General features: G+C 39.2%; 52 protein-coding genes and 2 pseudogenes (2 of these 54 cut by a window edge). 31 read left to right on the top strand and 23 right to left on the bottom strand.

The window, feature by feature from the left end:
• Positions 1-703, bottom strand: partial view of a LysR family transcriptional regulator GigC gene (gene gigC / locus I6L31_RS05845; protein ID WP_004987367.1) — the 5' portion only. It extends 185 nt beyond the left edge of the window; only the first 703 of its 888 coding nucleotides appear in the window; its start codon is at positions 701-703; the stop codon falls past the left edge of the window.
• 84 nt (positions 704-787) lie between these two features.
• Between gigC and I6L31_RS05840 the strand changes: the two genes are divergently transcribed.
• The gene (locus I6L31_RS05840) at positions 788-1,549 is read left to right on the top strand and encodes a ferredoxin--NADP reductase (RefSeq protein WP_005005217.1); all 762 of its coding nucleotides are present in this window, start codon (positions 788-790) and stop codon (positions 1,547-1,549) included.
• Between the two features lie 179 nt (positions 1,550-1,728).
• On the opposite strand, the gene I6L31_RS05835 is transcribed toward I6L31_RS05840, so the two are convergent.
• Entirely contained in the window at positions 1,729-2,151 is a 423-nt protein-coding gene (locus tag I6L31_RS05835) for a hypothetical protein (protein WP_004987358.1), read from the bottom strand.
• Positions 2,152-2,304: 153 nt separating this feature from the next.
• Between I6L31_RS05835 and I6L31_RS05830 the strand changes: the two genes are divergently transcribed.
• The 3 genes from I6L31_RS05830 (at position 2,305) to I6L31_RS05820 (ending at position 4,812) form a co-directional block, all read left to right on the top strand.
• Positions 2,305-2,541: a flagellar basal body-associated FliL family protein gene (locus I6L31_RS05830; protein ID WP_004987355.1), complete on the top strand. Its 237-nt coding sequence runs from the start codon at positions 2,305-2,307 to the stop codon at positions 2,539-2,541.
• Between the two features lie 227 nt (positions 2,542-2,768).
• Positions 2,769-4,457: a mechanosensitive ion channel gene (locus I6L31_RS05825; protein WP_005005215.1), complete on the top strand. Its 1,689-nt coding sequence runs from the start codon at positions 2,769-2,771 to the stop codon at positions 4,455-4,457.
• A gap of 178 nt (positions 4,458-4,635) precedes the next feature.
• Entirely contained in the window at positions 4,636-4,812 is a 177-nt protein-coding gene (locus tag I6L31_RS05820) for a hypothetical protein (protein WP_004987350.1), read from the top strand.
• 12 nt (positions 4,813-4,824) lie between these two features.
• On the opposite strand, the gene I6L31_RS05815 is transcribed toward I6L31_RS05820, so the two are convergent.
• The 5 genes from I6L31_RS05815 to I6L31_RS05795 are packed head-to-tail and all read right to left on the bottom strand — an operon-like array spanning position 4,825 to position 10,390.
• Positions 4,825-6,021: a BaiN/RdsA family NAD(P)/FAD-dependent oxidoreductase gene (locus tag I6L31_RS05815; protein WP_005005212.1), complete on the bottom strand. Its 1,197-nt coding sequence runs from the start codon at positions 6,019-6,021 to the stop codon at positions 4,825-4,827.
• A 30-nt stretch (positions 6,022-6,051) separates the two neighbouring features.
• Complete coding sequence (locus tag I6L31_RS05810; protein ID WP_004987341.1) at positions 6,052-6,924, bottom strand: 1-aminocyclopropane-1-carboxylate deaminase/D-cysteine desulfhydrase; 873 nt, start codon at positions 6,922-6,924, stop codon at positions 6,052-6,054.
• Between the two features lie 44 nt (positions 6,925-6,968).
• Positions 6,969-8,147 (bottom strand): HlyD family secretion protein, encoded by a 1,179-nt coding sequence (locus I6L31_RS05805; protein WP_004987340.1) that lies wholly within the window; start codon positions 8,145-8,147, stop codon positions 6,969-6,971.
• A 22-nt stretch (positions 8,148-8,169) separates the two neighbouring features.
• Positions 8,170-9,828, bottom strand: coding sequence for an MFS transporter (locus I6L31_RS05800; RefSeq protein ID WP_004987339.1), 1,659 nt, complete (start codon positions 9,826-9,828; stop codon positions 8,170-8,172).
• Positions 9,821-10,390 (bottom strand): TetR/AcrR family transcriptional regulator, encoded by a 570-nt coding sequence (locus tag I6L31_RS05795; protein ID WP_005005210.1) that lies wholly within the window; start codon positions 10,388-10,390, stop codon positions 9,821-9,823. Before I6L31_RS05795 ends, I6L31_RS05800 begins: the two co-directional genes overlap by 8 nt.
• A 179-nt stretch (positions 10,391-10,569) precedes the next feature.
• Between I6L31_RS05795 and I6L31_RS05790 the strand changes: the two genes are divergently transcribed.
• On the top strand, positions 10,570-11,334 hold the full coding sequence (locus tag I6L31_RS05790; protein ID WP_005005209.1) for a class I SAM-dependent methyltransferase: 765 nt from the start codon (positions 10,570-10,572) through the stop codon (positions 11,332-11,334).
• 19 nt (positions 11,335-11,353) lie between these two features.
• Positions 11,354-12,004, top strand: a complete 651-nt coding sequence (locus I6L31_RS05785) for a LysE family translocator (protein ID WP_035272358.1) — start codon at positions 11,354-11,356, stop codon at positions 12,002-12,004.
• Between the two features lie 207 nt (positions 12,005-12,211).
• Here I6L31_RS05785 and I6L31_RS05780 read toward each other — a convergent pair whose 3' ends face one another.
• The gene (locus I6L31_RS05780) at positions 12,212-12,670 is read right to left on the bottom strand and encodes a DIP1984 family protein (RefSeq protein ID WP_005005207.1); all 459 of its coding nucleotides are present in this window, start codon (positions 12,668-12,670) and stop codon (positions 12,212-12,214) included.
• Positions 12,671-12,847: 177 nt separating this feature from the next.
• Between I6L31_RS05780 and I6L31_RS05775 the strand changes: the two genes are divergently transcribed.
• A complete protein-coding gene (locus I6L31_RS05775) occupies positions 12,848-13,054 on the top strand; it encodes an NF038215 family lipoprotein (protein ID WP_005005206.1) in 207 nt (68 codons plus the stop codon).
• Positions 13,055-13,103: 49 nt separating this feature from the next.
• Here I6L31_RS05775 and I6L31_RS05770 read toward each other — a convergent pair whose 3' ends face one another.
• From I6L31_RS05770 to I6L31_RS05760, 3 genes are all read right to left on the bottom strand, one after another.
• Positions 13,104-13,448 carry a hypothetical protein gene (locus I6L31_RS05770; RefSeq protein ID WP_371863913.1) on the bottom strand — a complete coding sequence of 115 codons (345 nt, stop codon included), beginning with the start codon at positions 13,446-13,448 and terminating at the stop codon, positions 13,104-13,106.
• 131 nt (positions 13,449-13,579) lie between these two features.
• Positions 13,580-14,932, bottom strand: coding sequence for an 8-oxoguanine deaminase (locus I6L31_RS05765; RefSeq protein WP_005005204.1), 1,353 nt, complete (start codon positions 14,930-14,932; stop codon positions 13,580-13,582).
• A 201-nt stretch (positions 14,933-15,133) separates the two neighbouring features.
• Positions 15,134-16,501, bottom strand: coding sequence for a nucleobase:cation symporter-2 family protein (locus I6L31_RS05760; RefSeq protein WP_005005203.1), 1,368 nt, complete (start codon positions 16,499-16,501; stop codon positions 15,134-15,136).
• Positions 16,502-16,697: 196 nt separating this feature from the next.
• On the opposite strand from I6L31_RS05760, the gene I6L31_RS05755 reads away from it, so the two are divergent.
• Both I6L31_RS05755 and I6L31_RS05750 read left to right on the top strand, forming a co-directional pair.
• Positions 16,698-17,648 carry an isopenicillin N synthase family dioxygenase gene (locus tag I6L31_RS05755; RefSeq protein ID WP_005005202.1) on the top strand — a complete coding sequence of 317 codons (951 nt, stop codon included), beginning with the start codon at positions 16,698-16,700 and terminating at the stop codon, positions 17,646-17,648.
• The gene (locus tag I6L31_RS05750; protein WP_005005201.1) at positions 17,641-18,399 is read left to right on the top strand and encodes an alpha/beta fold hydrolase; all 759 of its coding nucleotides are present in this window, start codon (positions 17,641-17,643) and stop codon (positions 18,397-18,399) included. The genes I6L31_RS05755 and I6L31_RS05750 overlap by 8 nt, the downstream gene beginning before the upstream one ends.
• Before the next feature lie 91 nt (positions 18,400-18,490).
• Here I6L31_RS05750 and I6L31_RS05745 read toward each other — a convergent pair whose 3' ends face one another.
• Entirely contained in the window at positions 18,491-19,459 is a 969-nt protein-coding gene (locus I6L31_RS05745; protein WP_005005200.1) for an MBL fold metallo-hydrolase, read from the bottom strand.
• 96 nt (positions 19,460-19,555) lie between these two features.
• On the opposite strand from I6L31_RS05745, the gene I6L31_RS05740 reads away from it, so the two are divergent.
• Positions 19,556-20,623, top strand: coding sequence for a hypothetical protein (locus I6L31_RS05740; protein WP_005005199.1), 1,068 nt, complete (start codon positions 19,556-19,558; stop codon positions 20,621-20,623).
• Between the two features lie 65 nt (positions 20,624-20,688).
• Here I6L31_RS05740 and metG read toward each other — a convergent pair whose 3' ends face one another.
• Entirely contained in the window at positions 20,689-22,761 is a 2,073-nt protein-coding gene (gene metG / locus I6L31_RS05735) for a methionine--tRNA ligase (RefSeq protein ID WP_323807941.1), read from the bottom strand.
• 513 nt (positions 22,762-23,274) lie between these two features.
• Here metG and I6L31_RS05730 point away from each other — a divergent pair.
• The 3 genes from I6L31_RS05730 to I6L31_RS05720 all read left to right on the top strand — a co-directional run bounded on the left by I6L31_RS05730 (position 23,275) and on the right by I6L31_RS05720 (position 26,158).
• Positions 23,275-23,739, top strand: coding sequence for a hypothetical protein (locus I6L31_RS05730; protein ID WP_004987312.1), 465 nt, complete (start codon positions 23,275-23,277; stop codon positions 23,737-23,739).
• Positions 23,740-23,917: 178 nt separating this feature from the next.
• Entirely contained in the window at positions 23,918-25,144 is a 1,227-nt protein-coding gene (gene apbC / locus I6L31_RS05725; RefSeq protein ID WP_005005197.1) for an iron-sulfur cluster carrier protein ApbC, read from the top strand.
• Between the two features lie 138 nt (positions 25,145-25,282).
• The gene (locus I6L31_RS05720) at positions 25,283-26,158 is read left to right on the top strand and encodes a 5'-methylthioadenosine/S-adenosylhomocysteine nucleosidase (RefSeq protein ID WP_005005196.1); all 876 of its coding nucleotides are present in this window, start codon (positions 25,283-25,285) and stop codon (positions 26,156-26,158) included.
• Here I6L31_RS05720 and I6L31_RS05715 read toward each other — a convergent pair.
• Complete coding sequence (locus I6L31_RS05715) at positions 26,155-26,739, bottom strand: DUF2062 domain-containing protein (protein WP_005005195.1); 585 nt, start codon at positions 26,737-26,739, stop codon at positions 26,155-26,157. The two genes, I6L31_RS05720 and I6L31_RS05715, sit on opposite strands and share 4 nt — an antisense overlap.
• A 460-nt stretch (positions 26,740-27,199) precedes the next feature.
• Between I6L31_RS05715 and I6L31_RS05710 the strand changes: the two genes are divergently transcribed.
• The 8 genes from I6L31_RS05710 (at position 27,200) to I6L31_RS05675 (ending at position 37,267) form a co-directional block, all read left to right on the top strand.
• Complete coding sequence (locus I6L31_RS05710; RefSeq protein ID WP_005005194.1) at positions 27,200-27,793, top strand: LysE family translocator; 594 nt, start codon at positions 27,200-27,202, stop codon at positions 27,791-27,793.
• A gap of 102 nt (positions 27,794-27,895) precedes the next feature.
• The gene (gene dcd / locus I6L31_RS05705; protein ID WP_004998977.1) at positions 27,896-28,465 is read left to right on the top strand and encodes a dCTP deaminase; all 570 of its coding nucleotides are present in this window, start codon (positions 27,896-27,898) and stop codon (positions 28,463-28,465) included.
• A gap of 280 nt (positions 28,466-28,745) precedes the next feature.
• Positions 28,746-30,302, top strand: coding sequence for a hypothetical protein (locus tag I6L31_RS05700; protein ID WP_005005193.1), 1,557 nt, complete (start codon positions 28,746-28,748; stop codon positions 30,300-30,302).
• Positions 30,303-30,501: 199 nt separating this feature from the next.
• Positions 30,502-31,800 (top strand): hypothetical protein, encoded by a 1,299-nt coding sequence (locus I6L31_RS05695; RefSeq protein ID WP_005005190.1) that lies wholly within the window; start codon positions 30,502-30,504, stop codon positions 31,798-31,800.
• A 241-nt stretch (positions 31,801-32,041) separates the two neighbouring features.
• Positions 32,042-33,580, top strand: coding sequence for a hypothetical protein (locus I6L31_RS05690; RefSeq protein ID WP_005005186.1), 1,539 nt, complete (start codon positions 32,042-32,044; stop codon positions 33,578-33,580).
• Positions 33,581-33,590: 10 nt separating this feature from the next.
• A complete protein-coding gene (locus I6L31_RS05685) occupies positions 33,591-34,262 on the top strand; it encodes a hypothetical protein (protein WP_005005183.1) in 672 nt (223 codons plus the stop codon).
• A 24-nt stretch (positions 34,263-34,286) separates the two neighbouring features.
• Positions 34,287-36,656 carry a DUF6160 family protein gene (locus tag I6L31_RS05680; RefSeq protein ID WP_005005181.1) on the top strand — a complete coding sequence of 790 codons (2,370 nt, stop codon included), beginning with the start codon at positions 34,287-34,289 and terminating at the stop codon, positions 36,654-36,656.
• A 206-nt stretch (positions 36,657-36,862) separates the two neighbouring features.
• Entirely contained in the window at positions 36,863-37,267 is a 405-nt protein-coding gene (locus tag I6L31_RS05675) for a DUF6160 family protein (protein WP_005005180.1), read from the top strand.
• On the opposite strand, the gene I6L31_RS05670 is transcribed toward I6L31_RS05675, so the two are convergent.
• Positions 37,258-38,466, bottom strand: a complete 1,209-nt coding sequence (locus tag I6L31_RS05670) for an IS256-like element ISAba26 family transposase (RefSeq protein ID WP_000343018.1) — start codon at positions 38,464-38,466, stop codon at positions 37,258-37,260. The genes I6L31_RS05675 and I6L31_RS05670 overlap by 10 nt on opposite strands.
• Positions 38,467-38,590: 124 nt before the next feature.
• Here I6L31_RS05670 and I6L31_RS05665 point away from each other — a divergent pair, with 124 nt between their 5' ends.
• Both I6L31_RS05665 and I6L31_RS05660 read left to right on the top strand, forming a co-directional pair.
• Positions 38,591-39,148 carry a hypothetical protein gene (locus tag I6L31_RS05665; protein ID WP_005005175.1) on the top strand — a complete coding sequence of 186 codons (558 nt, stop codon included), beginning with the start codon at positions 38,591-38,593 and terminating at the stop codon, positions 39,146-39,148.
• Between the two features lie 254 nt (positions 39,149-39,402).
• A pseudogene (locus I6L31_RS05660) lies at positions 39,403-40,279 on the top strand (IS481 family transposase).
• Here I6L31_RS05660 and I6L31_RS05655 read toward each other — a convergent pair.
• Positions 40,280-40,436, bottom strand: a pseudogene (locus I6L31_RS05655) (IS5/IS1182 family transposase); the annotation flags it as partial.
• Positions 40,437-40,621: 185 nt separating this feature from the next.
• Here I6L31_RS05655 and I6L31_RS05650 point away from each other — a divergent pair.
• The gene (locus tag I6L31_RS05650; protein WP_005005165.1) at positions 40,622-41,035 is read left to right on the top strand and encodes a GFA family protein; all 414 of its coding nucleotides are present in this window, start codon (positions 40,622-40,624) and stop codon (positions 41,033-41,035) included.
• Here the strand turns inward: I6L31_RS05650 and I6L31_RS05645 are convergent.
• Positions 41,024-41,953 (bottom strand): LysR family transcriptional regulator, encoded by a 930-nt coding sequence (locus I6L31_RS05645; RefSeq protein WP_004998929.1) that lies wholly within the window; start codon positions 41,951-41,953, stop codon positions 41,024-41,026. The two genes, I6L31_RS05650 and I6L31_RS05645, sit on opposite strands and share 12 nt — an antisense overlap.
• Positions 41,954-42,124: 171 nt before the next feature.
• Here I6L31_RS05645 and I6L31_RS05640 point away from each other — a divergent pair, with 171 nt between their 5' ends.
• On the top strand, positions 42,125-42,913 hold the full coding sequence (locus I6L31_RS05640) for an alpha/beta fold hydrolase (RefSeq protein ID WP_005005163.1): 789 nt from the start codon (positions 42,125-42,127) through the stop codon (positions 42,911-42,913).
• A 53-nt stretch (positions 42,914-42,966) separates the two neighbouring features.
• On the top strand, positions 42,967-44,193 hold the full coding sequence (locus I6L31_RS05635; RefSeq protein ID WP_005005162.1) for an MFS transporter: 1,227 nt from the start codon (positions 42,967-42,969) through the stop codon (positions 44,191-44,193).
• Between the two features lie 77 nt (positions 44,194-44,270).
• Here I6L31_RS05635 and I6L31_RS05630 read toward each other — a convergent pair.
• Positions 44,271-45,649 (bottom strand): IS3 family transposase gene (locus I6L31_RS05630; protein ID WP_370684981.1). Its coding sequence is split into 2 segments (ribosomal slippage): positions 44,271-45,184 and positions 45,184-45,649, totalling 1,380 coding nucleotides; the frame shifts between segments, so codons are not numbered across the junction.
• Between the two features lie 246 nt (positions 45,650-45,895).
• Between I6L31_RS05630 and I6L31_RS05625 the strand changes: the two genes are divergently transcribed.
• Positions 45,896-46,180, top strand: a complete 285-nt coding sequence (locus tag I6L31_RS05625) for a helix-turn-helix domain-containing protein (RefSeq protein ID WP_005005159.1) — start codon at positions 45,896-45,898, stop codon at positions 46,178-46,180.
• A 214-nt stretch (positions 46,181-46,394) separates the two neighbouring features.
• Here the strand turns inward: I6L31_RS05625 and I6L31_RS05620 are convergent, their stop codons facing one another.
• From I6L31_RS05620 to I6L31_RS05600, 5 genes are all read right to left on the bottom strand, one after another.
• The gene (locus I6L31_RS05620; RefSeq protein ID WP_035272350.1) at positions 46,395-49,202 is read right to left on the bottom strand and encodes a 2-oxoglutarate dehydrogenase E1 component; all 2,808 of its coding nucleotides are present in this window, start codon (positions 49,200-49,202) and stop codon (positions 46,395-46,397) included.
• Positions 49,203-49,629: 427 nt separating this feature from the next.
• Complete coding sequence (locus I6L31_RS05615; RefSeq protein WP_005005154.1) at positions 49,630-50,817, bottom strand: CaiB/BaiF CoA transferase family protein; 1,188 nt, start codon at positions 50,815-50,817, stop codon at positions 49,630-49,632.
• A gap of 12 nt (positions 50,818-50,829) precedes the next feature.
• A complete protein-coding gene (locus I6L31_RS05610; protein ID WP_005005151.1) occupies positions 50,830-51,693 on the bottom strand; it encodes an FAS1-like dehydratase domain-containing protein in 864 nt (287 codons plus the stop codon).
• A 25-nt stretch (positions 51,694-51,718) separates the two neighbouring features.
• The gene (locus tag I6L31_RS05605; protein ID WP_005005148.1) at positions 51,719-52,525 is read right to left on the bottom strand and encodes an HpcH/HpaI aldolase/citrate lyase family protein; all 807 of its coding nucleotides are present in this window, start codon (positions 52,523-52,525) and stop codon (positions 51,719-51,721) included.
• 18 nt (positions 52,526-52,543) lie between these two features.
• Positions 52,544-53,704, bottom strand: a complete 1,161-nt coding sequence (locus I6L31_RS05600; protein ID WP_005005147.1) for an acyl-CoA dehydrogenase family protein — start codon at positions 53,702-53,704, stop codon at positions 52,544-52,546.
• Positions 53,705-53,808: 104 nt separating this feature from the next.
• On the opposite strand from I6L31_RS05600, the gene I6L31_RS05595 reads away from it, so the two are divergent.
• The 4 genes from I6L31_RS05595 to I6L31_RS05580 all read left to right on the top strand — a co-directional run.
• Positions 53,809-54,744, top strand: a complete 936-nt coding sequence (locus tag I6L31_RS05595; protein ID WP_004987227.1) for a LysR substrate-binding domain-containing protein — start codon at positions 53,809-53,811, stop codon at positions 54,742-54,744.
• Positions 54,745-54,870: 126 nt separating this feature from the next.
• Complete coding sequence (locus I6L31_RS05590) at positions 54,871-55,740, top strand: IS982 family transposase (RefSeq protein ID WP_005001054.1); 870 nt, start codon at positions 54,871-54,873, stop codon at positions 55,738-55,740.
• Positions 55,741-56,046: 306 nt separating this feature from the next.
• Positions 56,047-57,357, top strand: a complete 1,311-nt coding sequence (locus I6L31_RS05585) for an MFS transporter (RefSeq protein ID WP_005005146.1) — start codon at positions 56,047-56,049, stop codon at positions 57,355-57,357.
• A 153-nt stretch (positions 57,358-57,510) separates the two neighbouring features.
• Positions 57,511-57,671 carry the 5' end (the start) of an FUSC family protein gene (locus I6L31_RS05580; protein WP_005005145.1) on the top strand. Its footprint extends 955 nt past the window's final position, so the window shows 161 of its 1,116 coding nt (coding positions 1-161); the start codon lies at positions 57,511-57,513; the stop codon falls past the right edge of the window.

The raw sequence follows: 57,671 nt of genomic DNA, 5'->3' as shown, positions 1-57,671 counted from the left end.
CACCTGCAACGATTTTCAAGATTGCTTCATTATGTCCCAGGGTGAGGCGAATATTGGCATCTGGGACATCCTGTAAAATGGCGTTATCAAAGACTTCGCGCGTTCCTGAACCTTCTTCACGTAAAATCCATTCGACGTTTAAAAAATCCTGAGGTGTCAAAGGCCGACCTAATTTTGCCAAAGGATGGTCTGGCGAGCAGCAGACAGCAAGCTCATCATTCCGCCAATGGATACATTGTAATTGTGGTAAATGACAGGAACCTTCAATGAGGGCTAAATCAAGCTGAAATTGATTCACCGCCTCAATCATCTGGCGAGTATTCCCGACTTGCAACTGCAAATGTGCCTGAGGATGAATTTGTAGAAAATCTGCCATGAGGTCTGGTATCAAATAGTCACTAATGGTGAGTGTCGCACCTAGACGTAAATCGATACTTTGTAATTCACCTTTGGCGGCTTGTTCAAATGCTTCACAACGCCCCAAAATTTCCAAAGCTTGAGGCAATAAAAAACGACCTAAATCGTTCAATTGTAGGCGTTTGCCTAAACGGTCAAAGAGTGGAGCGCCTAATCCATCTTCAAGGTCAGCCAATGCCATACTGGCAGCACTTTGAGTCAGGCGGACGGCATCGCTGGCTTTAGTTACTGTTCCTTCTTGAGCGACTGCCACAAAGACAGCCAACTGACGTAATGTCATGCGCATGAATCAAGCCTTACCCTTGAAAAGTAGTCATAATTTCTGCTGTCATGCTAACATGAGCATACCCTGTCGTGCCATGTTGAAATTATGTCAATTGAGAAATTTAGCGTAGAAAAAGTCTTATCTGTACAGCGTTGGGCTTCAAATTTGTTTAGTTTTACCATGACCCGTCCAGCGCATTTTAAGTTTACTGCGGGTCAATTTGCCAGAATTGGTCTAAAAGTGGGTGATGATTTGGTGGTGCGCGCTTATTCAGTCGTGTCATCACCGTTTGATGAAACACTAGAGTTCTTTTCGATTGTCGTTCCAAATGGCGCGTTTACCTCAAATTTACAACATCTCAAAGTGGGTGATGAGCTTTACTTAGAAAAAATTTCTTATGGTTTTTTAACCTTGGCGCGTTATCAACTACCTTTACCTCAAGATTTATGGCTATTAGCAACAGGTACAGGGCTGGCGCCTTTTCTTTCGATGTTGCAGGATTTTGCGACATGGCAAAATTACCAGCAAATTCATTTGGTCTATAGTGTTCGTACCGTTTCTGAATTGGCTTATGTCGATCGTATACAAGAGATTGCGGCAAGTTTTGGTGAAGGACATACTGGATTTAAGTTCGTTCCAGTGATTACGCGTGATCCAAATGCTGTTTTGCACGAAAGATTGCCAGTGTTAATTGAAAATGGTGAACTGGAAAAAGCGGTTGGTTATTCGTTAAATCCTGCAACCAGTCATGTCATGCTTTGTGGTAATCCACAAATGGTTGAAGATACCAAAGAGGCATTAAAACGCCGTGGTTTAACCATGAACCGTCGTAGTGAAGGCAATATTGCCGTGGAAAATTATTGGTGATGAGCTGCGACTAAAGCAGCGCAAGGGCGGTTATAGCAGCGCAAGGGCGACTAAAGCAGTGCAAGAGCGGTTATAGCAGTGTAAGAGCAAAGCAGAGCACGGGTGATTTAAAGCACCCGTGTCATCAAATCACATGAACAGATACCATGAGTTAAATATGACCCATATAAATACGGGCTTTAATGTACAAACATGTCCATAAATTCACGTAATTCCTGAATGGCTGAATCCAGATCTGTGCTCAACCACGTTGGCTCAAAGAATCCCGCATAATGTTCTAAACGCTCTTGTGGAACCACCAGACGAATTGGACATTCTTCTTCAAGTAGACGCCACGGTAGGATGGGAACTTCATTGTCCAGAAATGAATTCACGTTTCGAATATCAATGATCATCGCATTGATACAATCTGGAAAAGGCATGACTGAAAATTCTTCAGTGCGACGTCTAAAATATTCCAGATCACCCCATTTCAAACTGTAACTAGCTTTATTAAAGCTAATAATTCCGATCAGATGTTCATCACGTGTGACGTGTAATGAGCATTCATGTGTGACGTCAGTGTCTAAATCCAGAGTGACGCTTTGCTGACGATACGACATAAAGACCTGAGCAAAAAAATGGGTGGGCTATTATAGCCTATTTTTATATACAACGCAGAAACAAAGAACACGATAGCGCTATGCTTTTTCACACAATGCTACATAAGTGCTTGTTATGATAAAGAACAATGGAAAATAAAAGAGGGGATTGCGATGACACATGATTTTAATAAACCAACACCACATACTTCGTCACCAGAAGAGACCGAAAAGAAACGTCGTTTGCCGGTTTATATTCTGGCAATTGTGGGAATTTTTTTAGTGGCATTGATTGTGTATATGGTGGCTGATCATAAACCAGATGCAAGTGATGCACCACCAGATCATCCAAATCCAAATGCACAACCTGCTACGCCAAATAATTCAACTACCAATAGCCAACAGTCATAAATTGTTATCGATTCTAATTTTTAACAAGCCATCTAATGTGATTAGATGGCTTTTTTGCAATCTTTTACTTCATTTTTGTAGTAGTTCTTATATTGCATCTTGAATAAAAAATAAGAACAAAATATGTTGAGGTAGATCACAAATAATATCCATTCTTAAAACCATTTTACAGCTTAACTTCATCAAGACTAAGCCGTGATTAATATAACAAAGAGGGCATGACCTATATGAACGATTATTTTAACAATGAGGCTGCGCAAGCCCATTATGGATTTATGTACTATTGGGATATGTTTCAGCCCATTATCGCGGCAATTGCAGTTTTTATTATTGGTTGGATTTTGGCACTGATTATCGCTGCGGGTGTCAAAAAATTACTCAATCTAATTGGAACCAATCGTCATTTATCGACCGCAACGGGTAAAGCACCAGACTTTGAGTCAATTATTTCAAAATTTATATTTTGGTTTGTGTTGATTATTGCGCTGATTGCTTCTTTAAACGTACTGAATATTTATAGTGTCAGCGGGCCATTTAGTGCCATGATCACCCAAGTATTGGTTTTTGTGCCGAATCTTATTGCAGCGGCTGTCGTGGCTTTTGTGGGTTGGATCTTGGCGCGTTTGGTGCGAGCAGGACTATCCAAAGCTTTGTCTAAGACTCAACTTGATGAGAAACTGAGCAATGAAGTCGGTGTTCGACCACTCAGTGAAAATATTGCAGATATTATCTATTGGTTAATTCTGCTTTTATTTTTACCTATTGTCCTTTCGATTTTAGGACTCTCAGGTCTTTTACTCCCTGTTCAGGCAATGGTGGCTGAAGTTGTTGGATATCTTCCAAACATCTTTATTGCAGGCGTGATCGTTTTTGTTGGCTACATTTTGGCAAAAATTGTACGTGGGATTACAGAAGGCTTGGTCAATAGTGTGGGTTTACAAGCTCAAGCTGAGAAAATAGGACTGTTTAAAAACAGCAATATCGCCAATGTATTAGGTTCTCTGGTTTTTGCGCTGATCTTTATTACTGCATTGATTATCGCATTTGAAGCGCTTGGAATTGAGTCTATTTCTCAGCCAGCAACAGCCATGCTCAATGAGATCATGTTTGCGATTCCAAATATTATTGCTGCTGGTCTGATTTTGATTATTGCCTATGTCGTCTCCCGTTTTGTCGCAAAACTGGTTGAAGATATTTTGGCAGGTACAGGTGTCGATGATGTTCCTGCAAAGTTTGACTTACAGCGTTTCTTGGGATCGACTAAAATCTCGCATGTGGTTGGTGTCTTAATCGTATTCTTTACCATGTTGTTTGCGGTTGCAGAAGCAGCGAATCGTCTTGGTTTTGATCAGATTAGTCATCTGGTCGCGATCTTCATTGCCTTCGGCGCCAACATTTTACTTGGTGCTTTAATTCTGGTCGTAGGTTTCTGGTTAGCCAATATCGTGGCAAATGTCGTTCAACGCGGTGAATATAACAGCTCACGCTGGTTAGGTAATCTGGTTCGTATCTTGATTATGGGCTTGGTTCTAGCGATGGGACTACGCGCAATGGGTATTGCCGATTCAATCGTCAATCTGGCTTTTGGACTCACACTCGGTTCGGTGGCAGTCGCATTTGCTCTCGCTTTTGGTCTGGGTGGTCGTCAACCTGCAGAACGTGTTTTGACCGATCTTATTGATAAAGCCAAAGCTGAGGGAAATAAACCCAATCCAATCGCGAAAACTCAATCAGCGGTTGTGGTTGAAACACCTGTTGCATCATCGCCTGTTGCACCCTCAGAGGCGGCAACAGATCATAATGTTCCTACCACGTTTGATGTAGACCCCGCGCATAAACCTTTAAATAATCCTTATGGCTCTAAAGGCGAAGGTGAGGATGATCCAACATCAAAACCCGATGATCAACCGAAATAAGTTTTGATTTTTGCACCAGAATCGGCCACTCTATCCTGAGTGGTCGTTTTTTTAGACCGTTAAAATAGATTTTTCATCACTGTTTCGCCTTCTTTATTTTCTCTCTAAAGAAGAAATAAAAAAGACGTATGAAAGCAATCTAATCAATGACTTATAAAAAATAAAAGAGGAGTGAAAAATGCAAAAGCAGCCGAATCGATTTATCGCCCCGATTGTGATTGCGGGTATTACTGTCGGATTTTTGGTCAGTGCTTATAAGTTTGTATTTGCCAAAAATAAAGTGACACAAACAGAAAAAACAGGTGTAGATGAAACTCCTTCAATCGAAGCCAATCAGATCGATGCTGCACCATAATTTTGACGTATTTTATACATATTGTGCAGCGGCATAGGCCGATGACCACGCCCACTGAAAGTTATAACCGCCTAAATGTCCAGTCACATCTAAAACTTCACCAATAAAATAGAGCCCCTTAACTTTCTGGCTTTGCATGGTTTTGGATGAAATTTCAGCGGTGTCTACTCCACCCAAAGTCACTTCGGCGGTACGATAGCCTTCAGTCCCGGAGGGTTTCACTACAAAACCATGAAGCTGTGCTGCAATCTGCTCCAAGACTGTATCACTCAGTTGAGCAATCGCGGTTTCTGCATAGTTAGGCCAGATCAGTTGTTGTAACTCAAGCACAATGCTTTTTGCGGTCAGTTCGGATAATAACGTGCGTAACAAGACTTTGGGTTGCTGCTGTTTTTTTTGTTTCAAATAATCAGCTAAGTCTTGGGTAGGAAAAAAGTTGATCTGAAAAGATTCACCTGCTTGCCAATAATTGGAAAGTTGCAGTGAACTTGGACCACTTAAACCACGATGAGTAAAGAGTAGTGCCTCGGTAAAACTGTTTTTATCATTGGAAAGTGTCACCTCCAAAGCATTCCCACTCAGGCGTGTGGTTACTTCTTTAAATTGATCAGAAAAAGTAAAGGGGACTAATCCTGCGCGAGTTGGAAAAACCTGATGACCAAATTGTTTAGCTAGCTCATAGCCAATTCCTGAACCACCTAGTGTTGGAATTGAAAGGCCACCTGATGCAACAACCAGAGATTCACAAGTAAAGGTTGCGTGTGTACTTTGAACTTCAAAAAGTTGATGGTCTAATTGCTTCACAGTTTTTACTTCACAGTCCGTTTTTATGTTGACCAGTTTCGTTTTATCGCATTCAGCTAAAAGCATATTCAAAATATCTTTTGAACCATTTAAGGTAAAAAGCTGTCCATGCTTACGTTCTTCATAGGCGATGCCATAGTCACAGACCAAGCCGATAAAATCCCAATTGTTATAACGTGATAAGGCCGAAATCACAAAATGTGGATTATGTGAAATAAAATTCTCAGGCTCGACATACAGGTTAGTAAAATTACATTTACCTCCGCCAGACATCAGGATTTTTTTTCCGACTTTGTTGGCTTTTTCGACCACTAAAACTTTGCGTCCACGCTGAGCAGCCTGAGCCGCCAGCATTAGTCCAGACGCACCGGCACCCAGAACAATGACATCATAATGCATGGACATAAATTTACTCAGCGTTATAAAAGCGCGACATTATAAAAGATTTTGCCTGCCCTGTAATCCACCACTATGAATTGCTAAAATTCGGGTATGAGGAGGAAAGTAAGCCTTTTCGATCAAGTCAAAAATGCCAAATAGCATTTTTCCTGTATAAATGGGCTCAAGTGGAATTTGATATTGTTTTTCGAAAAACTGAATAAACTCGATTAACTGCGCGGAAGTCTTGGCATAACCGCCACAACAATACTCATCTATAATCTTCCAGTTTTTCTTTGCGGTAAGGTGGGTAACGTCACTCGTTAAAAAATCGCCTTTTAACGCAGAGAAACCCAAAATATTTTGATTAAAGTGACTTGATTCAATCAATCCTGTGATCGTGCCGCCAGTTCCCACCGCACAGCAAATCACATCGTAATTTTGTCGATCTTGTTCGCTTAAAATTTCTTTGCAACCTTGAATGGCAAGAGAGTTTGTTCCACCTTCTGGAATAATATAGGCGTTTGGAAATCGAGATTGTAATTCTGCCAAAAAATCAGGTTGCTCTTTATTGCGATAATCCTGTCGATTGATGAATTCGAGTTGCATGCCAAACTGCGAGGCAGTGGCCAAAGTGTGATTTAAGCGTTGATCAGCCAGTTCTTCACCACGAATGATGCCAATACTGTTAAAGCCAAAATAATGGGCTGCATAAGCTGTAGCTGCAATATGGTTGGAAAATGCGCCACCAAAAGTAATCAGGGTATCCTGCCCCAGTTGTTTGGCATGCTGTAAGTTATATTTGAGCTTATAAAATTTATTGCCTGAAATATGTGGATGAATGAGATCCAGACGTTTTAAATCAAGATGTATGTCAGGCTGATCCATGAGAGTTTGATATCCCACAGCTTGTGCAATAGCGTTGAACATAGAAGACAGCCTGAATTAAAACGTCATATCAATAAGAAAAATAGCTAGTCCATAGCTTTGGATGATGTATCTACCGAAGTGATCACCGACATCCCCGGACGTAAGCGTTCCAAGCCTTTTTGATTCGGGTCAATCGCAATCCGTACAGAAATTCGCTGTACCACTTTGGTAAAGTTACCTGTCGCATTATCTGCTTTGAGTACACTAAACTCTGAACCCGCAGCAGGGGAGATTTGCTCAACATGACCTGTAAATTTCTGATGATCTAAGGCATCGACGGTGAAAGTGACTTTTTGCCCAATTTTCATATTGGCGATCTGGGTTTCTTTAAAATTGGCAATCACCCAAGTTTGTTGAGGAATCAAATACAATAACTGTGAACCTGCTGCGACATATTGCCCCACACGTGGATTGACTTCACCTAATTGTCCATCCATTGGCGCAGTAATCACACTATAATCTTTGGTGGTCATTGCCTGATCCAGTTGTGCCTGTGCATTGGTGACTTGCGCTTCTAAACCTGTTTGTGCGACTTGCGCGGTTTTTAGGGCTTCCTGTGCAACATTTACATTGGCCTGAGCTTGTTTGAGTAACGCCAGATTATTTTTTACATCTGCTGCGGCTTTATCACGTTCTGATTTAGAGGCTGCGCCGCTATCGCCCAGTTGTTGGTAGCGCTGTAATTGTGTCATCGATAAATCATATTGCGCCTGAGCTTGGTCAACTTTAGCTTGAGCCGCAGCAATATCGGCTTGCCGCTGAGCAATCGTCTGAGTTTGATTGGCCAGACTATTTTTTGCTTGTTCAACCGCAGACTGTGCTTGCGTCACTTTTTGGTCATAAGTCGTGGCATCAATATGCATCAAAGCTTGACCTTTTTTGACGTAGTCAAAATCTTTGACCAGTACATCTTTGATATAACCATTAATCTGTGACGAAAGGACAGTGGTTTTACCTTTGACATAGCTATTGTCAGTTTGCTCAATGGCAGTATGAAATGGCCCAATACGCCATGCCCACATAATGAGTCCTAAGCCTACCAACAGCACGATAAACATGATTGCCAATGTCGATTTTTTGGTTGGAATCAACTTCCCGACGCGCTGAACAGGTTTGAGCGGGGCAGGTTGTGGCGTGGCAGAAGATGTCGTTCCAGATTGAGACTGATTTGTTTGATTCGAATCAGGTTCATTCTGTGGATTGGTTTTTTGCTCGTCACTCATAAATTATACTCAAACACGCCACTTAGGATGATGTCGATGAGGCAGTCAGTTTCTCACGATAAGTAAGATACTTCGCCCAGATAATATTGCACAATCCCCAAAGGAATAACACAATCGCCACGATACTATTAAAATTAATCACATCGTTATAAGCTCGGACTTGAGCCTCACGATTTGCAGTTTGCGATAAGGTTTTGGTTGCCTGTAATTGATCCTGAACAGGATCGGCAATGTTGGGGCTAAATTTTGCCTGATATTGTTTTAAACGTTGATCAATGGTTGGATCAGTTCGTTCCAAATTACGACTGATGTCCATTTGATACACTTGGGTTTGACGTTTTTGATAAGTATTATAAAACGATGAACCAATCAAGCCACCAAAGTTTTGTGTGGCAGAAAATAACACGATAAACGTCACCACATGTGCAGGGCTTTCTTTCAAAGCGCGTCCAAATCCCACCAAAAGTAGGGGGCCAATAAATAATCCATTGGCAAAGGCAATCAGAAATTGACTGTGATAGAAATTTTGTGGACGAATATCACTGGTCAAATGTGCATCCAGTTTACTGGCGATCAAAATCAAAAAGGAGGCTAAAACCAGATGTAATAATGTTCGTTCTCGAGAAAATGTGACCGCACTAAATAAAACGCCTGCCAACATCCCAAAAAAGATCACGCTATATAGCCCAACAAACTGATCTGGCCCCATGCCCATGGTTTTTAGAAAATTCACCGCGGCATAACTTTGTTCTGACAATAAAAAGCGCAGACACAACGCTCCAAATACAAAGCGTAGTACAGCAAACGTACCTAACCAGCGGGTCATAATCAGGGGGTTACTACGATGATGTTCATAAATAAAGCCAAACACCAGTAATACAAAACCCGTCATTAACACATAAGCCAGCCAAGGTGAATCAAACCACCACAGCAAAGGTCCTTGTGTTAAAACCGCGCAGATGCAGGCGAAACCTGGTGCCAGCAATAAAAAGGTAACAATATCTTGTCGTTCAAAAACAGCAATACGTAAACTACGGGGTAACTTGAGGGAAACCACCATGGCATAGCAACACACTGCCAAACCTAACTCAAAAGTATATAAGACCGTCCAGTCGTTGACCGTAACCAATGCAGGCGAAATGATCCATGCCAATGGTACACCGAGTTGACCGAAGCCGAAGCCAATATACAGACCTCTTAAACGGTGTTCTTTGGTAAAGCCCTGCATGATGTAATACATGCCCAGAGAGCTAAGTGGTGCTGCAACCATCCCACTGATAAAACGTACAAAAATAGCCATGTGATAATTTTGTACGAAAATATGCAGGATCATCACTGCGATAAACGCAAGCAGACCAATTTCAGTAAAGAGGCGTAAACCATATTGTTGTCTGGCTTTAAACAAAATCAGGTTAGAACTGACATTCGCCATGACATAAGCCGCAGGAAGCCACGCACTCTCAACAGGCGTTAGTCCATATTCACCCTGTAACTGAGGTAAATTAGCGGTAATAAAACCATTACTTAGCCCTGCGGTGAGGGCAATAAAAGTTCCGATAATAAAATACAGATATCTTTTATGAGAGGGATGTTCAATTGAAGGCGGCGAACCCGGTAATACGGGACGTTCATCATCTGTCCAGTCTGGTGGTGTTTCCAGATAACGCGGACTCTCAGCCATGATACACCCCGTTATTCAAACAAATGCCATTGAGTAATAACTCGACTGCACGACTGGCAAATCGAATTCTTTGCGTTTCATCATGTCCGCGAAAAGACGACGACAACATGGAAACAATGCTACGGTAATCTTCAAAATTAAAGTCAGGACGACAAATTCGTTTTTCAATCGCCCGATCAATGAGCGGCTGCACAATCAGTTGATGATGCTGTATCAGTGAAATCAGCACTTCATCGTGTTGGTCCAGCACTCGCCAATACTCCATCAGAGCCGAAAGATTATTTAAATTATGGACATGACTTTTAATTAATCGAATTAAACCATCATCGTACATACGATATTGTTCCGCACGAAGTTCCAGATGAGAGACGGCTTGTTCAAGTAAGGCATAGACTAAAGCCTTTCGGTCAGTAAAGTTTCGATAAAAAGTTGCACGCCCCACACCCGCATGGTCGATAATGATTTGTAACGGAACACTCATTCCATGAATTTTAAACATCTCAACCGCAGCTTCGAGTAAATCTTCCCGATTTTTGGCCGCACGTTTGATATGTTTACTCATAGAGGAGAGATGCTGAATTTGATCGATATATTTTACGGACGTTTTTGTCCGATTTTCCAGTGGAATTATTATCAAATTGTAAAAATAACTAAAAGTTATTAATAATTAAAAAATTCATTATTTTATTTTTTATATTCTTCAGATTAAGCTCAATATCACTACTCAATGAGAAGATCAAAATGACCACACAACATGAAGTGAATCAGCAACAATATCAAGACAAAGCAAAGGCTTATCTAAATAGCTCAGTCCATGCACAAGGAGCAGAATTTAACAAAATACGTGAGGTTTTACAACAACAAGCTTTTCAACGTGTTTTAGATTTAGGCTGCGGTGGCGGGCATGTTACGTATCAGATTGCACCAGATGTGGAGCAGGTGATTGCTTATGACTTAACTGCTGAGATGGTGCAATTGGTGGTTGAACAGGCAAAGGCGCGCGGATTAAATAATGTCACGGGACAGCAGGGGGCAGCAGAACAACTTGATTTTGCAGATCAGAGTATATGTGCGGTTGTGAGTCGTTATTCTGCACATCATTGGCAGAATGTTTCACAAGCAATGAGTGAAATCTATCGTGTGCTTAAGCCTCGTGGAAAAGTGATATTTGTTGATATCTTAGGGAATCAACAACCTGTACTAGATACCTTTTTACAGAGTATTGAGATCATTCGTGATCCAAGTCATGTTCGCGATTATTCTTTAGCTGAATGGATGACATTTGCTGAGCGTGCAGGTTTTAAAATTGAGCAGATGCAAAAACAAAGTTTGCAGTTAAATTTTGCAAGTTGGGTCGAGCGAATGCAAACCCCAGCAGAAGCTGTGGCAACATTACGTTATTTACAGCAAAAAGCATCGGATGTGGTAAAAAATTATTATCAAATACAGCCAGATGGTTCATTTCAAAGCGAAGTCATGTATTTGGTTCTTACAAAGCCTGAGTAATGCGTTAAAATTCATGTCTATGATCACTGACGCTCTGGATACCCACGTGGATAGTTTGTTGCCTTTATTTTCTATTGCAATGGCGCTGATGTTAGGTGCAATGAGTCCTGGCCCAAGCTTTATCTATGTGGCGCAAAACTCGATTGCGAAATCACGTAAGCATGGTTTGTTCACCGCTTTGGGGACTGGCACAGGCGCGGCATTTTTTGGTTTGCTGGCAGTGATGGGTTTACAAGCAATCTTATTGGCTGTGCCGTCGGCCTATCTCATGCTAAAAATTGGTGGTGGGCTATATTTACTTTGGCTGGCTTATAAGATTGTAAAACATGCTAAATCACCCATTGAGATGGATGCCCAACAGCAACAAAGTATGAGTTATCAAAGTGCCTATCGTTATGGTTTGATTACCCAACTGAGTAATCCTAAAATCGCAGTAGTTCTTGCCAGTGTATTTACCGCCTTATTACCTAAAGAAATTCCAAATTATTATTATGTGGCATTACCCGTGATCTGCTTCGTGATTGATGCAGGTTGGTATTCGCTCGTCGCCTTACTTTTATCCTCTGAAAAACCGCGCCGTGTTTATATCAAAGCCAAAACTTTGATTGATCGAGTAACAGGTGGGATTGTGACGGTATTAGGTTTAAAACTCATTTTCTCAAGTCGTTAAGCTAAAATGTGGTGGGCATATTGTCAGTACGTGGTGGTCATTCGTCACGTGTTATAGATCATATATGCAATGTGCTGCGCCTAAAATGTAAAGATTTGGCGAAGCAGGCGCACTACTTCTATCAGACGGTTTGTGAATTTTAGACCTTACAAACCGTATAAAAAGGTCGTGTACTCGCCCAATATGCCCAGATTGATCATACTCAGTTTATTCTCTTAAATCTATCTGCCAGTTGGATGCCTGAATTTCAAGATTGATTAAACGTAAACTTTGACTGATTTCATCTGCTTGTTTTTGTAGCTTAGAAACAGAAACAGCTTTAATCCATTTAATTTCACGAACACTATAACGATCCGTATCTTTTTGCGTATTGTCTATTGCTTGCTGAATGATTCGATGTTCAGCGGTAAGTTGATCGCGCTGATTGAGGATATCGAGTAAAGCTTTTCCATTATTGGCTTGTGCTTGCGCATTGGTTTGATGGATTTTTTGTATAAGCTGAAATAATTGTTTATTCACCAGAACAGCTTCATCTATAAGTTGTTCTGGATCTTCACTGGGTGTATCTCCATCTTGCACGAGTACATTTTTATGAATACGTTGCTGCAAGGAAAGGAGTTTTTTCTGCAAATCACTTCTGAGCAATAATGCTTCTGCAAGCTTCATAAAAACTCAATATATGGGTCTAAATAAAATCATCATAAAATGAAAAAACATCGCTGTCCGTTTCAGAACGTATATATCTACATTTGAATGATATAATTTGAAATGTTTTTTTGCTCATAATTTAAACAGGTTGTGATAATCTGACGATAAAAATAATGAAAATAATCAGGTGGTCGTATGAAAAGGATATTTCTATATGTCTTGGTTGTGAGTTCCAGTGTTGCTGTGGTGGGATGCGATATGAGGGCAAAAGTTCAGAGCGAAAGTATTCAATCTTCTACATCCGCGCGAAGTATGAGTATCGCGGGAATGCCTGTCTATGACAAAGATTTTAAATTAGCGCCATTATTGGCAAACGATACTCACCTTAAGCAAAATCAATAATCAAATTTAAAAAGCAAAAGAGACGTTTCAACGTCTCTTTTGCAGAATATTACTTTTTACAATTTGGTTGGGCAGTATCAATAATTTGAGTACCTTCGACACGATAGCCAATTTGACCAAAAATAAATGCTTGATTAAGCTGAGTAATGACTACATCTGATAATGCAACTGAGCATGGGTTTTTTTCAATAGCGCGATCAACAGCAGTTTTGAAATTTGGAATACCTAATGGGAAAAGGACCACAGGAACTTTATCTTCGCCTTTTACACGTTCGCCTTTTACAAATTGATTTGAGTTCATATTATAGTTTTTTGTTGAAGCAACTGTTAAATCTGCTACACGAACTGCACAGCCTGAAAAAACAAAGCTTGATGCCATTAAACTTATCATCATAATTTTTTTCATGAATTCACCCATTTTGCTTAAGTTTTTAGAACGGGGTATTTTATGTAATTTTATGTAAAAAACAAGGGCTGAAAATATATTTATCTACTATTTACAGCCCTTATTTAAATTCAAAAAATTTAAGCCGCTAGTAATTTCTTGGCAGCTAAACGATGTTCAGCTTGTAGCTTCTCAATATCAACACTGAGTAATTGACGATCTTTGACAACCCACTTGCCGCCGACCATGACATTTTCGGCTTGATCTGCCCCGCACAGCAGCAATGCTGCAATTGGGTCATGACTTCCTGAAAATTTTAGTTCATCCAGTTTATATAAAGCAAAGTCTGCCTGATGACCAACTGCGATTTCCCCCAAATCATGTTCACGGCCTAATAATTTTGCCGAACCCTGAGTCGCCCAGCCAAATGCTAATTCTGGCGTAATTCGTTCTGCACCATATTTAAGACGTTGCAAATACATGGCTTGACGAGTTTCTAAAATCAGATTTGAAGCATCTCCAGAAGCAGAGCCATCAACACCTAAACCAATCGTTGCACCCGCCTGCATTAAATCAAGAGTTGGGCAAATCCCAGAGGCGAGACGCATATTAGAATGCGGACAGTGACAAATCCCGACACCCGCCTGACCTAAACGTTGTATTTCCTCAGCATTAAAATGAATGCCATGCGCGAGCCATGTTCGATCACTTAACCAACCAACGCTTTCCAGATAATCTACCGTTCGCATACCAAACATTTGTAGACAAAAGGCTTCTTCATCTAGCGTTTCTGCCAGATGAGTATGCAAACGCACATCCAGACGCTGCGCCATTGCTGCACTTTCGCGCATAATCTCAGGTGTGACTGAAAATGGAGAACATGGTGCAAGCGCAATATTAACCATGGCACCTGCACCGCGCTGATGGTATTTCCCAACAAGACGTTCTGAATCCAGCAAAATTTGATCCATCTGCTGCACTGTCTGCTGTGGAGGTAAACCGCCTGATTCTTCACCCAAGCTCATGGAACCACGCGTCAGCATGACACGAATCCCTAACTCTTGTGCTGCTTGAACTTGGATATCAATGGCATCGGTTAATTGTTGTGGAAATAAATAATGGTGATCGGCCGCGAAAGTACATCCAGACATGACCAATTCTGCTAAAGCCACTTGGGTAGCAAGATGTAATTGTTCAGGTGTTAATTTTGCCCAAACGGGATACAAATTTTTTAACCATGGAAATAATGGTGTATTCACCACAGGCGCCCATGCACGAGTTAATGTTTGATAAAAATGATGGTGGGAATTGATCAACCCTGGAATAACGACACAGTCTTGGGCATCAAATGTTTGATCGATAGGTTGAGTAGGGGCTTGGCCTTGTGCAACCAGTTCAATAATTTGACCATTTTCAATCACAATGCCATTCGTTGCATCCTGCTGATTGGCGGTAAAAATAGCAAGAGGATGTTTGATCCAGAGACGTGACATAGCAGATTTCGCTCAAATATTTTTATATTTGAAAAGCAATGCTTGTACCAAGATTCAGTTTTTACACCATGCTAGATAATTGATATAAATCAATAGATATAGTGGGATATATGACTATGGGGCGCTATTCTCATCAAAAAAAATGCCAGTCGTTTTAACTCGACTGGCATTCCACAAAGTACGGGTTTGAAGCAAATGATATCAGGAGTGATTTTCAGCAGTTGCCGCGACTTCTGGTAAATTACTTACTTGTGGTTTTTTTCCTACATGTAAGTGATTAAAGAACAAATTAAGTAGAACAGCCATGATACAGGTAATACTGATACCAGAATGAAATAGGGTTTGTACCGCATCTGGCATTGCATGGAAGAAATCAGGGCAAATCAGTGGAATAAGTCCTGCTGCAAGTGAAACGGCGACGATAATTAGATTGGATTGAACTTGATAATCGACTTTAGACAAGGTACGAATACCACTGACTGCAACACTACCAAACAACACCAAACCAGCGCCACCCAGTACAGGCATTGGAATAGAAGCAACGAGACGACCAAATACAGGAAGTAAACCCAGTACCACTAAAATTCCACCCGCAGTGGCAACTACAAAGCGACTTTTGACTCCTGTAATGGCAACCAAACCCACATTTTGTACAAATGCACATTGCATGAAGGCACCAAAAAGAGGGGCAAGTGCGGATGAAAGCATGTCTGCACGTAAACCATCAGCGATACGTTTATTGTCAACTTGGGTATCTACAATTTCACCAATTGCGAGCAAACTAGCTGTGGTTTCAGTCAAAATCACAATCGTAACAATACTCATGGTTAAAATCGCAGGCCATTCAAACACTGGCATACCAAAGCCTAAAATATTAGGCAATGCGACCCATGCACCATCACTGACTTTAGAAAAATCAGCCAAACCTAATGCAAACGCAGCAATCGCACCACAAAAGATGGAAAGTAGAACGGCTAAACGTTTGATGGCTGGAGTACCAAATTTGGTGAGCAGCAATAAAACAAATAAGGTAAAAGCTGCCAAACCTATATTTTCCATTGAACCCCAGTTCGCAGCTTTAGGATTGCCACCCATCATCCAGCGAATCGCCACTGGTAAAAGTGAAATTCCGATAATGGCAATAATGGAACCTGTAACGATTGGCGGAAAGAATCGTACAATTTTGGAAAAAAATGGTGCAATAATGATCCCGAAAATCGAACTCACCATAATTGCACCAAGAATGGCCTGAAAACTGCCCCCATTTGAACCAATTGCGATCATACTGGCAACGGCTGCAAAAGAAGTCCCTTGTACAATGGGAAGTTTAGAACCGAACCATTTGAAACCCAGCGTTTGCAGTAAGGTTGCTAGTCCCGCCACTAAAATAGAAGCAGTAATGAGCAAACCAATATCTGCCTGAGATAGCCCAATACCAAGACCTACAACCAGTGGTGCTGCAATTAGACCACCGTACATGGTCAAGACATGCTGAAAACCATAAGTTAAGTTTTTACCCATTCCAAGATGTTCATGTTCTGGAGATGCGGTTTTAGTTTCATCGTTCATATCAAACCCTTTCAACTTTGTGTGTATGGCAAGAGTAAAATTTGCAACATGCATGCCATCTTCTAATTATTTAAATAAACATGAATTTTAAAATATGAAAAAACATATAACAGTGATGGACACTATCGGTGGCACAGCAATTGCTCAATCCTGAACAGGTACAAGTCATATATAAGTCTAGGCAATGGAGTAAGGTATGAGTGTTTCAATTCCTGTGATTGATATATCAGGTCTATTTAGTGCTGATGTGAAAGAGCGTCAGATGGTCGCGCAACAGATGAAACAGGCATGTGAAGATAAAGGCTTTTTTTATATTTCAAATCATGGAATTGCCACTGAATTACAACAGGCAGTTTTTAAACAAAGCAAACAATTCTTTGATTTGCCCATGAACGAAAAAGAAAAAGTACATAAGAAAAACTCAATTGCCAATCGGGGTTATGAACCTTTAAAAAACCAAACGCTAGAAGCAGGAACGCCCGCTGATTTAAAAGAAGGTTTTTATTCGGGGCGGGAATATGCCCAAGAAAGTAAAGAGGTGCTAGCTCAACGTTTTAATCATGGGCCCAACCAATGGCCTACACAGTTTCCAGAATTTGAATCTACGATGCAGCGCTATCAGGCTGAACTCGAAGTGTTGGCTAAACATTTGATGCGTGGTTTAGCTTTGTCATTGTCACTAGCAGAAAATTATTTTGATGATTTCTGTCATGATTCATTGGTGACTTTACGCTTATTACATTATCCACCACAACCTGCAAATCCCGAGCCAAATGAAAAAGGCTGTGGGGCGCATACCGATTTTGGTGCATTAACCTTATTGCTTCAAGACCAGCAAGGTGGTTTGCAAGTTTGGGATCAAAACAGTGAAAGCTGGATGGATGCGCCACCGATTGAAGGAACGTATGTAATTAATCTCGGAGATTTAATTGCACGTTGGACCAATAATCGCTTTAAATCGACTTTGCATCGAGTGATTAATAAATCAGGCAAACAGCGTTATTCGGTTCCATTTTTCTTTGGTGGAAATCCAGATTATCAAGTGCAATGTCTGCCTAATTGTAAAACTGAAAACGAACCTGCTTTATTTGCACCGACAACAGTCGAAAAGCATCATATTGAAATGTATCGGAGAACCTATGGCTAAGCATATTGTATTGGTACACGGTGCTTGGCAAGGAAGCTGGTCCTTTGACTTGATCAAGCCATTATTGGAGCAAACGGGCTGGCAAGTACATGCTGTTGACTTGCCTGATAATGGTTGGAATAGTGACACTCAACTTACTGCCAATCAGGACAATTACTGTGATTTTGTTGTGCAGACGATTCAAAAAATTGGTGAACCTGTCGTATTGCTCGGACATAGTGGCGGGGGCTTAACCATTTCAGCAGTAGCAGAAAAAATTCCAGATTTAATTTCAAATCTCATTTATTTAGTTGGGATGATGCTGCCGTCAAACATGTCATTTCTGGATTTTAAAAAACTGTGCGAGCAGCATTTTCCAGATGAGGATTTTGCTGGAATTTCCCCTTATCTGAGTTTTACTCAAGAGGGTTATAGTATTGTGAGTCCTGAAGGTGCGAAGAAAATCTTTTTGCAAGATTGTGATGCAGAACTTGCAGAAAAATTGATTGCAAAATTACGACCACAACCAGAAACAGGACGAGATTTAAAGCCAGTATTAACGCCTGAATGTTTTGGTCGTGTGCCGCGAATTTATGTAGAGGCGCTTTATGATCAGTCGTTATTGATCAATATGCAGCGTTTGATGCAACAGTTACAACCTGATCATTTACAAGTCATTAGCATGCAAACAGGGCATGTACCTCAAGCGATTCAACCTCAATTACTAGTTGAAAAGCTGACTCAATTATTTACTGAAAAAGTGCCTGTTTGATACAAAATATGATTGAGGAAAATCAATTGGGCAAAGTGATTTTCCTCTTATGAAATAATAGAAAAGATTGATTTTAATTTAGAAGAGCGGGTCAATCTTTAAAATGCACAGGAATCCACTGATAGCTTTTGCCATCTGCTGAATATATATGACCAATTCCAGGAAATGGTAAATGTGGCGCAGCAATCGTCTGACCATTTTTGGCAAAATTGGCAAATTGTTTTAAGCGGGTTTGGACGGCTTGTTTTGCGTCTATATCATATTCAATTGCGGTTTCAGGTCGGTCAAACTGAATCGTATGTGAATGGACAATATCTCCAATAAATACGACTGTTTCAGCATTGGTTTTAAGTTCATAACTAAAATGCCCTGGTGTATGTCCCGCCGTGTTAATCACTTTAAATCCCTGAATTTCATCACCGAGTTTATAGGTTTTAAAGCGTTGTTTGATCTGATAAGGTGCTAAAGCCGCCTTGATTTTCTCCACTGTACTTAAATAGCCTGCACGTTTGGCTTGTGGTATTTTCTCGGCTTGTTTGGGGTCTAACCAATAATTGGCTTCATCTTGTGATACATACACTGTGGCATTAGGAAAATTCGCTTTTCCATCTTTGCTGATGCCACAGACATGATCTGGATGTAAATGAGTGAGTAAAATACTATCGACTTGTTCAGGTTGATAGCCTGATGCTTTTAGGTTAGTTAAAACTGAACCTAAATGTGCGCCAAAACAACTTGCTGCACCACTATCGACCAGAACCAATGATTTACCCGTATTGACCAAAAAGGCATTCACAGAGGTTTGTACGCCTTTGTCTTGATCGGCATAGTATTTCTTTAAAATCTCATGAACCTGTTTTTGTGGAATATCTTTAAACAGCGTAGGCGACATAAAGTTTGTGCCGTCGAGCAGGGCAGTGATTTGTGTATTACCTGATTGATATTGATAGTAACCTGCGACTTGTTTTTGAGGTGGAATAGTAGGTTGAGCCGCGTAAATAGCGCTCACGGTTGCTGTGCTTAGAGTTAGTACTAGGAGTAGTGATTTTAAATTTTTCATAGGATTCTTATAAAATTAATGACATAAGTATTTGTAACATATTGTCTTAAATTTTTCATGACTATAAGATAATCAATTATTGAATAAGAGTAACTTATGAACGAACCAGAATACTCAGGTAAGCCTTTAGCATATTTAGATCAAAATATCTTAGATTTATTCACTGAACCTAAGTGTTTGCTATCCAAGGAATCTGAGCTATTCCAATTTTTAAAAAATGAAGTTCAAGCTGTTTATTCTCCTACTACTCTCGAAGAAATATATCGATCAGTTATTAATGGGAAAAGTAGTGTTTATGGTTTAGCCTTTTTAGATGTACTTAAAGAATTGAATGCTCATTTTATTACTTTAATAACTGAGAATGGTGACGTAACCAATACTATTTTTAGGTCTTGGGAAGAGCCTTTAATACATTTTAACCAATTTATAGAAAATAACTATTTAAATAAATTTGTACATCCATTGAAAAATAATTTATTTGCAATATTTGGTGGAATTAAGGATTTTAACAAATTTGAAAATGAGCAAATTGATAATTTAAATAATTTATTGATATTTTTGGAGAGTTCTCTAAAATTTCTAGAAAGTTATGAGAGTAAAGATGAATATATTTTATCTGAAATAGAAAAGTATAAAGTTGAAATTCCTAAACTTAGAATGCAACAAAAAGAATATGAATCATTTGTTCAATTATCAGTACAGCATTTAGAGGATGCTAATAAAGAACAAGCAGCATATAAAAAATTTAGAGACTCATTGAAAGTCGATCTTAATCATCTAAGAAAAATTGAATTTCCAAATGTTTTAGTGCAAATATGGAAAATGTTGCAAAAAAATAACGCCGAATTAGTTAATTTTGAGTTAGATGATTTTTTTCAACTGAAAAAAGGATTTAATTCAGAAAGTGAATTTTATATTTTTCAAAAAGTTAATCAGATTTATACAATGTTAAATCTGATTGGTTATCATCAGGATGAAGGTATACATAATAAAGAAAAAAGATTTATTGCTTCGTTTAGTGATATGTCTCACGCTTCCTATGCTTGTTTTTGTGAGTATCTGTTTACAAGAGATAAAAATTTTTCCATCAAAGTTAGTGTGGCATATGAATATTTAAATGTGGCTACACAAGTTGTAAACATCGAGGTTAATTCTACCCCGTGAACAAATTTATTCTAAAATTAAAAAAGCCTCTACATCAGTAGAGGCTCTCATTTAAAAACGATAGATTAAGACACTTTATCACCCGCTTTAGCACCAGACTCAGGTGAAATCACCCAAACCCCTTCGCCATTACCCGCAGCAAGTACCATCCCGTTAGAAATACCAAAACGCATTTTACGTGGAGCAAGATTCGCCACCATTACCACTAATTTGCCTTTTAAGTCTTCTGGCTGATAAAACTCACGGATACCACTAAACACATTGCGCGGTTCAGCTTCGCCGACATCTAAGGTGAGTTGCAGCAATTTATCAGAACCATCCACGATTGCTGCTTCAAGCACTTGCGCCACACGCAAATCCACTTTTAAGAAATCATCAATTTTAATGATCTCAGAATTATCCGTTGCAGCAGGCGCTTCAACTTTTTTCTCAGTCTTTTTGTCTTTTTTCTTTTCTGCTTTAGGTGTTTCAGTCGTAGCAGCTAAAGAATCTTTAGATGCATCGACCATTGCAGTCACCGCTTTCGGATCAACACGTTGCATTAATGGTTCAAACTGAGCAATTTCATGGCTAGCTAAAATCTGCTTGCGCGATGCAAAATCAAAACTTTCGAGTTGTAAGAAAGCCTGTACTTGCGTTGCAAGCGTTGGCAATACTGGCGCAAGATAAATCGCCAATTGACGGAATAAGTTGATACCAACAGAACACACCTCGTGAACTTGTTGTTCTTGGCCTTCCTGTTTTGCCAGCGCCCACGGTTTTTTCTCATCAATATATTGATTGGCACGATCTGCAAGCGCCATGATTTCACGAATGGCGGAACTAAACTCACGCTCTTCATAAGCTTTGGCAATCGAATCGCCTGCATCAATAAAGCTTTGAACTAGATCAGATTCCACACAGTTTGCAGATAGAGTATTGTTAAAATCTTTATTGATAAATTTGGCACAACGACTGGCAATATTCACGACTTTGCCGACCAAATCTGAGTTTACTTTTTGAATAAAATCATCCAGATTCAAATCCGAATCTTCAACTTTATCAGATAGTTTAGAGGCAAAGTAATAACGCAAATATTCAGGATTTAGATGCTCTAAATAAGTTTCAGCCTTGATAAATGTGCCGCGAGATTTCGACATCTTTTGACCATTGACCGTCAAAAAGCCATTTACGAATAAACCTGTTGGCGTGCGGTAATTTGCACCTTCAAGCATTGCAGGCCAAAACAATGCATGGAAATAGACAATATCTTTACCAATGAAGTGATAGACTTCATTTTCACTGTCTTTTTTCCAGTAATCATCAAAGTTTAAGTCTGGACGTTTGGTTTTTATATAGTTTTCAAAACTTGACATATAGCCAATCGGCGCATCGACCCAGACATAAAAATATTTATTCGGTGCATCTGGAATTTCAAAACCAAAATAAGGCGCATCACGGGAAATATCCCAGTCTGCCAAACCTGCTTCAAACCATTCATCTAACTTGTTGGCAATTGAAACTGGTAAGCGACCTTCGTCACGTGTCCATTTTTGCAAATATTCAGAAAAATTTGGCAGTTTAAAGAAGTAATGATCAGACGATTTTTCGACAGGTGTTGCACCGCTTAGGGTCGAACGTGGATCGATCAATTCAGTGGCATTGTAGGTTGTACCACAAACTTCACAGCTATCGCCGTACTGATCTGGCGATTTACATTTCGGGCATGCGCCTTTAATAAATCGATCTGATAAAAACATCTGTTTTTCAGGATCAAAAAGCTGTGTCACAGGGCGAATAGCAATATTATTGGCATCACGGTTTTTGAGATAAATTTCCTGTGATCGTGATTTGTTAGTTTCGCTATGGGTTGAATCATAATGATCAAAACTAATTCCAAAACCAGAAAAATCACGTTCATGTTCTTTTTGAACATTGGCAATTTGCTGCTCTGGACTAATACCATTGGCTTCAGCACGAAGCATGATCGCTGTGCCGTGAGCGTCATCCGCGCAGACATAAGTCACATCATGTCCCATTGCACGCATGGCACGAACCCAGATATCCGCTTGGATATAACCGAGTAAATGACCCATATGGATCGGACCATTGGCATAAGGAAGGGCATTGGTGACTAAAATTTTACGCACGGATTTCATTCTCTCATTCGTATTCATCAGAAGATCAATGATTTTACTTGAACAGCAGAGGAAAATAAACTTAAAGCATAGGTTTAAAGCTTTGTCCCGAAGGCTATCGCCAAAAATAGCCATAAATGTCGTAATGAAACTGAGTAAGTGAGTAACGATTTCTTTCGTTGCATGCCTTGTTTATTATAATTTTAGCTGATAACACAATACATGCATCAAATCTCAACAGACTTTATTTATATGCGAGCACAAATTCAGCAAATATATGAGTCAATGGCGGAGTTACAATGATTCTGATTTACCGCAACCGTTGCAAACATTCTCAGCAAAGGATTTGATAATTATTCCTTTAAAATGAATAACAAAAGTTTCGCTACATCCTGTATCTACTTTGTTTCAAATTGCAGTTTTTACTTAAAAAAAATTTAAAGCAAGGTATAAATAAAGTCAGATTCAAGTACATTGATCCGCGCTTAACCAGCGTGTCCTAACATTTTTAAAATGAACAATGAGGGCGTAATAATGACAACTGAAAATAAACTTGATGATTTGAAAGCAAAAGCTAGTGAATTAGGTGATGAAGCCAAATATAAAGCTGAACAAGCAAAGATTGAGGGTGAAAAAGCCTTAGATGACGCTAAACACCAAGCTCAAGAAGCAAAACTTAAAGGTGAAAAGGCATTCGATGATTTGAAAAAAGATGCCTCTGAACAGTACGCTGAAAATAAGGCAATAGCCGATGAAAAAATCGATGAAGCCAAAAATAAATGGGATGAGTCGAAACAAGATGCTCAAGACAAATATGAACAGTTAAAAACAGAAGCAAGTCAAAAACTGGATGAAGCTAAACTAAAAGCCAATGAACTGAAACATGAAGCTTCTGAAAAGTTTGATGAATTAAAAGTTCAAGCCAGTCAAAAAATTGACGAGCTTAAAAAAAGTGCAACTGATGTACTGAATAAATTTAAAGGCAATGATAAGACCTAGTCTTCAATTGACTTAAAAATATGCTGATGTTTTGAATAACTGCTCATAATGATATGGGCAGTTTGTTTATAAAATATATGTTCAAAGCATATCAGCAAAATCAAGTACGCGACTATAAACTAATACTGTTAAACTAGCACATCGTTCAGTTTAAAATTCCATAGTTGGAGTGCAATATATGTCGTGGCTTTCTTCATTAAAATCGGTTTTTTCACCTGCTCAAGAGGTGAAAGAAGAAGAAATCCAGCGTATCTTACAACAATATCAACTGCCTCAATCTGAACACTTAATCAAAGATCGTATTACACAGGTCAATGTTGAAGGTCGTGTTTTACAACTGACCATCAATACTTACCCACACGAGGCTGATCATTTACAACAAATTCATGATGATTTGGCGGCTGCTTTGCTGCAATGCGGAATCGAAGAACTCAATTTGCATGTCATTCAGCAGAAATCAGCCAAGTTAGGGCAAGATCAATCTCATAGCGAAAAACATGCAGCTCAAAGCTCAAACTTACCGCCAGTGGTGGATGCATCTGCACCAGTTTCAGAAGATCCTAATAATCCGCCTATTCAAAAAGCAGCGCCTAAACAACGAGATGTGGCTGCACATCCACGTATTAAAAACGTGATTTTGGTGTCTTCTGGCAAAGGCGGTGTGGGTAAATCAACCACAACGGTCAATTTGGCACTTGCCTTACAACAAAAAGGATTAAAAGTTGGAGTGTTGGATGCCGATATTTATGGGCCAAGCATTCCAACTATGCTAGGTAATGCGGGCAAAACTCCCATGATTGAAAATGAGCATTTTGTACCCTTAGATGCGTATGGTTTGGCGGTACTTTCAATTGGGCATTTAACAGGGGATCATAATACGCCTGTCGCATGGCGTGGGCCAAAAGCCACAGGTGCCCTGATGCAACTGTTCAACCAAACCTTATGGCCTGATCTGGATGTCTTGGTCATTGATATGCCGCCAGGAACGGGTGATATTCAATTAACACTTGCACAGCGTATTCCTGTGACTGGTGCAGTGATTGTTACCACGCCACAAAATGTTGCGCTAATGGATGCGACCAAAGGTATTGAACTATTTAATCGGGTCAATATTCCAGTGTTGGGCGTGATTGAAAATATGTCGACCCATATTTGTTCAAATTGTGGCTATGAAGAACAGATTTTTGGGGTAGGCGGTGGCCATAAACTTTCAGAGCAATATCACATTCCATTGTTAGGTCGTTTACCTTTAAATGTGCAAATTCGTGAAAATGCCGATAGTGGTAAACCGAGTGTGATCGCAATGGATGATGCAGCAGAGAGTTATCTTCAAATTGCAGATACCGTCTGGCAGCAACTACAAAAACAACCGCAGCGTCAGCGTGATGATAAACGAATTTTCTAAATAATTTTAAAGCCCGAAATGATCAAAAATCGGGCTTTTTCTTTTATTACATACAAATAATATAAACATTAAAATCAAAGCTGGCATGTCAATTGCTAATGATTCAATTGTTATTTAATAAGAATATTTGAGTGAAATATGCAATTTAAATCAGTATTGGCTATCGCAACATTTTCAGTCTGCATTATGCTTAGTGCATGCAATAATGAGGGTTCATCGGCAGTGACTCAAAACAATCAAGATCAAAAATTAAAACTGCAACCTATCGTGATTCAAGGTGCATTACCTGTCGAATCTGAACGCATGGCCTCTAAACTGGATCAAGTTTCAATTGAAACGATTGGGGGCTGGAAATTCTGGAAAGGGACTTATCATGGTTATCCAATGATTATTTCCAAAACGCGCATGGGGATGAGTAATTCTGCGGCTGCCACTGCGATTGCGATTGAACGCTATAAACCTATCGCGATCATTAATCAGGGAACCTCAGGGGGACATGATCCTAAACTCAATGTGTATGACATTATATTAGGTAAATATGCAACCAATATTGGCGCGTTTAAAACACCTTCCAAAGCAGTGGGTGCGGGATCAAACTCACTTGAGTGGGTTGAAGCCTTTGATGTATTACCTGAGGATGAAACCGATCCAGAACCGATTGCAATTCGTAAATTTGAAGCAGATTCAAAATTGCTGGCAGCGGCGCACCGTACACAACATCTTTATCAAAAAGGCAAAGTCGTTGAGGGAACAATCGGTTCAGCAGACGTCTGGAACAATGAACTTGATCGCATTCACTTCTTTTACCAAAACTATGGGACATCAGTCGAAGAAATGGAAGCTGCCTCTGTAGCACAAATTGCCAGCCAGTTTAGTGTTCCCTTTATTGGGATTCGAGTGGTATCGAATAACATTACCAATGGTGGTACCTACGATGCTGGAACGGGTGAAGCTTGTCAGGATTTTGTACTTGAAGTTGCTGAACAGTATATGAGTGAACAATTAAAAGATTAAGGCGTGGTTTTTCTATGCACGTTGGGTAGGGTGGTATTTAACTGATTTGCCTTACGTTTTTTCCAATGACGGTAAATGCTGAAACGCCAGAAAATTTCGGTAATCAGATATAAAACTAAGGCAACCACGAAAGCTTCAATGATTAAGCCAGACATTAAAATTTTGGCGAGACTCAAATCAATATGACCATGACCCAAGTGTTTGACCCAATTGCAAATTTGATGCAAGACACCCAGCATCATTTCTTTATTAATCATGTGCACATGAAAAATTTGAGTGCCAATCCAGAAGCCAATATACAAAATAGGAACGAGAGTGAATGGATTACTCAACCATGCTAAAGCAAGACCTACAGGTAAATTGACTTCAAAAAATAGAATCGCTGCGACAATGAAAATGCTATGAAATGGAATAGGTAGTAAGCCAAAAAAGCTACCGATGAATACAGCCTTTGCTATGGATTTTCGATTGACATACCAAAGCACTGGATTTAAGGTTCTTTGCCCAAAAATCCGCATAAATTTCAGACTGGAGACTTTCTGTGGAGAAGGAAGCCAGGATTGAAAAAATTGCTTTGCCATAGACTGATGTTCGGAGAGTGTTGTCTGAGTATGTCTTATAAATCAAAGAACTAGATCGATCATAAAACGCCTGTACTCAGACATAGTGAAAGTGAAAACTTAGCGAAAGCTTAAAATGGATTTAAACTTGGGTTAAAAAGAAAACACTATAGGTTGATCTTTATAAATTACGCCTTTCGTTGATTGAAGTCAATTCCATATATCTTATAGGTGTTTATATTGCTTTTAAATCAATAAAATAAATGAATATTTATCATTTGCTTATATTATTGTTGTTTTATTAAAAAAGCATATGTAATGAGCAGTAAAAATGCTGACTATGCAGTCTAATCAATTAATTATGTGATTTTACAATCTTTTTACAAAACTCTTATTGTTTTTTAAGAGGTTTTGCAAAGTTTGTTTTGCTTCTTTAAATCGTTTGGATTAGTCTTGCAAGATTACTTAGTGAGGTCATTTTATGATTTCATTGCTTTTTGTTGGTCTTGTGACTGCATTACTTCTGACTCCCGGCCCTACCAATACGCTATTGGCTTCATCTGGTATCCAGATGGGGATTCGTCGTTCGCTTAAATTGATTCCAGCCGAAGCGATTGGCTATGTGATTGCGATTAGTACATGGGGCATGATGATTGATCATGTCTCCAAAACATTTGCGCTTTTGCCCACCATATTAAAGCTTCTTAGTGCATTTTATATTTTGTATTTGGGCATCAAATTATGGCGAACCGCTGATCTTGAAATTAATTTAAATCAACCCACTATTCGCCCACGTGAATTATTCTGCGCGACTTTGTTAAATCCGAAGGCATTGTTATTTGCTTCTGCTATTTTCCCTGAAAGTGCATGGGTGAATGTGCAAACTTATGTTGTGCATATTTTGAGTTTTTTGTGTTTGATCCTTCCAATTGCTGTTTTTTGGATTTTTCTTGGTTCTGTCTTGGCTTCAAATAAAATTCATTGGCTCAATGCATGTAATTTGCAACGGACTGCATCTTTGGTTCTGGTGAGTTTTTCTATTCCGTTAAGTTATTCTGCAATTTTAAAATTCTAAATTGTGCATCAAAAAATGCCTTCATTTCATTGAATGATTTTCATTGGGAATGAATTACGTTAAAGTAGCGAACAGTAAAATCTTGAGTATTGGGATATCACAATGGCAATTAAGTCTGATCGCTGGATTCGCGAGATGAGCGAAAAATACGGCATGATTGAACCGTATGCAGAAAATCAGGTTCGCTTTAACCCGCAAGGCGAAAAACTGATTTCGTATGGCGTATCCAGCTATGGTTATGACGTGCGCTGTGCTCCAGAGTTTAAAGTGTTTACCAATGTTCATTCTGCAATTGTTGACCCTAAAAACTTCGATGAAAAAAGCTTTATCGATATTGAATCTGATGTTTGCATTATTCCACCAAACTCCTTTGCATTGGCTCGGACAGTGGAATATTTTCGTATTCCGCGTAATGTCCTGACAATTTGTTTAGGAAAATCGACCTATGCACGTTGTGGAATTATTGTGAATGTAACTCCGCTAGAACCTGAGTGGGAAGGTCATGTGACATTGGAATTTTCCAATACCACCAATCTACCTGCGCGTATTTATGCAGGGGAAGGCGTGGCGCAAATGTTATTTTTTGAAAGTGATGAAGTGTGCGAAACGTCTTATAAAGACCGTGGTGGTAAATATCAGGGTCAAGTGGGTGTGACGTTGCCGAAGGCATAAATTTCTATTTGATTGTTAAAACGGCTTAATCTAAGCCGTTTTTTGTTTTAGGAAACAATAATTGTTAATAATGTAATTTTCTAATATTTGTAAAAACCGATGAATGATGAATAATTTAAGGTTTTTTTGTTATAAAATAGTTAAAACATAGTTGATTTTAATCTCAACAAAACCTCGTTTTTCGTTGAAATCAAGATCGAAAATTATTATTTTCTGTTGCACAGAAAACAAGTCCAATAAGAATAAATTATTATTTTGTTCGATTGATATGGAGATCGGTATGACAAAGTTAAGTGTTTTACTTCTGATGAGTTGTACAGCCTTTAGTGTCGGAATTGCAAATGCTGCTTCTGGTTTGATTTCAATGTCTGATAATGAGCTTGCGGCCACCGAGGGTCAGGCCTTAATGAGCTTATCTTATATAGCTCCAAACGATAGCACTAATTTAGAAAAACTAAGAGATAGCAGTAGTAATATTGGCTTCTATAGATTAGGTATGGAGGCAAAAGTAGAGTTGAATGCCAATATCGCTAATTTACAATTAGGCTGTGGGGGAGCAAATGGTGCTGGTGCCTGTGATATTGATATTAAAAATGTATCACTTAGTGGCTTAAATGATGGTACGGTAACTAGTGGAGCGCAGTTAGGTAGCCCAACTTTTTCAAATCCGCGAGCGTCGACGAGTGCGCAAATCACAAATCCCTTTCTAGAGTTTGCAATTAAGAATCCTCAAACTGCAGCTACGCGACAAATGGTAGGCTTTCGCTTAAGTGCTGAAGCAATAGAAGGTTTATTAAGTCTTGGTCTGGATAATAATAACGCCTTATCTGCAACAGATGGGATTCAGAGTTTAAGCGGATATCTACAATTAGCCAATTTGAGTGGTCAAGTCACAACTGCTGCATCTACTTTTGGGGTTAGTGGTAGCTCTAACTGTGCAGCGATTGTTGGTATGCCAAATGGTTCATGTCAAGCAATTGCTGGGAAATTAAATTCAACGATTGGTGGCCAACGTGATTTCGTAAGTTATACAGGAAGTGGTAATAGTGATACTAAAGGTATTTCTGTACCTAGTATGACTGTACCTTTTACTAAAAATACGACTTCAGTCATTACGGGGAATCGGATGACGGCAGCGGTTGTAAATAATATTAATGTCTCTATTCCTCATATTGCATTGGATTGTGCGAATTCAGATCGGGCAAGTGCATCGGCATGTGGTGGACTTCCAACTGGTAGTTTTGTGAATCAACTAGCTGTGGATTTAGTTAACTATAAGAAATATAATACTGGTGAGAGTATTACTCCAAATGGCAATAGTGCTAGCTGTATTGAGGTGTTCTGGATTTGTGTTGTTTCTACAGCTAAATTCCAGATGGCATCAGGTTCAACATTAGATGGCTTGAATCTGAATGTTACATTTTCAGAAGCACTTAATATGTTCCATAATATTCCTTTAAGAGGAACGGGCGGTTATCTTGCATTGCAGAATCAGGTCTTGCGTTGGCCAGGAGCAAACAATGACGATATCGCGCAAAAGGGATGGTGGTTATCCTTTAAAGATCCAATTGACTTAGGGTATCTAACCTCTACAAATGCAGCAGATATTTCTGCAGTATTACCTCAAGTTGCTGGTTTTATTACACAATCATTAATGAATAGTGATGATATTCCTATTGGTCTTATTGATGGTTTAGGGGCTGCAACTAATAATGCTATTAAGAAGAAACTTAATATTGATGTAAGTAGTCAAACAGCAAATCTAACTTTGAATAACTTGCAGCTAACTTCTCAATACTTAAAAAGTAATTGTTATGGTAATTTAAAATTTTGTTAGCATGAGCTAGATATTCTCATATCTTCACGATTTCTTCATGATGTTTGTTTTTTTGTGAACCAATGTGTCTAATTTTTTCTGTTTAAACTAGTCTTGAGTTGATGATATATCGTACTTTTATCGATTTATAAATGGGTAATAGTGCGATTTTATTCTTCAAATGACAGGAGTGTCATATAAGTTATAAGGAAATCTCAAGATGAAGAAAAACAAAAAACAGAGAGCGATTATGCTTTCTATATTGCCTTTGAGTTTAATGTCTTTTTTTTCATATTCTCATGCCAATATTACTTCATTAAGTGATGGTGAGTTGAGAAAAGTGGAAGGTCAGGGTTTAATGACACTTTCTTATATTTCGCCAACAGACTCTCAAAATCAGAATACGGGCAGTAACATTGGCTTTTATAAATTGGGTATGGAAGCTCAGGTTGACTTAAATGCGAATATCAAAAAATTGCAATTAGGGTGTGGAGGAGTAAACGGAGCGGGGGCTTGTGATATTGATATCGATTATTTGAGCTTAAGTGGAGTAGCAGATACCAGTACAGGTAGAGCAAGCTCATCTGCAACCATCACCAATCCATTTATTCAATTTGCGATTAAGAATCCAAATTCTGCTTCTACACGTGAAGTGAGTGGATTTCGTTTAAGTGCCGAATCTATACAAGGGTTACTTACTTTTGGTTTGGAAAATGGAGATGCTAAAAGTGGCATTAACTCTTTTAGTGGTTATATGGTCACCAAGGATACTACGGGTACGGTAAGCACGGGTGCAGTAAATTCTGGATTGACTCAATCTGCACTGGGAAAAGTAATCACTGGGATGGCAAAAAGTTCGACTGGGCTTATTACTACAAACTTTAGATCTACTGCTTATGACTTAACTCTAAGTGCTGCATCGGGTAGTTTAGTACTTCCTTCTCAGGTCATTACAGGTAAGCGTATTACGAGTGCAAATTTAACGGGTACAGCAACCGTCAGTGGAATAGGTTTGGGAGGAACAATTAAAGCAGACACAGATTTAGGAATAGGAGTATCTGGTAATCTGAGCGGAACAATTAATAATTTAGGCGTGAATGTAACGGTTAATGAGGACTTGGGATATTTTCATAAAGTAAATCTAAATGGTACTGCTGCATCTCTTTCTATGCAGAAGCAAAACTTAATTTGGCCTGATGCTAAATCTACTGCTCAGACAGGATGGTGGTTAGAGCTTTCAAACCCAATTGATATTGGTGATGTAAGTCCGTTGAAAACAGTGGATATTACAAAAGATGTTGTATCGGCTACGCTGGATCAAGTAAGTGCATATTTAGGGCAGAAATCTCATGCCGTCAACTGTGGTATATTGGCTTTGAGTTGTGTAGTCGCTGGAAAGATTGATACAGGTACTGTAGATCTATCAAATTCAGCCTCAGTTCCTATGGGATTGACGAATCTTGTGCTTACAAATCAGAATTTTGCACCTAACTGTTATGGTAATTTAAAGTTTTGTTAATGGTAATTATTGAAATTTCGAGAGCCAATCATTTACAGAAAAAGATTGGCTCTTTCATTTATCGGAAAAGTTTTTTTTTACATGTTTTTTTTTGCATTTGCGTAATTAATGCGCATAATAGAAATTGAGCAGAGGTTGGCAAAAACTGTCAATAATTTCTCTTAAGTTCGGATGATTTAAGTAAGCTCAAGGATTCATAGAAAAAGAAATATGATGCGGAGCATCGTATAAAAGGATGGTCATGATGACGGCAATTACTTATACGGTAAATTTTAAAAAAACCGTTTTAGCAAGTATAATTGGCTTATTTTTAAGTCAACCGTGTTTTGCTCTGCAAGAAATTTCTGATGAAAAATTAAGTGAAACCACGGGTGAGGGCATTGCATTACTACCTACGGATTTTTCATTTCAATTAAATGGTGCAAACAGTACAACAAGTACTTCTACATCAAAAACTGATATTTTAGATAACACTAATCCAGGAACAGGATATTTACATATTATCCCTGTAGGACCTTTAAGCTCAACTATCCAAACCTACAATCAGACAGCAACGAATAAAATAGGTAAAGCAGATATTTATTTATATGGTCTCGCACTTTCCAAAAATGATAATAATGTAAATACTCGATATAGTGGAACTAACATTTCAAGTTGGGGAACTGCAGTAAATCCTTGGGTATTAAAAGTGTTGACTGCCTCCAATATTCCAAACTTTTCAGGTGTTAATAAACCTGTGAGTTATTTGACGTATGAAGCTCCTTTATATGATCAGAGTGTTTATTCAAATCCGAGTACAGCGCCTGATGATTATAATCTCAAGTTGGGTTTATGGGCGGATGCATTTGTAAGAGATCCGAGTAAAATAGAAGGTAGTACTGCTGAATTTTGTTTAAACGGTTCAATTGATTGCAAAACCAATAGTGCAAATATGCGAGCGAATAGAGTCCGCTTACAAGGTATATGGAATGGTCTAAGCATTAATGGAAGTAATCTTAAACTCTTTCAAACTTTAGATGGTTCAACAGTATCGAGCTATAATAATACACTGGGTATTGCTGGTTTATTACGATTTAATACTTTAAGTAGTTTAGGTGCTGGGACTATTACAGTTGCTGATTTAGACAGTAATGGAAATCGCCAGGTTGCTGCAGGTGGTGATACAAATAATAATGGGAAATGGGATACTGGCGAGGCAATAAAGACTAAAACTCTTAATACGTCATCGAAAAATACATCAAATGATGATGGTGTTTTAAGATTTAGTACTCAGGAAACAGCAGCAAGTTCAAGTTTAAATAATTTACTCAATACGCCTGCTATAGATGGTGGAGTTTCTCCAACATTCAATTCGCTTGAAGGGATGTATTTATATAATGCGCATATCAATTTAGCATTAGGTAGTCTATACCAACCTGTTATTTTAGGTGTGGCTGAGGATGGAAAAAATATTGTTCTGGAAGTAACAAGAATACCTGATGTAGCGGCAGTTTATAATCAGATTTATACAGACTATAGCAATACTGCTAGCAACACGTATTTTGGTTCAACCTGTAGCCAGTTTGATTGTGGTAGTTCTACGCGAAATCCTACTCATAGTAGTATTACTATTGGTGATGTAGCTTACGATTCATCGACAAAATCTATTATGGCTGATACGTCTTCATCTGCAAAAGGTATTACTTTTAAAGATGGTACTGGTACAGCGGTTAATTTGGGATCCGCTGCAATAGATGGTGTACTTATTCAGCATATGAAAATTACGACCAAAGGTCTATAGGGAGCTGAATATGCAGAAAATTCTTTTAAGTTTGGCGGTGTTGATTTCATTACCTAGTCATGCGGCATTAGAGCAACTGAACAATACTGAACTACAAAAAGTTGAAGGGCAGGCGGGTGCTGATATTTCCCTAAAAGTGACACTAAATCAGACTGCAACAGGTCAGTTCGATAGCACCTTATGTTCAGATTTAAGATATTGCCGATTGGCAATTAATCTTAATAACCGTTTTGCAAATGATCAAAATGGAAATGTAACCACAAATCGTCAATGGCTTGTTTTTAAAGGCATTCAGGGAACGATTAACATTCAAAAGTTAGGTTTGGATGGCGTTGATCTAAAATACACTGCCGATAGTGGTACTAATAGTGGTAAAGAGGTTATAAAACCAGCAATCCAGCTGGGCGCAAAATACGATAGTCCTATACTCTTTCGTAATTTTGGCTTTGATACAATGTCCATTGAAACCGATAATGGTACAGGCGATGATAAAGCGGGTTACTTGGCAAATACATCTGGGGGAACTGCTAATGTGAACTCATATTCAAATGGTGTATATACTGTTAGTGGATATGACAATGGAAGAGAGGTTGGTTTCACAGGAATGAAACTGACAGGGAATCTCGCATTAAATGGTAAAGTCATGATTTTTAGTTGTGATTCAACTCATCCACGCTGTTAAGTAAAATAAAAAGGGAGTTTGAAAATGACGGCTAAACTGAATAAACAAAAAAAAATTCTTTTAAATGTTCTTAGCTGTAGCATTTTATTTTCTATGCAAAATAGTCATGCCATGCAGGCAATGAACGATAGTGATATGCGGGCAGTGGATGGGCAGGATGGGATTGTAGCTGATGTTAGTTATGGTTCAGTTGGTTTTGATCAGCTTTATTGGGATGATAAAACTGGAAGTTCCGCAACAGCAAATACTCAGGATAGTTTAAGAGCAAGTTTGACTGGCGTGAAAATAACAACAGCCAATGCAAATCAGTCAAATGTGACTGTAAAAATGAATGCAGGTAGTTTGGCAAATGGCAGCAAAACTGGTCTTGATCTTGATGTTGCTGCTAATTTGGGAACCGTACAGGCAGATAAATTTACTCTATGTAAAACATCAGATTCGATTAGTACCTGTACGAATGCAGCTTCATTTGGAAAATTAAGTATTCAAAATACTGCGAATACACCGATAACGATGCACATGACGACTGCTGATGGCCTATTTAGTAAAACGGGATTCTCCTCACTAGATTTAGGTATAAAAGGGCTAGATATTGGTTTAAGTCAAAAACAAGATAGCTCAACTTATAATGCGCTTGTAATGAATGATTTTAATTTTAATTTTGGTGCCAAAGGTTATATGTATGTTGACCCGACAGAGGGTTTAGTTTTAAGAACAAATCCTGTTGCAGGAAGTGGTGCCACTGATATTGGTTATGTTGATTTTAAAAGAGATGTAAATGGTAAATCTGGATTGAATCTAGAGTTTATGCTGCAACCCAATGTAGCAAGTAATGGAACAATGATAAGTGCAAACTCTGCAAAAGGAGTAATACGCGCAGGCGCCAATGGTCGTATGATCAATGGGGTATTGCAGTTAAGAGGTACTCAAGATACTGCATCGACTATTTTAGGTGTGACAAATGGTAACTCAATTGCAGGCGATACTGGTCTTGCATTTCGTCTAAATGGTGAATTTACAAGTGATCGTGACAATTTGTCAGGAGTTGAGGCAACAAGTTTGGAGTTAGGTGGAGCAGGTAATCAGACCTACGGATTAAGATTCGCCAATATTACTCCATTGTTGACACGTAAAAATATCATAGGTACAGAAACAACTTCTGGAGTCGCACTAAATAGTGATCATGCTGGTTTAAGCATGGATGGTATCTATTTTAATTTAGTTAATGCCAATCAAATTACATTACCTACCAATACAGCACTGACTTCAACATATTTAGGTAACTCAGTTGATGCGAATAAATTAGTCAACACAAATGACTACATCCAAACACTCTCAACTAATAATACTCCTTATACGGTGTTGGCAATACGAGGGATGAATTTTTCAGCCTTGTCTCGTCGAGGTCAATTTATTTATACAGATGCTAATGGCGTAGTAAGTCCAGTATCTACGACAACTAAATGGGGTTTGGGATTACCTATTTATAACTTAAATGCTAATTTTGCATTTAGTCCACGTTTAAGTAATGGATCTGCTAGCGGCGATTACTTGGTTGCTTATAATAATGGTGTTATTCAGAAAACGGCAATAAGTGGTTCCGAAAGAATTGGATTTAGTGGTTCAATTAGTACACAGGGCGTAAGTAGTGATGGCTCGAAATCAACGTCAATTATCTTAATTGATGGTGGAGCAAATGCCAATGATAATAACAACCCAACTGATTACTATGTAGGTCTACGCAATATTGATATGCTACTTAATGGTACAGGTAGTATGGGTTTTGAAAATGGTCGAATTAATGTCAGTATGCCTAAACTACTTATGGCCATGTCAGCACAACTCGCTGCTGGTTATTTACCAGGAGCTAAATATAAGACTTGTCCGAGTAGTAGCGGGTGTTATGCATCTTCAGACAGCTTCACGAAAAATTATGATGTATTAGCAGCTATTAAATTAAGGCTAGCTGGACAAGCTAATTTTTCTATTCTCCCACTTTCTTTAACAGCTTCCGACTATAATAGTGATGGAACTCCTAAAGAAGATAAAAATGCGCTGAACTTTATTGGGTTATTAGAGCTGGATAAAACTCAAAATAACTCAATTCAGCTTGTAGATCCTATAGATGGTTCAACGATGGGCTTGGATAATATTGTTGGTACAGTTGCATTTGATAATAAAATAGTTGTGAATAGTAATAACGTTGGTTTTAATTTGGGTTTTAACTTTAATCCGAATAAAACCGCTGCTGAAGTTTTTAGAGTTAAGAATATAGACTTTTATCCTTCAGTGAACGGAACAGTAGGGAGTGCACAACGTCTAGCAGAACTTGCAATTACAGGTGGACGCTTAACGAGTGAAATGAAAATTACACCGCGTGACGGAGTATTTTGACAGATTGATTTCATATCGAATATGATTTTTTTAATTGATCTACTTTATGCTGATTTTTTATTCTTGATTTATAACCTAGGATAATTTTTAGGCAAATCTAAAATTCTGCTAATCAGCCTTTAGTCGGATAAAATCTTACATGTGCTTTAATTATTGTAATATGTATGATAAATAATCAAGTTGTATTTGTCTTAAGGAATAGGACAATGAAAAAAAATAAAATACTCGGATGTATAAGTCTTATTTGCTTTGCTCCTTTGACTTTTGCAATGCAGCCACTAGACGACCAAAGTCTGTCAGCTACTACAGGGCAGGATGGTATTAATATTGGTGTAGGTATTAATAAAGTACAATTTAATCAAGTTTCTTTGATTGATACAAATGGTTATGGTGCACAGGCAACTTCATATGCTAATAGGGCAAGTTTAGTTGTGGCAAGTAGAAATGCAAGCCCAACAACGCTTACTTTTAATGGTGCAAATAATACTCCAAGTTTAAATATCGTCGCTGATACAGATGGTGGTATCAATAATAAAGCATTTGCAAATTTGGCGGTTTCCTTTGCAAGAGCCTGTAAATTATTTTGTGTAAGTTCCATTTTTTATAAATGATCTTTTAATCGATCATCGAACTGAATCGTAAACCAATTCATTGCTAAACGCCAATTTTGAATTGGCATCGTCCATTTCTTCGCAGCATTTGATGTTGCTAAGTAAATGACCTTCTTTACTGAGTCATCAGATGAAAAGATTTTCCTTTTCTTCGTTGAATGGCGTATTACGCTATTCAACGACTCAATCGCATTTGTTGTATAAATTGCATGACGTATTTCGGCTGGATAGCTAAAGATCGTTCGGATATTTTCCCAATTGGCCCGCCAGGATTCTCCAATTTTGGGATACTGGTGATTCCATTGATCACAGAAGATGTCTAGGGATTTTAAAGCATTTTCCTCTGTACTTGCCTGATAAATCGCTTTCAGACCCGACGTAACAGCTTTGTAGTCTTTCCAGCTTACAAATCTCAGGCTATTGCGTACAACATGCACGATACACAGTTGAATATCAGTATGAGGGTAAACAGAGGCTATCGCGTCAGGGAAGCCTTTTAATCCATCTACACAGGCAACAAGAATGTCCTGTACTCCTCGATTTTTTAGCTCTGTCATGACTGACAGCCAGAATTTGGCACCTTCTGTCTGAGCAATCCACATACCCAGTAATTCTTTTTGCCCATCCATATTGATGCCTAAAGCAAGGTATACGGACTTGTTAATCACATTGGAGTGCTGACGGACTTTGACAACAATACAGTCAAGATAGACAACAGGATAAAGGCTATCTAAGGCTCTATTTTGCCACTCAGTCACTTGCTCAATCACAGCATCGGTAACTTTGCTGATGAGAGATGCTGACACATCGGCATCGTACATTTCTTTGAAGAAGGCTACAATTTCCCTATTAGTCATTCCTTTTGCATACAGTGAGAGGATTTGGTCATCCATACTGGTGATGCGTGTTTGGTGCTTTTTGATAATTTGTGGCTCAAATGAACCTTCTCGATCACGGGGAATATCTAAAGCCAGTTGTCCATCTTGAGTTGTAATGGTTTTAGAACTAAACCCATTACGGCTATTTGAGCCTTTCTTGGGCTGATGCTTTTCATAACCGAGATGGTCTGAAAGTTCAGTATTGAGTGCAGTTTCAATCATGAATTTTTTAAAGACTGCTGTCATTTGGTTTAAGTCTTCTGGTGTTTTTAGACCTTTAGCCAATTCGGCAGCCATACTTTTGATTGTTGCTTCATCCATGTGAAGTACCTTTTGTAATTATCCTCTGAAGGATAAATGAAAATTAAGTACTTACACAAAATTTAGAACAGTCCCCTTTGCAAATCAAATCACTGGCCTGACGATTTCACCTTTTTCGATTTACTTGGCAGGAACAAATTCAACTTCTAGCTCAACGGGTTCCAAATCCATATTCACAGGAACGAATTTAAATAGTGATGTCAAAGAACTCCTACGTGTTGGCAGTAATATCGATGTAAATTTTGTGTCTGGTAATGCACCAAAAATGAACATTCAGCTCGGCAATGCTCCGCAGGGGCATATGATCCAGTTTGGAGGCGCGATTAGTTCGATTTGTAGTGCTGGGTGTCCAATTACATTAGTATCAAATTATACGGATACACAGACTCCTGCGAACTCTTATTCTACAGGGATTACTTTTAATTTAAGTCTAAAAGCGACAGATACGACCAATGGCTTTTCTCTAAATAACTTCTATTCTGGTGTGGAGACTGGCGGTTTTGTATTTGGAAATACCGGTGATTCGAGCAAATTGGATGCTGGTTTAAGTAATGTGACTCTAGGCACGACTGGGCAAAGTAATGCTACGGTTTTCAATGGGGTACAAAATGGCCCAATTGGTAATATAGGAGCAGTCGGTGCATCTTTTAAAGATCTAAAAGTAAAAATCAGTGGTATGTAATAAAAAAATAAATGGTGCGCTCGGCGGGACTCGAGTTAATAATTTAACTATTTGAATCATTTATACGGTAATTGTTCGTTACCGTATTATTTAGCGTAAAAATAAAAGACTTGAACATCTATCCGCCATTAGTTGATGATGTAGCGGTTTTGGATAAGCTTAAAGTGTGAAAATTGAGACTTCTACTGACATTTTGGTAAATTTTACCTCATGTCAAAGGAGTTTCAATTTTGAGTACAAAAGCCTAACGGGAAATTGCCCATAAATTAAAAGTGTTTGCTCACGCTGAACAAAATGGCAATGTTGCATTGACCTGTCGATATTTTGGTATTTCACGAGATACTTTTTATGTTGGAAGAAGAATTATAGATCCAAAGGAGAAATTGGTTTAGTCAATAGTAAGCCATGCCCACAGAACCCTAAACTACGCACGCCAGCTGAGATCGAAGAGAAGATTATTCATTTACGTCAACACTATTATTTTGGACAGCTACGGATGAGTTGGTATTTATGGCGCTATCACCAAATTAAGATTTCAGCAGCTGGGGTATACCATGTGTTAAAACGCCATGGCATGAATCGGTTGCCTCAGAATCAGCGTAAACGATCTATTCCTGCTCCTCAGCGTTATGAAAAACAAGTACCAGGGTATCATGTTCAAGTTGATGTAAAGTTTCTCTTTTTTAAAGATCAGAATGGAAAACAAGTCAAACGATATCAATATACTGCTATTGATGATGCAACCAGAATTAGGGCATTAAAGATTTATGAAAACATAATCAAGCCATTGCTATTGATTTCGTCAATTATGTGATCGACAAATTTCCTTTCCGTATCCATACCATTCAGACTGATAACGGTCATGAATTTCAGTCTAAATTCCATTGGCATCTGAATGATCTGGCCGTTCATCATCGCTATATTAAACCACGTACACCCCAACATAACGGTAAGGTCGAACGATCTCATAAGACGGATAAAATGGAGTTCTACCAATTATTAGACTATACCGATGATGTGGATTTAAGAGCTAAGCTAGTCGAATGGGAGGCATTTTACAATTATGCCCGACCTCATGCAGCTATGAATGGCAAAACACCCTATGAGCGATTAAAAGAAAAGTTATGTTAAAATCTTGGTGTCAGTGGAGGTACTAGTATTCACATGTTCAGCTTGTGGCTGAGCATACCATTGAGTCTGCGGATCGAACCAAATTGAAATATTTCCTCGCTTGATTATAAGATGACTAATTCGTTGTGCGATAGATTTTGGATGCAGGCTTCTTCATTTGGAAATTATATTACTGATGAAGCCTTTAAGAATAGCTTTGTGCGACAAAGCCAAACAAAATTAAAAATCACCATTTTAGCGTAGATGATTCATAAGAATAAAATTGAGAAAAACCAAATTGCTATTGGTGTAATATTTGGAATATGCGATATTTTGATAAAACTTTGACAAGGAAAAGGTGAGATGTTTACAGCGTCTTGTTTATGTGGTGGCATTCAATTAAAACTATTGGCTCCTTTAAATCCAATCAATGTCTGTCACTGTAAACAGTGCCAAAAAGCCCAAGGCAGTGCATTTGCTGCAATTACACAGGTTGAAACCAAAGATCTGGAAATTGTGCAGGGGGAAGAACTTCTACAGGCGTATTTTGCAACACCAAATAAAAAGCGGGTATTTTGTAAACAATGTGGTTCACCAATTTATAGCGCACGTTTGGATAAACCTGAGGTCATTCGCTTACGTGCAGGATTGATCAACGAACCAGTCAATGTCAACGTGATTTCACATGCCTATGTCAACTCGAAAGCGACATGGGACGTCATCGGTGATCAGGCTTCGCAATATCGAGAAGCTTTGCCTGCTACATTAGTTAAATAAAGGTGTTTCTGGGTCAACAGCCTGTTTGTGATCCAGATCTAAACTTTCCAGAAGTGATTCGAGCAAATGATTATCGCGGTCGCTACGCCATGCCATGGCGGTAGTAATAAATTCTAGATGTTCTGCCAAAGGTAAAATAACCACATTGGGATATGAAAAGCGTGTGATGGATTGAGGCACCAATGCAATGCCTTGCCCACATCCCACAAACGCAATTTGTGAGGCAACCGAGCGTACTTCATGAATGACTTTTGGAAAAAAACCTTGTTTACGGCACATTCCTGTCAAAATATCATAAGATAAAGGGCTAATTTTGCGCGCAAACATAATAAATTGTTCTTGGCTCAACTGAGAAAGAGAGACTTCCTGATGTGCTGCCAAAGGATGTTTTTCGGGGAGCGCGACCGCAAGATGTTCGCGAATTAGGGGACGAGATGCAATATGATTCCCCAAATCACCTTCCAGACGGGCGAAAGCCAAATCAATATCGCCATTTTCCAGTGCGGGAATTGCTTCCACTGTGTCAATTTCTTTGACATGAATGGTCAAATTGGGAAAATGCAGTTTGGCATGTTCAATAAATTTAGGTAAAACCTCAATAATCGAAGCACTAATTGCCCCAACAGTAATGGTTCCAATCTGACCTTGCGCCGCTTCTCGAACTGCAATTTCCAAATTTTCCAGTTGATCCGCCAGTTTTTTTACCGCAGGAAGAATGGCACGTCCAGCGGGTGTCAGTTTGGTGCCCCGTCGTGAACGTTCAAATAACTGTAAGTTTAAAGAATGCTCCAGAACCTTAATTTGCTCAGTCAAAGGAGGCTGTGACATTCCAAGTTTTTTTGCGGCACGACCGAAATGTTGTTCTTCTGCAACAGTTAAGAACAACCATAGATGACGAATCAAACGAAAGTTGATCATAAATAGTAAAATAGTATGACAGTGATCTTAAAATTATATTTTACCTATCAGAGAAAGAACAGTACATTTATTATCAGCTTTAGGATGCCATTGATACACAACTGATCAAAGTCGGTTTTTCAACCCATCTTTTGTCAGAGATAAGCCAAGATTGAATAGGGACTCAATACCATGATTTTAAATGCTGAATATCACGCTTCACCGAACCCCGTGACTGAGATGCCTGTTGTCGTGTTGCACGGTTTATTTGGTAGCTTGTCAAATTTGGGCATGATTGCAAGAAAGCTCAATCAGAATCATCATGTGATTCAAATGGATTTGCGTAATCATGGTGGGTCGCCACATTCAGCAGATATGAGTTATGAGTTGATGGCGCAGGATGTGGTTGAAACACTCGATCATTTACAGGTTAATCGTTTCTCTCTGGTTGGGCATTCTATGGGTGGAAAAACCTCGATGAAAATCGTTGGTTTATTTCCTGAACGCGTTGAGCAATTGGTCATATTGGATGTTGCACCTGTGCCTTATGCAGGTGAGCGCCATGAAGGCATGTTTGCTGCGATTGATGCTGTGATTGAACAACATAATCCAAATTTAAGCCGTACTCAGGCGGCAGAAATTATGAGAAAGTATCTACCGCATGAGATGATTGTGCAGTTTTTACTTAAATCCTTTGTAAAAGGTCAATGGCTATATAATGTAGATGCATTTAAAGCCAATTATGGAAATCTTGTGGGATGGAATCCAATCCAGCCTTGGAATAAACCTTGTTTGTTTATCCGTGGTGGAAATTCGGAGTACATTTTGCCTCAATATCAAGCCGAAATAGAACAGCAATTTCCGCAAGCGCACATTGAAACTGTTGAAGGAACAGGGCATTGGTTGCATGCAGAAAAGCCAGATATCGTTTTAGGTTTTATTCAAAATTATTTGAATCATGAGGTTGAGGTAAATGTATAAGCTGCAATCGCGATTGTTAAGTTCAATTGCCGCAAAATCCTATGGATTAATACATGTTAGCACCCCGCTTGAAGGCTGTGTTCAAACTAGCTGATCAAGATAAACCTTCTTTTTTCTCAGTCCTCCTCATTGGAATCGCACAGATTATCGTATGGGGAGGATCTTTCTTTTTATTGGCAGTCATGGCGCGTCCAATTATGTCCGAAATGGGCTGGGGACGTGAACTGGTCTACGGTGCTTTATCTTTAAGTATTTTGGTTTCCGCATTTGCACTGCCTTATATTGGTCGCTTAATTTCCCGTCATGGTGGCAAGGAAATTCTGGCCATGAGCGGGATCATCACGGCTTTAGGGTTGTTCATTCTGGCCTTTAGTTATCATCTGGCCTTTTTCTTTTTGGCCTGGATTGTAATTGGGCTAGGGATGGCGATTGGTCTGTATGACACGTTATTTGCAGTCTTGGGTAATCTATTTGGTTTAAATGCCAAAGTTGCGATAGTGAGCGTTACGCTCATTTCTGGCTTTTGTACTACGATAGTCTGGCCCGTTCAGGCTTATGCAGTCTCGTTATTTGGTTGGCGAGCGACTTGTGTATTTGGTGCAGTCTTGATGATTATTGTGATCTGGCCGATTTATCACTATGCATTGCCTAAACCAAAAAAAATCGCTGAAGCGTCTGCGCTACAGCAAAAAAATAAAACCAATTCGATGAGCTTGCCCAAATCAACCTATCACTTGATATCCATTATTTTTATGATTACTTCAATTATCATGACAGTGATGACAGTGCAATTGATTGATATTTTGCAAGAAAATGGTCTGGCTTTAGCCAGCGCCATTGCGATTAGTGCTTTGATTGGACCAAGTCAGGTGGCATCACGCATGCTGGATTTGGTGATTAAGTTTGATCATCCGATTAAATCGCTTTTGGTATCAGTTGTTTTATTGGTGGTCGGGATTGTTTTGCTGTGTATCTCACTCAAATATGCTGCACTTGCAATGATCATCTATGGCGCAGGCAATGGCTTACGTTCTATCGTACGTGGCACTTTACCGCTGACCTTGGTCAAAAAAGAGGAATATGCCTGTCTTATGGGAAAATTGGCTCGTCCATCACTCATTGCACAAGCCATGACGCCGTTGATTGCTGGGTATATGATTGATGCGTTTGGTGCAAATACGGTACTTTATAGCATCGCGTTACTGGCGCTTTTAAATGTTATTTTCTCGATGATATTAATGAAAGAAATTCGACAAAGAAAAGTGATGACTCAAAGTTAAGGTTTCAAAGGAAAATTAAACGTAGAATAAAAAAATCCAACCCGACCTGAACTGCCCCCCGAAAGTTGGACAGTGAATTAAGCGGATAATAAGGACTGATTTCTGTATTGTACAGGGGTTAGTCCTTTTAATTTAACCTTGATTCGTTCATGGTTATAATAATGAATGTAATCTTTCACTGTTTGCTCCAACTCATCAACTGATTTAAATTCTTCACCATAGAAACATTCCGATTTAAGTATTCCAAAGAAACTCTCTATTACCGCATTATCCAAGCAATTCCCTTTACGTGACATACTTTGTGTCAAACCATGCACTTTAAGCTGTTGCTGATAATGGCGCATTTGATATTGCCAACCTTGATCTGAGTGTAAAATAGGGTTTTCATCAGGTTTGAGGTTACTCAAAGCCTCACTAAGCATGTTTTTAACTAAAGCATAATGTGGTTTACGTTGGGTTTGGAATGCAATAATTTCTCCATTGAACAAATCTATGAGAGGAGATAAATACAGCTTTTCACCATGTACTTTAAATTCCGTCACATCAGTCGCCCATTTCTGGTTAGGTCGATTTGCCTTAAATTGACGTTGTAATACATTATCAGCGATCTTACCGACTTGCCCCCGATATGACCGATACTTTGCCGTCCGAATACGTGATTTTAGCGCCATCAACTGCATTAAACGCAATACACATTTATGGTTAATCATCATGCCTAAATTCCGTAAGGCATAAGTCATTCTGCGATAACCATAACGTCCTTTGTGCCGATGATAGATTGTCCTGATTTGCTGTTTTAAATCAGTATATTTATCCTCATGTTCAAATGCCTGAACATGATAATAATAGGTACTACGAGCCATCTTGGCTGCACGTAATAAATGCTTTAGAGAATAGGTTTGCCTTAATCCTGATACAAGTCCTGCAAGCTCTGCTGTTCGGCTTGCTCTTGCGCTTCCTGTTCTAGTCTTAAGGCTTTCAGCTTTTTTAGAAAGGCATTCTCTGCACGTAAATATGCCAATTCTTCCAGTAACTCTTTTGAGGTTTTATCTTGGTCTGTCTTAGTAGATTTGGTTTTGACTGACTTGGGTTTAGGCATGAGTTTAGGTCGCCCTTTAGACTTTGGTTTTAAACCATCTATACCGTGCTCTCGATATTGACGCAACCAATTGAATATCTGTGATGGGCTTTTAAGGTCGAATTTAATCATTGCTTCCCGAGCGGATAGACCATTTATTAGAACCGACTCTATAACTGCCAGTTTAAGTTCGAGAGAAAGTACTCGATGTATTTGTTTTTCAGAAAAAGCCACTTCACCTTTTTGATTATATTGAGCTACCCATTGGCGAACGAGTCCCTTGTCAATATCAAAAAACTTAGAGGTTGCTGGATAACCGTAGCCTGATAAGTAATGTTGCACAACTTTTAATTTTAATGCTTTGGTATATTTAGCCATAGAAAAGCACCCTTCAAATTAGACTAAGTGTGTCCAACTTTTAGGGTGCAGTTCAACCCAGGGTTGGATTATAAAACTGGTGTCGTTTAAACCAGAGCTTTATATTAACCTTAATTATCTTGGATTTAAATCGTTATTTATTAAAAAATGATCATATTATTTTATTGTTCTTATAAAAATAAATAATCGGATATATGTGGTATTCTTTGTTAAAATATACTTGTGATTATAGCTGAGTTTTCAAAAATGGATTTGGAACAATTATCGATACATGATCATTTTTCTGGGAAAGATGTTTTGCTTGCTGATGTCGTTCGAGCGCATGTCTATCAATTGCTCAAACATATGGAAATACAGGATACATCGACAGATAGTAAGCTATACTCCTATTTTTTAAAAGAAATGGAAAAGGGCGTATTCTCTGCTGTACTGATTAATACACGAGGTAATCAGGCACAGGCATGTCAGTTTTTGGGTATTAGCCGTTTGTGTTTATATAAGAAATTAAAGAAATATAAGCGTTTGAGCTAGATACTATTAAACGAATCAAACGACTAAACATGATATTGGTGATGGATTGTTTTAATATTTTATTTCTATGATTGTTGTTGTTTTAATTTTTTTCATTACTTTTATTAATTATGTAATATGAATTATTTTCCAAGATTATTTTTTAAATAAAAACCGAATAATTTAATCATTCGGTTTTTTTATTTTAAGGATATAAGTAGTAATAATAAATTACTTATAAGCCTAATGCCTGTTGCACTAATTCAGTTTGTTGTTTGGCGTGTAAATAAGGTGAACCGCATGCAGGTGCAGCAGCAGTTTCTCTGCCTGCATATTGTACATCTACTATTTTCTCCATTTTTGCCATCAGTTTATACAGACGTAAGGCGATAAATAACCATGCACCCTGATTTTCTGGTTCTTCTTGTGCCCAGATCAATTGTTGCAGATTTGGATATCGGCGAAAAACTTCAGTCAAACGCGCTTCAGGGTAAGGGTAGAGTTGTTCAATCCGAACAATAGCGACATGCTTAAGTTGTTGTTCACGGCGTTTTTCTAATAAATCGTAGTAGACTTTACCTGCACAGAGCACCACTCGGGTTACCTGTTCTGCATTGATATCATCTATTTCATCAATCACTGTCTGGAATGTCCCAGTCGCTAATTCATCCAATGTAGAGGTAGCAAGTTTATGTCGCAAGAGTGATTTTGGTGACATCACGATCATCGGCTTACGGATATTACGTAGTGCTTGACGGCGTAATGCATGGAAGATTTGTGCAGGTGTCGTCGGCGTGATCACTTGCATATTGTCTTCGCCACAAAGTTGTAAAAAGCGCTCTAGACGTGCCGAAGAGTGTTCAGGGCCTTGACCTTCAAATCCGTGTGGAAGTAATAGGGTCAGCCCACAGTTACGCTCCCATTTGGTTTCGCTCGACGCGATGAATTGATCGATCACTATCTGTGCACAGTTCGCAAAATCACCAAATTGAGCTTCCCAAACCACTAGACTTTTGGGCGTTGTGGTCGCATAACCAAATTCAAACGCCAAGACCGCTTCTTCGGTCAGTAATGAATCATACAGAGCGAAATGGGGTTGATTTGGTTTAATGTGGCAATGCGGAATATAGGTACTGCCATCGACCTGATGATGCAGTTTGGCATGACGATGTGAGAATGTACCACGACCCACATCTTCGCCAGTAATACGGACTGGATAATCCTGATCAATCAGGGTTGCATAAGCCAGATTTTCAGCAGCGCCCCAGTTTAAGGCGAGTTCACCTGTCTGCATGGACAAACGATCATCGACGGCTTTTTGAACTTGGCGTTGTAACACAAAGCCTTCAGGGACTGTATTTAAAATCACGCCCAATTGTTTGAGTCGATTGAGATCAAATGTGCTATCACACTCATCGCTATAACTTAGACCAATATACGGAGCCCAGTCGACATACATGCTTTGATCAGGGTCGAGCACCAGATTATCTGTGACATGTTGACCTGCATCCAGACGATCTCGATATTGCAATAACATGTGATCCGCTTCAGCTTGAGTCAGGATTTTTTCATTGATCAATTGATTTAAGTAAAGGTTGCGCGTGGTTGGTAGTTGATTGACCACTTGATACATGAGCGGTTGAGTGCCTGAGGGTTCATCGGCTTCATTATGACCACGACGACGGTAGCAATAGAGATCGACCACGATATCTTTACGAAATTCTTTACGATAGTCATGCGCCAATTGGATCGCATAAATTGTTGCTTCTGGGTCATCCGCATTGACATGTAAAATCGGTGCCTGAACGGTTTTGGCGACGTCGGTACAGTATTCAGTAGAACGCGTATCTAAAATATTGGAGGTGGTAAATCCAACCTGATTATTGACAATCACATGCAATGTTCCACCGACATAGTAGGCACGGGTTTGTGACATTTGGAATGCTTCCATCACCACGCCTTGACCTGCAAAGGCAGCATCACCATGCACACTGACCGACAATACTTCATCGACATTTTGACGACGATCTTGACGGGCACGGGCAGACCCAACTGCAACAGGGGAAACGATTTCCAAGTGCGATGGATTCGGTTGAAGTGCCAAATGGACTTCACCGCCATCTGTCATGACATTGGATGAATAACCTTGATGGTATTTCACATCGCCTGAGCCTGAGTTGGTGAACAGCTTACCTTCAAATTCGGCAAACATTTCATTGGGATGCTTACCAAAAATATTGACCAGTTGATTTAACCGACCGCGATGACACATGCCAAGCGCAATTTCTTTAGTACCTGTTGCACCTGCGCGTTGAATAATTTCATGCATCAAAGGGACTAAGGTTTCTGCACCTTCAGCACCGAAACGTTTAGCACCTACAAATTTGTTAGCCAGATATTTTTCCAGACCTTCAGCTTTATTGAGCAAATGAAAAATCTGTTTTTTCTTATCTGCACTAAAGTTAAAACGATTTTGGGTTTGCTCCAAACGACGCTGCAACCAGCGTTGTTCCTGTGTATTGATTAAATGAGTAAACTCGGCACCAATACTTTGGCAATAGGTATTTTTGAGGTGCTGAATGATCTCTTTTAAGCTTGCTTGTGGCTTGCCAATCGCCAGATCATCCGTAAAAAAAAAGGTAGCTAAGTCTGCTTGGGTTAAACCATGCGTGGCCAATTCTAGCTCAGCAACATGTTCACGTTTGGCCAAACCTAACGGGTCTAGTTTGGCCTTTTGATGACCACGATGACGATAAGCTGCGATCAGTTTAATGACTGCAATTTGACGCAATTGTTGTTCTGGGCTGACCTCAGTTTTTTCGATGTTTTGAACACGATGTGCATTACGTGCCAGATCCTTAAACTGTTGCTTGATCGGGCCGTGGGGTTGATCGCCTTGAGGAAATTGACCAAAATAAAGTTGCCAATCTTCACTCACCGTTTCAGGTGCAAGCAGATATTGTTCATACAGCTCTTCAATGTATGTGGCACTGTCGGCAGAAAGCGTCAGATCGGTACTGATTTTGCCGATTATCTCTTGCATCTGTGCTTTCATATCCTTTTGTATATACATAATCTGATGTCCTGCGATCAATGAAGATTATTGCTATCCATAATCTTTGTTTTTTAATACGGTGTTGAAAGGACATTGAATATCTAATATGTACTCATGCCACAGACCTGTGAAGCTCAAACATGCCATGCTAAAGAGTGGGTCGAAATCATGGCAGGATCAGTTGAGGCAACATAGACAGGATGGTGATCTAAATGATGATGTCCTTTCATCAATGATTGGAATAAACATCGCACTTTGCTGCGCTGTTGTTTCTATTTTGATCATAAGAACAAAATTCTGATTTTTAAAATACTAAGATTTAATAGCTGTGATACGAAAAGCATATAAGTGAAAAACGTGTATAAAAAAGGATTGCATTAAAATATACAATCCATTTTTTATGATTTTGAATAACTTAGATCACATGCTGTTGTTTAAGCAGATCAATCTCGTCTTGTGAATAATTGAGCTCAGTTAAAATATCTGCACTGTTTTCACCGAGATCTGGCACTGCTTTAATTATAAAATCCTGATCATCAGTTAAACCTACCGGTTTGAGTGTAGGTACTTTACCAATCGGTGTTTCGACTTCTGTCCAGCGATGACGCGCTTGAAGTTGAGGGTGATGCCAGACATCCTGCATTTCATTGACACTGGCATTGGCAATTTTGGCTTTTTCCAGACGTTCGATTACTTGATCACGAGTCAGTTGACCGAAACATTCAATAATAATCTGTTTGAGTACTTCACGGTTTTTGACACGCAAGGTATTGTTGATAAATTCAGGTTGATTTGCCGTTTCTGGCTGTTCAAGTACAATCTGGCAAAAAGCCTGCCATTCACGTTCATTTTGAATACCCAGCATGACTTGACCATCTTGAGCAGGAAAAGGCCCATAAGGATAAATCGTGGCATGCGCCGAACCTGTACGGGGCGGTGGTGTGTCGCCACGAAGCGTGTAATATAAAGGATAACCCATCCATTCGGTCATACTTTCGAGCATTGACACATCAATCCGTTTGCCTTTTCCTGTTTGGCTGCGTTCAAGCAAAGCAGCTAAAATGTTGCTATAGGCATACATACCCGCTGCAATATCGGCAATTGAACAGCCTGCTTTGACATAATCATCAGGTGTGCCTGTAATGGATAAAAAGCCAGATTCGCTTTGAATCAATAAATCATAGGCTTTTTTATTACGATAAGGGCCGGGATGCTCATGATCATCGCCATAGCCTGAGATATCACAGACGATGATTTTAGGATTAATCTGTGAAAGTTCTTCATAGGACAAGCCTAAACGCGCCGCAGCACCGGGTGCCAGATTTTGTACCAATACATCGGCTTGCATAATCAACTTATGCAAAATATCTTTGGCAGGATCAGCTTTGACATCCAGCGTCAAACTTTCTTTAGAACGATTGGTCCAGACAAAATGTGAAGACATTCCATCGACACGTTCATCATATTTACGGGCAAAATCACCGACATTGGGACGTTCAACCTTTATTACCCGAGCGCCTAAATCTGCCAACTGACGCGTACAAAACGGTGCAGCAATGGCATGTTCAAGGGTAATGACCGTAATTCCTTCTAATGGTCGCATGAGATAACTCCCTTATTTAAAACTGACTTTTGCCTGCATGGCAGTTTGGCCATCGACATGTTCAATCCAGAGTTCACCGTCTTGCTCTTGAATATCGCCACAGACATAAAACTCATTAAAATCAAAAACAGGTTTAACTGCACGGAATTCGAAACTCTTGACCTGTTTGTCTGGGTATTCCTGTGTCAGAAAATGTAACAGCAGAGTAGCGAGTAAAGGCCCATGTACCACTAGACCTGGATAACCTTCTATTTGGGTACAATAAGAACGATCGTAGTGAATCTTGTGACCATTAAATGTCAATGCGGAATAACGAAATAAGGTGGTCGTCATGACGGGATAGCTTTTTTTATAGCTATAGTTTCTGGCAGGCAGCTCAGACTTTTCAGGCACTTTTGGCTTTTCCGATGCTTGTGTAGAGCCTTTGTTTTGCAGATTACTGGTTGCTTCGCGGTAGACAATATCGTGTTCTTCTACAATTGCGAGCACATCTTCGGCATAAATTGAATGCTGCACAGTCACAAAATATAAATCACCACTACGACCTTGCTTAAATTCAACGTTTAAAATTTCAGATTCGCGGCGTAGTTGTTGATTGACACGAATGGGTGAGTGAAATTTTAAACGACCACCTGCCCACATCCGTTTTGGAAAAGGAATTGGCGGTAAAAAACTGCCTTTGTAGGGATGTCCATCTTCGGCAAGTTCAGACTGGTTGACGACAGGCAAGAAATATAACCAATGAAATAAAAGCGGAAGTTCATCAATCGGTTGACCGTATTGATTGAGTAACGCTTGCATCATGCCTATCGGTTTATCATTACAAACATCATGATAGACTTCTTTTTTACCAATCCATGCTTCAAAATTATTCATTTTATTGATCCTGTAAAGTCCTTTACTACTCAACCGAAGCCTGTAACACCTGTTCGGCACGACGAATCACCGGCAAATCGATCATTTTGCCATCCAGACTAATGGCTTGACCTTGTGCTGCATTGACGGCATCAAGCACACGTTTGGCCCAGTCAATTTCGGTTGCACTTGGACGAAACACCTGATTCACCTGCTCAACTTGCAAGGGATGGATACACAACTTGCCTGAAAAACCTAAATTTTTGGCCTGCGTGGTTTCAAGTTTTAAGAGTTCATCATTTTTAATATCGACTGTGACACCGTCAATCGGCGGGTGGATATTGGCCAGTTTAGACGCCAGCACAATTTCATTACGGAAATAGACCAGTTCTGCGTAGCCGCCATTCATGCCCATTTCCAGTTGGAAATCAATTGAACCAAACATCAAGGCTTTGACATACGCCGTTTTAGCTATCTCACGAACTTGCGCCAGACCAAGAGGCGTTTCAATGAGAGGGTACACATCTACTGCTTTCACTTGTGTTACAGCTTCAACATCGGCTGGTTCCTCAGTTTTAGGCAGCACGATTGCAGAAACATTGGCATATTGGAGTAATGAAAGATCATCGTTAAACCATTGGGTTTGTCGAGAATTAACACGGATCATGATCTTTTGATTAGGATGCGCTGCAAGCCATTCTGCAAGTAATTGACGTGCCTGAACCTTTAGTTCAACTGGAACAGCATCTTCAAGATCAATAATCACTGCGTCACTGCTTGCATTCAGCGCTTTTTCAAAGCGCTCAACACGGTTAGCAGGAACAAACAGGAATGAACGAGGTGTGGTTTTCATCAATTGTTCCCCTTGATCTTAGAATGAACGAGGTAAACCTAATAAATGTTCAGACACATAGCTTAAGATCAGGTTGGTTGAAATTGGCGCAACCTGGTACAAACGAGTTTCACGGAACTTACGTTCAATATCATATTCGTTGGCAAAACCGAAACCACCATGCGTTTGTAAGCAGGCATTGGCTGCTTCCCAACTGGCTTTGGCTGCAAGATATTTCGCCATATTGGCTTCTGCACCACATTTTTGATGGGCATCGAACAGTTCGCAAGCACGGAAACGCATCAGGTTGGCTGCTTCAATTTCAACAAAAGACTCAGCCAGTGGAAATTGTACACCTTGATTTTGACCAATCGGACGACCAAAAACCACGCGGTCATTGGCATATTTCACTGCACGATCCATAAACCAGTAACCATCACCAATACATTCAGCCGCAATTAGCGTACGTTCTGCGTTTAAACCATCCAGAATGTATTTAAAGCCTTTGCCTTCTTCACCAATCAGGTTTTCTTCAGGAATTTCCAGATTTTCAAAGAACAATTCATTGGTTTCATGGTTGACCATATTTGGAATTGGACGAACAGTCATACCGTGTTTGACCGCTTCCTTCACATCCACCATAAAAATAGACATCCCCTCAGATTTTTTGTGAACTTCGGCAAGCGGTGTGGTACGTGCCAACAAAATCATCCAGTCACTGTGCTGAATACGTGAGATCCAGACTTTTTGACCATTGACCACATATTTATCGCCTTTTTTCACCGCAGTCGTGCGAATCTTGGTGGTGTCTGTACCGGCTGTAGGTTCAGTCACACCCATGGACTGTAAACGCCATTCACCGCTGGCAATTTTAGGCAAGTACAATTCTTTTTGCGCTTTTGAACCATGACGCAGTAACGTTCCCATGTTATACATTTGACCATGACAGGCGCCTGCATTGCCCCCCGAACGGTTAATTTCTTCCATCACCACGGTTGCTTCGGCAAGCCCTAAACCTGAACCGCCGTATTCTTCTGGAATCATGGCCGCTAACCAGCCCGCATGGGTAAGTGCATCCACAAATTCTTCTGGATAGCCTTTTTCTTCATCAATTTTACGATGATATTCGTCAGGGAATTGCGCGCATAAGGCACGCACTGCTTCACGAATTTCAGAAAAATTATCAATAGTCGATTTCATGAGATGTCCTTATCAAAATGGAGCGTTTTAATGATCATATATTGTTATTGTTAAATTATTAAAATAGAATAATTTGATGGCTGTAATCTCAAAAGAGCATTGATATGGATATTAAGCAGTTAAGGGCATTTCTGACTATTTCAGAGACACGCAACATCACCAAAGCAGCAGCAATGCTGAATATTGTACAGCCTGCGGTTTCTCGTCAAATTCATTTACTTGAGGAAGAACTTGGGGTTGAACTGTTTGAGCGTGGACGGCATGGCATGAGCCTAACGCAAGAAGGTAAAGTGCTGGAAGATTATGCTCGACGGGCCTTAAAAGAAATTGAAGCCGCAAAAATGGAACTGACCTCAAAAGATGGAGCGCTTAAAGGCACGGTACATATTGGGATTTTAGCCAGTTTAAGTGAATTACTCTCGGTGGCTTTAATGCGGGTCATGAAAAAGAAGTTTCCTGACGTGAACCTCAAAATATCGGTGGGTTACTCAGGACATTTGAAAGAATGGCTAGAGGCAGGAGAGATTGATTTAGCCCTACTTTATGATTCTGTACCATCCAAGTTTATTGATAGTCATCAGATTGTGGCAGAACAATTATGGTTAATCGGGCCTTATTCCTCTGATTTACATCAGTCTAAAGCTGTTGAATTAGCTGAAATTTCAGAATTACCTTTAATTTTGCCTTATTCGCCACATCAACTGCGCTTTTTAATTGATCATGGTTTTCAAATTGAGAAATTAGATTTAAAAATAGCGGCTGAAATTAATGATCTCAATGTACAAAAACAATTGGTGAAAGAGGGACTTGGTTATACCATTTTACCTTTGGTCGCTGTAAAAAGTGATTTGCAGCAAAAGACCATTAAAGTTGCTCCTATCCAACATACAGAATTTTCACGTAATATCGCCATCGCTTTACCCAACACCCGACATATTTCCAAGCTCGTGCATGTAATTGCAGGAGAAACATTTAATTGCTGCAAAATCGCGATTGAAACCAAAGCATGGCTCGGTGGTTCATGGATTTCTGATCGTTAAAGAAAATACCAGTACGTTTAAATAACTTTAATTTAACCCGAATCGCGGATAAGCAATTGACTTGAAAAATAAGGGGACTAGAGCCATCAGTTGAGTTACCACACCAAACCTAAAGCTCTAGCCCTGATGTTCAATAGTACCGAATTATTCTGCATCATTGATGATTTCTTTCTTAAATTTGAAGCAACTTATTGGAAGTTTCTCAAACAAAGTCGTCGCTCTGTAAGAATTCGACCAGCCCAGCTGAGTCTCTCAGAAATACATTTTATCGCCATTTGGTATAAGTGTTCTCATTTCAACAATTTCAAAGCTTTCTTTTCATGGTTGAAGCAGGATAAAAATCATTTATTTAAACGCTTACCCTGTTACCAAAGGATGATTCACCTGATCAATATGCATCAATTAGCTCTACATGCTTTACATGTCGCTTTGATGAAAGGTGAATACAAACAATATTTATGGATTGATTCAACGACTCTGCCTGTCTGTAAAAATCAGCGTATTCAGCGTCATAAATCATTAGCCAAGATTGCATCTCGCGGTAAAAGTTCAATGGGATGGTTTTATGGCTGTAAGTTACATATCGTGATGAATCAATTCGGTGAGATCGTTAGCTCAGGCTTATCTAATGGGCATGTTGCTGACATAAAAATGGTTGAACAATTGGTTGAAGGCTTAGACGCAAAGCTTTATGCGGATCGTGGCTATATCAGTCAAAATTTAAAAAGCAGGTTAAAAGATCAAGGGGTTGATTTGATTACTTACCATAGAAAGAACATGCAGGCTATTCAACTCTGTTCATCAGATAAATATCATTTAAAACAACGCAATAAGATAGAAACGTTATTCAGCTTATTGAAAGGACAATACAATTTAGTGACGAGTAAAGCACGTAGTATTCATGGATTTCTTAGCGGAATTTATGCATCGTTATGTGCATATCAATTAACTCATCGGAATAAGCCAACAATTCAAGTTATGGAATCATTAGCTTAAGCAGGATTCGGGTTAGATATGTTATTTAAAACTCTCAGTTGGACTCTGGGAGTTTTTTTATTGCTTATATTTTATTCTGATCAGTTCCATCAGTTTAAATGATCGAATAATGAATAAATTTAATAAAAATAAATCAATAAAAAACAAGAAATTATTTAATTTTAAAAGGCCTTTATTTTTGAACTGACTTTTTTTCGCATTGTTTAATCAAACTGGCTTTGTTAACTATTACGCAAAATGATGGTTTAGGTAGAACTAGCTAGGGCTAACTGGTTCTAAACATGTAAATGGCTAAGGAGAAGCCAAATGAGTATCGATCAGGCGGTTGATAAAAAATTAAATGCGAATCTGGATCAGAAAACACGCATTAAATCTATTTTGGGCGGTTCAGCGGGTAATCTAGTCGAATGGTATGACTGGTTTGCCTACAGTATGTTCACTTTATATTTCGCAAAATCTTTCTTCCCAGCAGGTAACCAGACCGTTGAGTTGCTTCAAGCAGCAGCGGTTTTTGCGGTTGGTTTCTTGATTCGTCCCATTGGCGCATGGATGATGGGTATCTTTGCAGACCGTAAGGGACGTAAAGCAGGTTTAACACTCTCTGTTACCTTGATGTGTATCGGTTCAATCCTGATTGCGATTGCACCAACGTATCAACAGATTGGGGTGATGGCTCCTGTTATTTTGATTATTGCGCGATTGATCCAAGGCTTGAGTGTCGGTGGAGAATATGGTGCAAGCGCGACCTATTTGAGTGAAATGGCAGGAAAAAACCGACGTGGTTTTTTCTCAAGTTTCCAGTATATGACCATTATGGCTGGTCAGCTTCTGGCACTTGCAACTTTAATCATCTTGCAACAAGTGTTAACTGAGGCGCAATTGTACGAGTGGGGCTGGCGTATTCCATTCTTTGTCGGTTCAATTTTAGCATTGTCTGTCTTTATTATCCGTCGTGGTATGGTAGAGACTCAATCTTTCAAAAACGCGACACAAGAAGTCAAATCAAGTGCATTTGCATTGTTTAAACATCATCCCAAAGAAGCATTAGGTGTTTTATTCTTAACTGCGGGTGGTACGATTTCATTCTATGCTTATACCACTTATATGCAAAAATTTATGGTGAATACGACTGGCTTTTCTAAAGAAGTCGCGACGATGGTTTCTGCTGTCACCATCTTTATCTTCATGCTTGCACAACCCGTGATGGGTTCTATTTCCGATAAAGTTGGTCGTAGAGCCGTCATGATTTTCTTTGGTATCGGTGGCGTTTTATTTACTTATCCAATTTTTAGTACTATCGCAACGACATCAAGTCCTGTGATTGCAGGTTTATTGATTCTGTTTGGTATGATGTTCTTATCTGGTTATACCTCAACCAGTGCAGTCATTAAATCTGAAATGTTCCCCGCCCATATTCGTGCGCTTGGTGTGGCACTTCCTTATGCGATTGCCAATACGATTTTTGGTGGTACATCAGAACTTGTGGCGCTACAGTTTAAAAACATTGGCCACGAAAATTTCTACTTTATCTATGTAACGGTGATGTGTGCGATCTGTCTGGTGTATTTCTTCCGCATGAAAGATCAACAAAAACATAGCCGCATTCTGGAAGATTAAATCAACTGTATAAATGATTTAATCTACAAAAGAGGGGAAAGTAATTTTCCCCTCTTTTTTATTGAAGAAAATCCAGAAATCAGTCACAAGAATACAAATCTTCAGCTTTAGCTATCCATTACAATTAATGCAGTTCGGCATATAAGTATCACTATGCAAGTATTTGAATCAGCAAAAGGTTTATGGTCTGCAATCCTGCAACAATTTCGTTGGGAGAGTCATACGCCCAAGCGTACACTGGATGAAATTGAAATTTTATGTTCAGTATTCCTTGCTATTTTATTTGCTCATTACTTTGGCGCAGAAAATATTGG

This window comes from Acinetobacter septicus (assembly GCF_019355975.1).
Lineage (GTDB): Bacteria > Pseudomonadota > Gammaproteobacteria > Pseudomonadales > Moraxellaceae > Acinetobacter > Acinetobacter ursingii.
Note: the sequence above shows the minus strand (reverse complement) of the source record. Positions and strands in the feature narration are given on the sequence as shown.

Bases quoted from the DNA above. Each gene is read 5' to 3' on its own strand.
- I6L31_RS05840 (WP_005005217.1), top strand. From the start codon at position 788: ATGTCAATTGAGAAATTTAGCGTAGAAAAAGTCTTATCTGTACAGCGT.
- I6L31_RS05835 (WP_004987358.1), bottom strand. From the start codon at position 2,151: ATGTCGTATCGTCAGCAAAGCGTCACTCTGGATTTAGACACTGACGTC.
- I6L31_RS05830 (WP_004987355.1), top strand. From the start codon at position 2,305: ATGACACATGATTTTAATAAACCAACACCACATACTTCGTCACCAGAA.
- I6L31_RS05825 (WP_005005215.1), top strand. From the start codon at position 2,769: ATGAACGATTATTTTAACAATGAGGCTGCGCAAGCCCATTATGGATTT.
- I6L31_RS05820 (WP_004987350.1), top strand. From the start codon at position 4,636: ATGCAAAAGCAGCCGAATCGATTTATCGCCCCGATTGTGATTGCGGGT.
- I6L31_RS05815 (WP_005005212.1), bottom strand. From the start codon at position 6,021: ATGTCCATGCATTATGATGTCATTGTTCTGGGTGCCGGTGCGTCTGGA.
- I6L31_RS05810 (WP_004987341.1), bottom strand. From the start codon at position 6,924: ATGTTCAACGCTATTGCACAAGCTGTGGGATATCAAACTCTCATGGAT.
- I6L31_RS05805 (WP_004987340.1), bottom strand. From the start codon at position 8,147: ATGAGTGACGAGCAAAAAACCAATCCACAGAATGAACCTGATTCGAAT.
- I6L31_RS05800 (WP_004987339.1), bottom strand. From the start codon at position 9,828: ATGGCTGAGAGTCCGCGTTATCTGGAAACACCACCAGACTGGACAGAT.
- I6L31_RS05795 (WP_005005210.1), bottom strand. From the start codon at position 10,390: ATGAGTAAACATATCAAACGTGCGGCCAAAAATCGGGAAGATTTACTC.
- I6L31_RS05790 (WP_005005209.1), top strand. From the start codon at position 10,570: ATGACCACACAACATGAAGTGAATCAGCAACAATATCAAGACAAAGCA.
- I6L31_RS05785 (WP_035272358.1), top strand. From the start codon at position 11,354: ATGATCACTGACGCTCTGGATACCCACGTGGATAGTTTGTTGCCTTTA.
- I6L31_RS05780 (WP_005005207.1), bottom strand. From the start codon at position 12,670: ATGAAGCTTGCAGAAGCATTATTGCTCAGAAGTGATTTGCAGAAAAAA.
- I6L31_RS05775 (WP_005005206.1), top strand. From the start codon at position 12,848: ATGAAAAGGATATTTCTATATGTCTTGGTTGTGAGTTCCAGTGTTGCT.
- I6L31_RS05770 (WP_371863913.1), bottom strand. From the start codon at position 13,448: ATGATGATAAGTTTAATGGCATCAAGCTTTGTTTTTTCAGGCTGTGCA.
- I6L31_RS05765 (WP_005005204.1), bottom strand. From the start codon at position 14,932: ATGTCACGTCTCTGGATCAAACATCCTCTTGCTATTTTTACCGCCAAT.
- I6L31_RS05760 (WP_005005203.1), bottom strand. From the start codon at position 16,501: ATGAACGATGAAACTAAAACCGCATCTCCAGAACATGAACATCTTGGA.
- I6L31_RS05755 (WP_005005202.1), top strand. From the start codon at position 16,698: ATGAGTGTTTCAATTCCTGTGATTGATATATCAGGTCTATTTAGTGCT.
- I6L31_RS05750 (WP_005005201.1), top strand. From the start codon at position 17,641: ATGGCTAAGCATATTGTATTGGTACACGGTGCTTGGCAAGGAAGCTGG.
- I6L31_RS05745 (WP_005005200.1), bottom strand. From the start codon at position 19,459: ATGAAAAATTTAAAATCACTACTCCTAGTACTAACTCTAAGCACAGCA.
- I6L31_RS05740 (WP_005005199.1), top strand. From the start codon at position 19,556: ATGAACGAACCAGAATACTCAGGTAAGCCTTTAGCATATTTAGATCAA.
- metG (WP_323807941.1), bottom strand. From the start codon at position 22,761: ATGAAATCCGTGCGTAAAATTTTAGTCACCAATGCCCTTCCTTATGCC.
- I6L31_RS05730 (WP_004987312.1), top strand. From the start codon at position 23,275: ATGACAACTGAAAATAAACTTGATGATTTGAAAGCAAAAGCTAGTGAA.
- apbC (WP_005005197.1), top strand. From the start codon at position 23,918: ATGTCGTGGCTTTCTTCATTAAAATCGGTTTTTTCACCTGCTCAAGAG.
- I6L31_RS05720 (WP_005005196.1), top strand. From the start codon at position 25,283: ATGCAATTTAAATCAGTATTGGCTATCGCAACATTTTCAGTCTGCATT.
- I6L31_RS05715 (WP_005005195.1), bottom strand. From the start codon at position 26,739: ATGGCAAAGCAATTTTTTCAATCCTGGCTTCCTTCTCCACAGAAAGTC.
- I6L31_RS05710 (WP_005005194.1), top strand. From the start codon at position 27,200: ATGATTTCATTGCTTTTTGTTGGTCTTGTGACTGCATTACTTCTGACT.
- dcd (WP_004998977.1), top strand. From the start codon at position 27,896: ATGGCAATTAAGTCTGATCGCTGGATTCGCGAGATGAGCGAAAAATAC.
- I6L31_RS05700 (WP_005005193.1), top strand. From the start codon at position 28,746: ATGACAAAGTTAAGTGTTTTACTTCTGATGAGTTGTACAGCCTTTAGT.
- I6L31_RS05695 (WP_005005190.1), top strand. From the start codon at position 30,502: ATGAAGAAAAACAAAAAACAGAGAGCGATTATGCTTTCTATATTGCCT.
- I6L31_RS05690 (WP_005005186.1), top strand. From the start codon at position 32,042: ATGATGACGGCAATTACTTATACGGTAAATTTTAAAAAAACCGTTTTA.
- I6L31_RS05685 (WP_005005183.1), top strand. From the start codon at position 33,591: ATGCAGAAAATTCTTTTAAGTTTGGCGGTGTTGATTTCATTACCTAGT.
- I6L31_RS05680 (WP_005005181.1), top strand. From the start codon at position 34,287: ATGACGGCTAAACTGAATAAACAAAAAAAAATTCTTTTAAATGTTCTT.
- I6L31_RS05675 (WP_005005180.1), top strand. From the start codon at position 36,863: ATGAAAAAAAATAAAATACTCGGATGTATAAGTCTTATTTGCTTTGCT.
- I6L31_RS05670 (WP_000343018.1), bottom strand. From the start codon at position 38,466: ATGGATGAAGCAACAATCAAAAGTATGGCTGCCGAATTGGCTAAAGGT.
- I6L31_RS05650 (WP_005005165.1), top strand. From the start codon at position 40,622: ATGTTTACAGCGTCTTGTTTATGTGGTGGCATTCAATTAAAACTATTG.
- I6L31_RS05645 (WP_004998929.1), bottom strand. From the start codon at position 41,953: ATGATCAACTTTCGTTTGATTCGTCATCTATGGTTGTTCTTAACTGTT.
- I6L31_RS05640 (WP_005005163.1), top strand. From the start codon at position 42,125: ATGATTTTAAATGCTGAATATCACGCTTCACCGAACCCCGTGACTGAG.
- I6L31_RS05635 (WP_005005162.1), top strand. From the start codon at position 42,967: ATGTTAGCACCCCGCTTGAAGGCTGTGTTCAAACTAGCTGATCAAGAT.
- I6L31_RS05625 (WP_005005159.1), top strand. From the start codon at position 45,896: ATGGATTTGGAACAATTATCGATACATGATCATTTTTCTGGGAAAGAT.
- I6L31_RS05620 (WP_035272350.1), bottom strand. From the start codon at position 49,202: ATGCAAGAGATAATCGGCAAAATCAGTACCGATCTGACGCTTTCTGCC.
- I6L31_RS05615 (WP_005005154.1), bottom strand. From the start codon at position 50,817: ATGCGACCATTAGAAGGAATTACGGTCATTACCCTTGAACATGCCATT.
- I6L31_RS05610 (WP_005005151.1), bottom strand. From the start codon at position 51,693: ATGAATAATTTTGAAGCATGGATTGGTAAAAAAGAAGTCTATCATGAT.
- I6L31_RS05605 (WP_005005148.1), bottom strand. From the start codon at position 52,525: ATGAAAACCACACCTCGTTCATTCCTGTTTGTTCCTGCTAACCGTGTT.
- I6L31_RS05600 (WP_005005147.1), bottom strand. From the start codon at position 53,704: ATGAAATCGACTATTGATAATTTTTCTGAAATTCGTGAAGCAGTGCGT.
- I6L31_RS05595 (WP_004987227.1), top strand. From the start codon at position 53,809: ATGGATATTAAGCAGTTAAGGGCATTTCTGACTATTTCAGAGACACGC.
- I6L31_RS05590 (WP_005001054.1), top strand. From the start codon at position 54,871: ATGTTCAATAGTACCGAATTATTCTGCATCATTGATGATTTCTTTCTT.
- I6L31_RS05585 (WP_005005146.1), top strand. From the start codon at position 56,047: ATGAGTATCGATCAGGCGGTTGATAAAAAATTAAATGCGAATCTGGAT.